The sequence below is a fragment of the Ahrensia kielensis DSM 5890 genome, from assembly GCF_000374465.1.
In the GTDB taxonomy this organism is placed as follows: domain Bacteria; phylum Pseudomonadota; class Alphaproteobacteria; order Rhizobiales; family Rhizobiaceae; genus Ahrensia; species Ahrensia kielensis.
Window position 1 is genome coordinate 232,938 of record NZ_KB894530.1, and the last position, 46,326, is coordinate 279,263.

46 protein-coding genes and 2 pseudogenes (1 of these 48 cut by a window edge) are annotated in these 46,326 nt (G+C 47.1%); 29 read left to right on the forward strand and 19 right to left on the reverse strand.

From position 1 onward, the window contains the following. Together C504_RS0110480 and C504_RS0110485 are read left to right on the forward strand one after the other, a co-directional pair. A protein-coding gene (locus C504_RS0110480) for a nitrate reductase (protein WP_018689293.1) crosses the window boundary here: on the forward strand, nucleotides 1-823 show its 3' end. The gene continues 1,841 nt to the left of window position 1, outside the view; 823 of the gene's 2,664 nt are visible here — the last part of the coding sequence; its start codon lies off the left edge, out of view; the stop codon is at nucleotides 821-823. Beyond that, nucleotides 795-1,853 carry an NAD(P)-dependent oxidoreductase gene (locus C504_RS0110485; RefSeq protein WP_018689294.1) on the forward strand — a complete coding sequence of 353 codons (1,059 nt, stop codon included), beginning with the start codon at nucleotides 795-797 and terminating at the stop codon, nucleotides 1,851-1,853. The genes C504_RS0110480 and C504_RS0110485 overlap by 29 nt, the downstream gene beginning before the upstream one ends. Nucleotides 1,854-1,885: 32 nt before the next feature. Here C504_RS0110485 and C504_RS0110490 read toward each other — a convergent pair whose 3' ends face one another. From C504_RS0110490 to C504_RS0110500, 3 genes are read right to left on the reverse strand one after another with little or no spacing between them, the layout of a single operon-like run. Beyond that, nucleotides 1,886-2,575, reverse strand: a complete 690-nt coding sequence (locus C504_RS0110490; protein ID WP_018689295.1) for a GntR family transcriptional regulator — start codon at nucleotides 2,573-2,575, stop codon at nucleotides 1,886-1,888. A 14-nt stretch (nucleotides 2,576-2,589) separates the two neighbouring features. Further along, entirely contained in the window at nucleotides 2,590-3,618 is a 1,029-nt protein-coding gene (locus C504_RS0110495) for a Gfo/Idh/MocA family protein (protein ID WP_018689296.1), read from the reverse strand. A 12-nt stretch (nucleotides 3,619-3,630) separates the two neighbouring features. After that, the gene (locus C504_RS0110500) at nucleotides 3,631-4,716 is read right to left on the reverse strand and encodes an isocitrate/isopropylmalate dehydrogenase family protein (RefSeq protein WP_018689297.1); all 1,086 of its coding nucleotides are present in this window, start codon (nucleotides 4,714-4,716) and stop codon (nucleotides 3,631-3,633) included. 124 nt (nucleotides 4,717-4,840) lie between these two features. On the opposite strand from C504_RS0110500, the gene C504_RS0110505 reads away from it, so the two are divergent. From C504_RS0110505 to C504_RS17635, 7 genes and pseudogenes are all read left to right on the forward strand, one after another. After that, complete coding sequence (locus C504_RS0110505) at nucleotides 4,841-5,848, forward strand: Bug family tripartite tricarboxylate transporter substrate binding protein (RefSeq protein WP_018689298.1); 1,008 nt, start codon at nucleotides 4,841-4,843, stop codon at nucleotides 5,846-5,848. 84 nt (nucleotides 5,849-5,932) lie between these two features. Beyond that, complete coding sequence (locus C504_RS0110510; RefSeq protein ID WP_018689299.1) at nucleotides 5,933-6,694, forward strand: tripartite tricarboxylate transporter TctB family protein; 762 nt, start codon at nucleotides 5,933-5,935, stop codon at nucleotides 6,692-6,694. After that, complete coding sequence (locus tag C504_RS0110515) at nucleotides 6,691-8,217, forward strand: tripartite tricarboxylate transporter permease (protein ID WP_018689300.1); 1,527 nt, start codon at nucleotides 6,691-6,693, stop codon at nucleotides 8,215-8,217. Before C504_RS0110510 ends, C504_RS0110515 begins: the two co-directional genes overlap by 4 nt. Then, nucleotides 8,218-8,517 (forward strand): putative quinol monooxygenase, encoded by a 300-nt coding sequence (locus C504_RS0110520; RefSeq protein ID WP_018689301.1) that lies wholly within the window; start codon nucleotides 8,218-8,220, stop codon nucleotides 8,515-8,517. Nucleotides 8,518-8,523: 6 nt separating this feature from the next. Beyond that, entirely contained in the window at nucleotides 8,524-9,519 is a 996-nt protein-coding gene (locus C504_RS0110525) for an aldo/keto reductase (protein WP_018689302.1), read from the forward strand. Then, a complete protein-coding gene (locus C504_RS0110530) occupies nucleotides 9,516-10,325 on the forward strand; it encodes an N-acyl homoserine lactonase family protein (RefSeq protein WP_018689303.1) in 810 nt (269 codons plus the stop codon). The genes C504_RS0110525 and C504_RS0110530 overlap by 4 nt, the downstream gene beginning before the upstream one ends. Then, nucleotides 10,325-10,831, forward strand: a pseudogene (locus C504_RS17635) (four-carbon acid sugar kinase family protein); the annotation flags it as partial. The gene C504_RS0110530 and the pseudogene C504_RS17635, both read left to right, overlap by 1 nt. Before the next feature lie 266 nt (nucleotides 10,832-11,097). Here the strand turns inward: C504_RS17635 and C504_RS0110540 are convergent. Further along, nucleotides 11,098-12,213, reverse strand: coding sequence for an IS110 family RNA-guided transposase (locus C504_RS0110540; protein WP_018687233.1), 1,116 nt, complete (start codon nucleotides 12,211-12,213; stop codon nucleotides 11,098-11,100). A 29-nt stretch (nucleotides 12,214-12,242) separates the two neighbouring features. Here C504_RS0110540 and C504_RS17640 point away from each other — a divergent pair, with 29 nt between their 5' ends. Together C504_RS17640 and otnC are read left to right on the forward strand one after the other, a co-directional pair. Beyond that, nucleotides 12,243-13,046: a four-carbon acid sugar kinase family protein gene (locus tag C504_RS17640; protein WP_018689305.1), complete on the forward strand. Its 804-nt coding sequence runs from the start codon at nucleotides 12,243-12,245 to the stop codon at nucleotides 13,044-13,046. Continuing rightward, entirely contained in the window at nucleotides 13,039-13,677 is a 639-nt protein-coding gene (gene otnC / locus C504_RS0110550) for a 3-oxo-tetronate 4-phosphate decarboxylase (RefSeq protein WP_018689306.1), read from the forward strand. Before C504_RS17640 ends, otnC begins: the two co-directional genes overlap by 8 nt. Nucleotides 13,678-13,766: 89 nt before the next feature. Here the strand turns inward: otnC and C504_RS0110555 are convergent, their stop codons facing one another. Next, nucleotides 13,767-14,690: a LysR family transcriptional regulator gene (locus C504_RS0110555; RefSeq protein WP_018689307.1), complete on the reverse strand. Its 924-nt coding sequence runs from the start codon at nucleotides 14,688-14,690 to the stop codon at nucleotides 13,767-13,769. Nucleotides 14,691-14,866: 176 nt separating this feature from the next. Between C504_RS0110555 and C504_RS17645 the strand changes: the two genes are divergently transcribed. The 8 genes from C504_RS17645 to C504_RS0110595 all read left to right on the forward strand — a co-directional run bounded on the left by C504_RS17645 (nucleotide 14,867) and on the right by C504_RS0110595 (nucleotide 22,702). Next, the gene (locus tag C504_RS17645) at nucleotides 14,867-15,550 is read left to right on the forward strand and encodes a 2OG-Fe dioxygenase family protein (RefSeq protein WP_281167586.1); all 684 of its coding nucleotides are present in this window, start codon (nucleotides 14,867-14,869) and stop codon (nucleotides 15,548-15,550) included. 72 nt (nucleotides 15,551-15,622) lie between these two features. Continuing rightward, entirely contained in the window at nucleotides 15,623-16,261 is a 639-nt protein-coding gene (locus tag C504_RS0110565; protein ID WP_018689309.1) for a LysE family translocator, read from the forward strand. A gap of 547 nt (nucleotides 16,262-16,808) precedes the next feature. Next, nucleotides 16,809-17,729 carry a sugar ABC transporter substrate-binding protein gene (locus C504_RS0110570; RefSeq protein ID WP_018689310.1) on the forward strand — a complete coding sequence of 307 codons (921 nt, stop codon included), beginning with the start codon at nucleotides 16,809-16,811 and terminating at the stop codon, nucleotides 17,727-17,729. Between the two features lie 38 nt (nucleotides 17,730-17,767). Then, nucleotides 17,768-19,357 carry an ATP-binding cassette domain-containing protein gene (locus C504_RS0110575; protein ID WP_018689311.1) on the forward strand — a complete coding sequence of 530 codons (1,590 nt, stop codon included), beginning with the start codon at nucleotides 17,768-17,770 and terminating at the stop codon, nucleotides 19,355-19,357. Beyond that, the gene (locus tag C504_RS0110580; protein ID WP_018689312.1) at nucleotides 19,354-20,352 is read left to right on the forward strand and encodes an ABC transporter permease; all 999 of its coding nucleotides are present in this window, start codon (nucleotides 19,354-19,356) and stop codon (nucleotides 20,350-20,352) included. The genes C504_RS0110575 and C504_RS0110580 overlap by 4 nt, the downstream gene beginning before the upstream one ends. Further along, nucleotides 20,349-20,747 carry a D-ribose pyranase gene (gene rbsD, locus C504_RS0110585; RefSeq protein ID WP_018689313.1) on the forward strand — a complete coding sequence of 133 codons (399 nt, stop codon included), beginning with the start codon at nucleotides 20,349-20,351 and terminating at the stop codon, nucleotides 20,745-20,747. The genes C504_RS0110580 and rbsD overlap by 4 nt, the downstream gene beginning before the upstream one ends. After that, a complete protein-coding gene (locus tag C504_RS0110590; RefSeq protein WP_245555166.1) occupies nucleotides 20,744-21,688 on the forward strand; it encodes a ribokinase in 945 nt (314 codons plus the stop codon). The genes rbsD and C504_RS0110590 overlap by 4 nt, the downstream gene beginning before the upstream one ends. A gap of 39 nt (nucleotides 21,689-21,727) precedes the next feature. Beyond that, on the forward strand, nucleotides 21,728-22,702 hold the full coding sequence (locus C504_RS0110595; protein ID WP_018689315.1) for a LacI family DNA-binding transcriptional regulator: 975 nt from the start codon (nucleotides 21,728-21,730) through the stop codon (nucleotides 22,700-22,702). A 100-nt stretch (nucleotides 22,703-22,802) separates the two neighbouring features. Here the strand turns inward: C504_RS0110595 and C504_RS0110600 are convergent, their stop codons facing one another. Genes C504_RS0110600 through C504_RS0110615 form a run of 4 tightly spaced genes read right to left on the reverse strand, consistent with a single transcriptional unit; the run spans nucleotide 22,803 to nucleotide 25,068 of the window. Continuing rightward, nucleotides 22,803-23,648, reverse strand: a complete 846-nt coding sequence (locus C504_RS0110600) for an NAD(P)H-binding protein (RefSeq protein ID WP_018689316.1) — start codon at nucleotides 23,646-23,648, stop codon at nucleotides 22,803-22,805. A 57-nt stretch (nucleotides 23,649-23,705) separates the two neighbouring features. Further along, nucleotides 23,706-24,197 (reverse strand): nuclear transport factor 2 family protein, encoded by a 492-nt coding sequence (locus C504_RS17650; protein ID WP_018689317.1) that lies wholly within the window; start codon nucleotides 24,195-24,197, stop codon nucleotides 23,706-23,708. Between the two features lie 50 nt (nucleotides 24,198-24,247). Continuing rightward, on the reverse strand, nucleotides 24,248-24,727 hold the full coding sequence (locus C504_RS0110610; protein ID WP_018689318.1) for an ester cyclase: 480 nt from the start codon (nucleotides 24,725-24,727) through the stop codon (nucleotides 24,248-24,250). 29 nt (nucleotides 24,728-24,756) lie between these two features. Next, nucleotides 24,757-25,068 carry a DUF2218 domain-containing protein gene (locus C504_RS0110615; protein ID WP_018689319.1) on the reverse strand — a complete coding sequence of 104 codons (312 nt, stop codon included), beginning with the start codon at nucleotides 25,066-25,068 and terminating at the stop codon, nucleotides 24,757-24,759. Between the two features lie 94 nt (nucleotides 25,069-25,162). Between C504_RS0110615 and C504_RS0110620 the strand changes: the two genes are divergently transcribed. Together C504_RS0110620 and C504_RS18335 are read left to right on the forward strand one after the other, a co-directional pair. Then, complete coding sequence (locus C504_RS0110620; protein ID WP_018689320.1) at nucleotides 25,163-26,056, forward strand: LysR family transcriptional regulator; 894 nt, start codon at nucleotides 25,163-25,165, stop codon at nucleotides 26,054-26,056. A 176-nt stretch (nucleotides 26,057-26,232) separates the two neighbouring features. Next, complete coding sequence (locus tag C504_RS18335; protein ID WP_018689321.1) at nucleotides 26,233-27,186, forward strand: GGDEF domain-containing protein; 954 nt, start codon at nucleotides 26,233-26,235, stop codon at nucleotides 27,184-27,186. Nucleotides 27,187-27,216: 30 nt separating this feature from the next. On the opposite strand, the gene C504_RS0110630 is transcribed toward C504_RS18335, so the two are convergent. Beyond that, nucleotides 27,217-28,149: a type VI immunity family protein gene (locus C504_RS0110630; RefSeq protein ID WP_018689322.1), complete on the reverse strand. Its 933-nt coding sequence runs from the start codon at nucleotides 28,147-28,149 to the stop codon at nucleotides 27,217-27,219. 333 nt (nucleotides 28,150-28,482) lie between these two features. Between C504_RS0110630 and C504_RS0110640 the strand changes: the two genes are divergently transcribed. Then, a complete protein-coding gene (locus tag C504_RS0110640; RefSeq protein ID WP_018689324.1) occupies nucleotides 28,483-28,782 on the forward strand; it encodes a hypothetical protein in 300 nt (99 codons plus the stop codon). A gap of 72 nt (nucleotides 28,783-28,854) precedes the next feature. Here the strand turns inward: C504_RS0110640 and C504_RS0110645 are convergent, their stop codons facing one another. From C504_RS0110645 to C504_RS0110665, 5 genes are read right to left on the reverse strand one after another with little or no spacing between them, the layout of a single operon-like run. Next, entirely contained in the window at nucleotides 28,855-29,613 is a 759-nt protein-coding gene (locus tag C504_RS0110645; protein WP_018689325.1) for an iron ABC transporter ATP-binding protein, read from the reverse strand. After that, nucleotides 29,610-30,551 carry an iron chelate uptake ABC transporter family permease subunit gene (locus C504_RS0110650; RefSeq protein WP_018689326.1) on the reverse strand — a complete coding sequence of 314 codons (942 nt, stop codon included), beginning with the start codon at nucleotides 30,549-30,551 and terminating at the stop codon, nucleotides 29,610-29,612. The genes C504_RS0110645 and C504_RS0110650 overlap by 4 nt, the downstream gene beginning before the upstream one ends. Further along, nucleotides 30,544-31,500: an ABC transporter permease gene (locus C504_RS0110655; protein ID WP_018689327.1), complete on the reverse strand. Its 957-nt coding sequence runs from the start codon at nucleotides 31,498-31,500 to the stop codon at nucleotides 30,544-30,546. The genes C504_RS0110650 and C504_RS0110655 overlap by 8 nt, the downstream gene beginning before the upstream one ends. After that, complete coding sequence (locus C504_RS0110660; protein WP_018689328.1) at nucleotides 31,497-32,405, reverse strand: siderophore ABC transporter substrate-binding protein; 909 nt, start codon at nucleotides 32,403-32,405, stop codon at nucleotides 31,497-31,499. Before C504_RS0110660 ends, C504_RS0110655 begins: the two co-directional genes overlap by 4 nt. 50 nt (nucleotides 32,406-32,455) lie before the next feature. After that, nucleotides 32,456-34,423 carry a TonB-dependent receptor domain-containing protein gene (locus C504_RS0110665; protein ID WP_018689329.1) on the reverse strand — a complete coding sequence of 656 codons (1,968 nt, stop codon included), beginning with the start codon at nucleotides 34,421-34,423 and terminating at the stop codon, nucleotides 32,456-32,458. Nucleotides 34,424-34,647: 224 nt separating this feature from the next. Between C504_RS0110665 and C504_RS0110670 the strand changes: the two genes are divergently transcribed. Next, entirely contained in the window at nucleotides 34,648-34,893 is a 246-nt protein-coding gene (locus tag C504_RS0110670) for a type 2 periplasmic-binding domain-containing protein (protein ID WP_169385109.1), read from the forward strand. A 22-nt stretch (nucleotides 34,894-34,915) separates the two neighbouring features. Here C504_RS0110670 and C504_RS18340 read toward each other — a convergent pair whose 3' ends face one another. Further along, on the reverse strand, nucleotides 34,916-35,329 hold the full coding sequence (locus tag C504_RS18340) for a MarR family winged helix-turn-helix transcriptional regulator (RefSeq protein ID WP_083923167.1): 414 nt from the start codon (nucleotides 35,327-35,329) through the stop codon (nucleotides 34,916-34,918). A gap of 87 nt (nucleotides 35,330-35,416) precedes the next feature. Between C504_RS18340 and C504_RS0110680 the strand changes: the two genes are divergently transcribed. Together C504_RS0110680 and C504_RS18545 are read left to right on the forward strand one after the other, a co-directional pair. Next, nucleotides 35,417-35,857: a DUF2798 domain-containing protein gene (locus tag C504_RS0110680; protein ID WP_018689332.1), complete on the forward strand. Its 441-nt coding sequence runs from the start codon at nucleotides 35,417-35,419 to the stop codon at nucleotides 35,855-35,857. Nucleotides 35,858-35,875: 18 nt separating this feature from the next. Then, nucleotides 35,876-36,170: pseudogene (locus C504_RS18545) on the forward strand (integrase core domain-containing protein); the annotation flags it as partial. Nucleotides 36,171-36,299: 129 nt separating this feature from the next. Here the strand turns inward: C504_RS18545 and C504_RS0110685 are convergent. The 3 genes from C504_RS0110685 to C504_RS18845 are packed head-to-tail and all read right to left on the reverse strand — an operon-like array spanning nucleotide 36,300 to nucleotide 40,042. Beyond that, complete coding sequence (locus tag C504_RS0110685) at nucleotides 36,300-36,683, reverse strand: response regulator (protein ID WP_018689333.1); 384 nt, start codon at nucleotides 36,681-36,683, stop codon at nucleotides 36,300-36,302. Continuing rightward, nucleotides 36,680-39,631, reverse strand: a complete 2,952-nt coding sequence (locus C504_RS18345) for a CHASE domain-containing protein (protein ID WP_018689334.1) — start codon at nucleotides 39,629-39,631, stop codon at nucleotides 36,680-36,682. The genes C504_RS0110685 and C504_RS18345 overlap by 4 nt, the downstream gene beginning before the upstream one ends. A gap of 42 nt (nucleotides 39,632-39,673) precedes the next feature. Next, nucleotides 39,674-40,042 carry an Hpt domain-containing protein gene (locus C504_RS18845; RefSeq protein ID WP_169385110.1) on the reverse strand — a complete coding sequence of 123 codons (369 nt, stop codon included), beginning with the start codon at nucleotides 40,040-40,042 and terminating at the stop codon, nucleotides 39,674-39,676. A 160-nt stretch (nucleotides 40,043-40,202) separates the two neighbouring features. On the opposite strand from C504_RS18845, the gene C504_RS0110700 reads away from it, so the two are divergent. The 4 genes from C504_RS0110700 to C504_RS18850 all read left to right on the forward strand — a co-directional run. Further along, nucleotides 40,203-41,942 carry a TackOD1 domain-containing metal-binding protein gene (locus tag C504_RS0110700; RefSeq protein ID WP_018689336.1) on the forward strand — a complete coding sequence of 580 codons (1,740 nt, stop codon included), beginning with the start codon at nucleotides 40,203-40,205 and terminating at the stop codon, nucleotides 41,940-41,942. Beyond that, nucleotides 41,939-43,207 carry a glycosyltransferase family 2 protein gene (locus C504_RS0110705; RefSeq protein WP_018689337.1) on the forward strand — a complete coding sequence of 423 codons (1,269 nt, stop codon included), beginning with the start codon at nucleotides 41,939-41,941 and terminating at the stop codon, nucleotides 43,205-43,207. The genes C504_RS0110700 and C504_RS0110705 overlap by 4 nt, the downstream gene beginning before the upstream one ends. Nucleotides 43,208-43,282: 75 nt before the next feature. After that, nucleotides 43,283-44,239, forward strand: a complete 957-nt coding sequence (locus C504_RS0110710; protein WP_169385111.1) for an HlyD family secretion protein — start codon at nucleotides 43,283-43,285, stop codon at nucleotides 44,237-44,239. A gap of 180 nt (nucleotides 44,240-44,419) precedes the next feature. Continuing rightward, nucleotides 44,420-46,326 (forward strand): sensor domain-containing phosphodiesterase (locus C504_RS18850; RefSeq protein ID WP_018689339.1); only part of this gene is annotated, 1,907 nt, incomplete at its 3' end.

The window sequence follows — 46,326 nt, forward strand, 5'->3', positions numbered from 1 at the left end:
TGTTGAAATAAACGGCGCTGATGCTGCGGCGTTGAATATTCAAAATGCGGATATTGTGAGGGTTTATAACGCGCGCGGATCGATCATTGTACGCGGACTCATCACCGAGCGGGTGAAAGCCGGACAGGTCTTTGTTCCGATGCACTTTACCGATCAAATATCTGCCAATGCGCGCGTGGACCAGCTTGTTGCACCATTGACGGACCCTATTTCCGGTCAGCCAGCTTTGAAGTCCAGCACGGTTATGCTGGAGAAATTTCCTGCTCGCCATTTTGGATTTGTTGTCAGCGCCCAAAAGCCCAATGTCGCAGATCTGCCCTATTGGACAGTGGCGCGCGCGCAAGATGGGTGGCGCACGGAATTATCTACAGACCAGCAGATTGACGACATTGAAGATTTTGCTACCCGATTGCTAGGATTGCCATCTGGCTATCCATTGCTCCTATTTAAGGACCATCATAGCGGCCTTATCCGTGCAGCAGCATTTGACGGTGAAAAGCTTATCGGCGCGCTCTTTATTGGCACCGAGCCTGTTGCCGTCTCGCGCAACTGGGTGGCTGAACGTCTTGGTGACAGCTTTACTGATCTGGCTTCGCGCTGGCGTATCGTCGCCGGACGCCCTAGCGCCAATATGCCCGACAAGGGCGCGATTATTTGCGCCTGCATGAATGTCGGTATCAATGAAATCACAGATGCTTTGCGAGCTGGAAATCACACGGTCGCGAGTATCGCTAAAGTGACATGCGCGGGCACCAATTGCGGTTCGTGCAAAGCAGAAATCAAGGTTATTATCGATGGACACACTATCATTGCGGCAGAATAAACATGGCAAAGTGAATGGATCGCGTGAGCGTATTGGCCCGCTTGCCACTCTGCCAGTATTTTACAAATTGAATGGCAAAAAGGTCATCGTGGCTGGCGGGTCGGATGCTGCGGCATGGAAAGCCGAACTTTTGGCTGCAACAGGAGCGAATATTCACATTTACGCTGAAAAACTAAGCGCGGTTTTTGCGCAACTTGTTTGCGAACCGTCTGTCTGCGGTAGCTATATATGGCATAGACAATCTTGGTCGCCAGCTGCTTTCGCAGACGCAACGATTGCTATTGCAGATGCTGAAACGGATGCAGAAGCACAAGCGTTCTTTGATGCAGCGCGGAGTGCAGGCGTAGCTGTAAATGTCATCGATAAGCCTGATTATTGCGAATTTCAGTTCGGTTCGATTGTCAATCGTTCGCCCGTGGTGATCTCCATTTCAACAGATGGGGCTGCTCCTATTTTGGGGCAGGCTTTGCGTCGCCGCATTGAAGCCGTGGTTGGTCCTTCTATGAATGAATGGGCAAAATTGGCAAAAAATATCCGCAGTCAAATCAATGCAAGCTTGCAAACGGGGTCGCAAAGACGTGCATTTTGGGAGAGTTTTGTGGACCGCGCTTTTGGACCTGCACCTACGCTTGCCACGATTGATGAACTCATCGCCCAAAGCAAACAGATTGCGCAAAGCGCTCATACGTCGAATGGGAAAATCACTTATATTGATGCAGGGGCAGGAGAGGCGGAACTTCTCACCTTAAAAGCAATTCGTGCTTTGCAAGCGGCCGATATTATCTTCTTTGACGCTAATATTTCTAATGAGGTGCTGGAATTGGCACGCCGCGAGGCAAAGCGCGTTATTGTCGGAAAGCTCGGAGGGCGAGGGGGCCGCACTGACGAAGAGCTAGCGATGCTTGATTTGGCAAACAAGGGGCATAATGTTGTGCGCCTTGAAAGTGGTGGTCTCACGGAGTGTGATAGTGTTCGGCAAGTCTTTAATCTTACGCCTTCGCGAGCCACCGCCAGTATTAATGCTTACTGATCGATCAAAGCGACATTTTATGCCAAGTGAAACTAAACCATAATAAGCTTGTGCTTTTCCAATATTGAGATCAGCATTGCACCTGCACGCACGCGGTGCTCTGTGTGGATTGTTTTTGCTGTAAGAGCATCACCTGCCTTTATTGCATCCAATAGGAGGCGATGATCTTCGTTCGATTTCGTCGGTGATGGGCGCAGATAAAGCGTTAATGCGCGCGCACGGCGCACTTGATCGTTGAAAACATTGACGATGCTTTTTATGCGAGAGTTATCGGCCAGTCTGATCAGTTCATTGTGAAACTTTTCATCGGCGATTGCCCATGTCTCGCGATCATCGGTGGCCAATGCCTCATCCATCATCAATATTGCTTTTTCAGCTTCAACAAAGGCTTCTGCATTAAGTGACTTTTGAGCGGCCAATTCTGCGGCGGTGCCTTCCAGTGCGGTTAGCACCTGATAGACTTCGCGCATATCGCTAATAGAGACCGGCAGGATTTTAACGCCATGCCTCGGAACGATTTCTAAAAGCCCTTGAGCTTCCAAAATTAGAGTTGCTTCGCGCACAGGTGTGCGTGACATACCCAATTTTAGCGAGAGTTCACTTTCTAAATGATTTGAGCCAGGTTGCAGCTCATTTTCAACGATTAATCTTTTAATCGTTTCGATAGCAATTTCAGTATTTGATTTCGAGCGAGCCGACATTTTGGCATCTTCAAGGTTCATATATGCTATCCTTTTCAAAGTTCATATTCTTTACTCTTTACTTCTATTCTACGTTGTTCTTCGTGCGACATATAAGCGGCTTTTTCTAACTCTAGAACACGCATATATTCTTGTGCGGTATTTTCTAGTGGTGTCCCTACTTTAATGGCATTCACAACATGGCTCTGCAATAAAAATACGCAATCTCCACCGAATCCGGGCCATTTTTTATTTGGAAATACTATTTTTATACTTGTAGAGCCAAATTTTCGGAGTGAAACGGCGCCGTTTCCATCTAACGTTAGGGAACCTTCTGTCCCCTCAACAAGGCATTCACCGAGTGTTACGCGGTGGTTTTCAGCACAGTGATCTAGATGGCGATTTCCATCAAAGATTGCTCGCCTACCGTCTGCGAAATCCATAATCAAATAGCCCGCATCTTCACCAGCAATAATTGGGTTCATTTTTCGCAAGTCAGCATAAATACCTGACGGATCGCCCATTAGGTAACAGAATGTATCAATGAAATGAACACCTGTTTCATGGATTAGAAGACGCGGCATTTCTTGGAAATAGGGTTGCCTGTCCAAATATGCCTTTGGGCCTTGCCCGTCGCCTGTGCGAAGCCGAAATGTAATTTGATGAAGGTCGCCAATCTGTCCTTCATCAATCGCTTTTTTGATAGCGCGATACCAAGGCTGGAAACGGAAATTTTCATGAACGATAATTTCCGCACCGTTTTGTTTGGCGAGGGCTACGGCCTTAGACGCTTCTTCAATATTATTGCAGAACGGTTTTTGGCAAATGATTGTCTTTATCCCGTGCGCCAGCGCCACCTTAATAAATTCAAGATGGGTTGGCGGCGGTGTAATGATATCGAGCAAATCAGGATTGGTCGCCGAAAGCATCTCGCCAAGATCATCAAAGGGCGTGCAGCCTGTTTCAGCTGCAGATTCTTTTGACCGCGACATTGCGCCAACGACTGTAACATCTTCAATACGTGACCAAGCATCATAGTGAAACTGGCTGAAATACCCTGAACCTGTACAAGCGACCTTAAGCATTGCTCTACCTTCCTATGACAACCTGTTGCTAACTTCATCTGAGAACTCAGCTGTTGTTGCTGTGCCTCCAAGATCGCGTGTCAGGATTTTGCCTTCAATCACGACGTCATAAACCGCTTTTCGCAAGATATCTGCATGGGCCAGCATCTCTGAATTATCGCGCTCATGGCCTAACCATTCTAGCATCATTGCAGCCGACAGGATCATCGCGGCAGGGTTTGCTACGCCTTGGCCAGCAATATCGGGTGCAGAACCATGGCATGGCTGAAACACTGCGTTATTGTCACCAATGTCAGCAGAAGGAGCAAGACCAAGTCCGCCCATAATGCCTGCGCCAAGATCTGACAATATGTCACCGAACATATTTTCAGTTACAAGAACATCAAAGCTCCATGGTTTTTGAACCATCCATAGTGCCGTTGCATCCACGTAAGCGTGGGATGTTTCAATGTCGCTATGGCCTTTGGCAATTTTGTCGAAAATATCACGGAAAAATGCGAAAGCGCGGAACACGTTGGCTTTATCAACACAAGTAACTTGGCCGCGCGTATTATGTGATTTTTTTCGGCGACGCGCGAGTTCGAACGAAAAGTTAAAGAGCTTTTCGCTGGTCTCGCGGGTAATAACTAAAGTCTCGCGGGCTTCATTCTCCGTTACTTCGCCTTTGCCTTGTGAATAAAAAAGCCCTTCTGTGCTTTCTCGGATCAACACGAAGTCAATTGTTTGTCCCTCTGGAATCTTTATCGGCGAATCTTGACCCGGCAATACAGTGACGGGACGAACGCCTGCATAAAGGTTCATTTCTTTGCGCAGTTCAATTTGCGGAGATATTTCTGTGCCATCTGGATAGCGCACTGATGGCAAGCCCATTGCTGACAGCAAAATTGCGTCTGCGGCGCGTGCACCCTTTAAAGACTCTTGCGGTAATGATTCACCAGTTTTGGCATAATAAGCAGCGCCTGCTTGCAAAACGTTGAATGAAAGCGAATAGGACTTGGCTTTATTGGCCAATTTTTCCAAAAGGGCGGTGGTTGGCGCCATAATCTCCGGCCCAATTCCATCACCTTCGAAAACCGCGATATTATAATTGTCTGACATATTGGTACCTTAAAATTTAGAAACTCGCACAACGATGCATACATTAATAACGCAATTAAATAATTTGACAATGCATTTATTAATGCATACGTTAATTTTGCAATTCATCTTTAGGAGGAAACCGATGAGACGCAATTTATTGAAATTAGCCGCAGCGACCGCTGTGGTTTTATCGTTTGGCTCAATGGCCAGTGCGCAAGAATACCCGTTTCGTGACATAACGAATGCTGTCGTTTGGGGTGCTGGCGGCGGTACTGACAGCATCAATCGTATGATTATGGCTGAGATGGAAAAGCACTTGCCTGTAAGCATTAGCGTTACCAACCAGACGGGCGGCGTTGCTGGCTCGAACGGCATGGTCTATGTCATGAACCAGCCGGATGACGGTTACACATTGGCTGGCATTTCTGAATCAAACGTGACGGCTGCCGTTCAAGGCGGCTGGGATAAGAAGTTTGATTTCTGGTATCCGTTTATTGTTGGCGGCTCACCTGACCTCATTTCAGTGCCTGCGGATTCACCTTACAATTCACTTCAAGAACTTATTGATGCAGCAAAAGAAGCGCCAGGTACAATTCCTGCGGCGGCTTCGGGCTCTGGCTCAATTCACCACCTCAATCTATTGGCGATTGAAAATGGTGCAGATGCCAAATTCAAGTTTGTTCCTTACAAAGGCTCTGGTCCAGGACAAGAAGCTGCAATGGCAGGCGAAGTTGCCTTGGTTATTACATCGCTCGCAGAACAAGCGCCTTTGATCTCTGGCGGTCAGCTCAAGCCACTTGCAATGCTCACACCAGATGCTGTGACTTTTGAAGATAAAGAAATTCCTTCTGCATTTTCAATTTATGATGGCTTGGATAAGTACCTGCCGTTGAAACAGGCTATTGGCTTTGCTGTTCATGCTTCTGCATCTGACGATGTTAAGGCTACATTGACTGCAGCTTTTGATAAAGCGGTTGCGTCAGATGTTGTTGCTGAATGGGCTGCGGCAAACAATTATGATGTTTCTGGCAAGTCTGGTGATGAGGCAAGTGCTGTATTTGCAAACTTGGAAAGCACATTTGCTTGGACATTATGGGAGCTGGGTGCAGCTGAGGTGGACCCGTCTACTCTTGGTATCGCGAAGCCATAACATTCCTAATCCTCCCAAAGGCATATATTACTTTTTCAGGCCGGTGTGTTTCCGGCCTGAATGGTCTTTTAAGAGAGAAAGTTCATGGACGAAAAAACAATTCTGCGGGCACGTGACTTTTGGACGGCGATAGTCCTGTTCTTCGTCAGTCTCTTCTTCTTATATCGAACGTCTAAAATTCCCTTTTTCAACAGTGCTTCGGCTGGCGTTGATAGCGCGCAATGGTATGATTCTGCTGCGCTTGTTCCTTTCGGTGTCTTTGGAATTTTGCTTGCCCTTTCGATCGTTTTGTTTGTGATCTCTATTAAAGATGGCGGCGCAAAAGTAGCGCTCTCGGCTGTCGGACTTGATATCGACATCAGCGAAATCAAACGTCTATTCAGCATTTCAATTATTCTCTCAGCCTATATTTTCGGCCTCGTGCCACGCGTTGATTTTATCATCTGTTCCGCGCTCATGATCACCGCTTTAATTTGGGGTTTCCATCGGGGGGTGCGTCCCGCCACATATATCGCTAGTGCAGCTGTTATCGTGCCAGCACTTTATGCGCTCATCGCAAATTTTCCGCAGTCAGAATGGGGCAAACCCCATGATGATGACTGGATCACCTTGATCTCATTTCTCGCACTCACAGCGACAATGTTCGCTACTGAAATCCGCGCAAAAAATGTGGACCGCGTGGTCAAAGCAACACCAATAGTTGCGGTGTTATGTCCGCTCATTCTCGTCTTGGCGATGGCTTTTGGCTTTAGGCAAAATGTCCCGAACCGCACCGGCCTGCTCTTTAGCCAGATAGAATATAATTATTATGTAAACCTCAGACCGCTTTGGCAGGGTAAAAAATGATTGAGTTTGTTCTCGCACAATTAGTTGGCTTTTCGAGCGCCCTATATATTCTTGTCATTGATCCGATAACTTATGTCTATCTGATCCCTGCCGTTTTTCTTGGTATTGTTTTTGGCGCTCTGCCGGGCCTGACTGCAACACTTGCTGTTACGATTCTAACCGGATTTTTCGGCAATAAGTTTCCACTGGACCAAGCTCTAATTGCGCTGATTGGTTCTTATGTGGGGGCCATTTATGGTGGCTCTTACCCTTCAATTCTTCTCAATATTCCAGGCACTGCTGCTTCTGCTGCAACGGCCATGGATGGCTATCCCATGACACAAAAAGGGCTTGGTGGTCAGGCGTTAGGATTGACGACAACGGCCTCTTTTATTGGCACTTTGTTTGGTACATTTTGCCTGCTAATTTTTGTTTGGCTTTTGCTCATTGTGTCTAAAAACATTGCGTCGCCTGAAAAAGCATTGCTTGCCCTTTTCGGTATTCTTTTATCTGGGACTTTGATGTCAGAAGACCTTGTCATTAAGGGATGGATAGCAGGCTTGCTTGGGCTGGCTATGGCAATGGTTGGTCTTGATCCGCTTTTGTCAGAACCACGCTATGTGTTTGAATGGTCTTATCTTCTTTCAGGTTTTCAAGTTGTTCCGGTTTTGATGGGTGCGTTTGCAATACCTCAAATTATGGATGGTATGCGCGAAGCAATTAAATTGATGAAAGTGCCCAATGTGGGACGCATACGCCCTGAAATGGGCGAGGTGATGAAGCACATGCCCACAATATTGCGCTCAGGTGCGATCGGTACGGGCGTGGGAGCTTTGCCGGGCGTGGGCGAGGATGTTGCTGGATGGGTTTCCTACGGCGTTGGAAAATCAGTTTCTAAGGAAGGTGATCAGTTCGGCAAAGGCTCAAAAGATGGGCTTATCTCTGCAGAAGCTGCAAACAATGCTGCCATTGGCGGCGCGCTCATTCCATTGCTTGTGCTTGGTATTCCAGGCTCTCCGCCAGCTGCGGCGCTTCTTGGTGCGCTCAAAATTAACAATGTTATTCCGGGCCCAACAATTGATCCGGCTCTGATTTTGCACATTGTCGCAATTCTTGTGCTGGCATCGTTAACGATGCTAATCATGGGCTTGTTGACGGCAAAAATCTTCATCAAAATCTTGCGTATTCCGCAAACCATGTTTCTGCCAGTCGTGATGGTTCTAACAACCATTGGGTCATTTTCTGTTGGCGGCGGCATCAACGATTTGTTTTTGATGATCGGTGTTGGTCTTGTCGCCTATGCTATGAACAAGATGCAATATCCAATCGCACCGCTTGTGATCGGCGTCATTCTTGGCGGTTTGTTTGATGAAACGTTCCGTCGATCTCTGCTGATTTCTGATGGCGATATGACCGTGTTTTTCTCACGTCCTGGCGCGGCCATTCTTTTGACGCTCAACATTCTTCTGGTCATGAGCCAAATACCGTTGATCAAAAGAATGTTTTCCAAGCTAACAGGCAAATTCAAAAAAGTAGGTGCTTAAATGAGCTTTGCAGTGATCGTTACATTTAAAATACACAGCGCAGATATGGCTGCATTTATGCCTCTTATGGTGAAGCAAGCTAAAACGTCTCTTGAGTTAGAACCTGCGTGCCATGTCTTTGAGATTTGGCAACACACTGACGACGAGAACACGGTAAAGCTGTATGAAGTTTACGATGATGCAGACGCCTTTAAGACGCATCTTGAGAGTGCGCACTTTAAAGAGTTCGATCAAATCGTTGCGCCGATGATTGCGCATAAAGACGTCACTTTACTTAACCGCAAAATAGAACTGGACTAATCCCACATGGCAACGACTATTGATAATTTATGCCTTGGCACAATGATGTTTGGCGGCCCAACAGATAAAGACGAAGCTCAGAAAATTTTTGATATGTTCACCGATGCTGGCGGACGTTTCATTGATACGGCTGACTCATATACGGATACGCAAAGCGAACGTTTTGTTGGCGAACTGATTAAAGCGGAGCGCAGCAAGTTTAAGGTCGCAACAAAGGTTGGCAACCACTTTAACAGTGTGGAAAAATCAGGCGGCCTAACCAAGGGCTGGATCAATGAAGCCATTGACGGCTCATTGAGCCGGCTGAATACCGATTATATCGACCTTTATTATTTGCACCTCGAAAAGAACGAAACACCGCTGGCTGAAACAGTGGAAGCTATAGGTGAATTGCTGGCTAGTGGCAAAATTCGTGATTGGGGTTTTTCAAATTACAGAGCATGGAAAATAGCGGAGCTTGTGCGGTTGAGCGATGAGATGGGCATCAAGCGTCCAGCTTATGCGCAGCCTTATTATCATATGCTCAACCGAACTGCCGAAGCTGATTTTCTGCCTGCTTGCCGACATTTCGGTATTAAAGTCGTCAGTTACTCACCGCTTGCGCGCGGTGTTTTAACGGGCAAATATAAGGGCGGCGCTGCACCTGAAGGATCACGCGGTGCACGCGGCGATCAACGCATTACCGAGACTGAAATGCATCCTGAAACATTGGCTAAAGCTGATCTTGCGCTAGCCTTTGCTGAAAAGGGATCAAAGAAACTTGCCGATATGGCTGTTCAGTGGGTTCTGGCCAATAATGCGATCAGCGCAGTGCTTGCTGGACCGCGTACATCTGGCCAGATGCAAAGCTACATAAATTCTTTAAGCGCAGATTACACAATGGCTGATGAAGACTATTACTCTAGCCTATGTAACCCCGGCCAAATGGCAGCGGCTGGTCATTTTGACCCGCGTTACCTGCTGGATGGCAGACACATTAAAGCCGAAGTAAATCAATCATGAGTGAAACGATCTGGAAAGTTCACGCGCTTAAATATGCTGAACGCAATGCGCGCACCCGTGCGGATAGTTTTCTGTTTGACGATGACCATGCAAGTCAACACGATATGGACTATTTCATCTGGGTGCTGAGCAATGGTAAGCGCAATATTGTTGTTGATACGGGCTATGATAGCGATGAAGCCAGCAGGCGCGATCGCCCGATATTGCGTAATCCAGCCAAAGCGCTGGAAGCCATTGGCGTTGATGCTGCTCACGTCGATACGGTGATCATTACGCATCTGCATTATGATCATGCGGGTGGCTTGCAGCAGTTTCCCAATGCCGTTTTTCATCTGCAAGAAAAAGAGATGGCCTATGCAACGGGCCCCTGCATGTGCAGCGGAACGCTTAAAATGCCATTTACGGCTGATCATGTGTGCCAGATGGTGCAGCGTGTTTATTCAGGCCGCGTTGTCTTTCATGACGAAGATGGTGTGGTGGCAGATGGCGTGACAGTCCACCGGATTGGCGGCCACTCTCGCGGCCTTCAAGCGGTTCGGGTGAAAACTGAAAGTGGCTATTTGTGCCTCGCTTCGGATGCGGCTCACTATTATGAGAATTTTGAAAAAGGAAAGCCGTTTCCCATCGTCGTTGACATGGAAGACATGTTCACTGGTTTTTCTAAAATCCAAAAACTCGCAAGTCACAAATCATTGGTTATTCCGGGGCATGATCCGCTCGTGACAAAACGATTTGGCAGCGAAGGGCAATCAGGATTTGTCTGGCGTCTTGATAAGGGACCGAACCAAGCAATAGAGGATGTGTGATGTTACTGGGTGTAATCGGCGACGACTTTACTGGGTCAAGCGACATTGCCAACACTTTATCAAAGCAGGGCATGAGCGTTACGCAATATAGCGGCATACCTGAACAAAACGCAGATGCTGCAGTAGAGGCTGGCGTTGTATCGCTTAAAACACGTACCATTCCCGTTGAAGAGGCCGTTGCACAATCTGTTGAGGCAGCCAATTGGTTGCTACAGCAAGGATGCCAGCAGATATTTTTCAAATATTGCTCTACGTTTGATTCAACCAAAGAAGGCAATATTGGCCCCGTAACGGAGGCTTTGGCTGACCTATTGGGCGAAGATAAGATCGTTATGTGTCCGGCATTTCCAACAGCAGGGCGCACGATTTTTCAAGGGCATTTGTTTGTTGGTGATCAATTGTTGAGTGATAGCGGTATGCGCAATCACCCGCTAACACCCATGACGGATGCAGATTTGCGGCGCTGGCTTAGCTACCAAACAAAATGGAATGTTGGGCATATCGCTCTGATGTCTTTTGTCAATGATTTATGCGCGTCAAAGCACCCGCTGGCGGGTTTCAACGTTACTGTGGCGCACATTGGTGGGAACGAGATCTGAAGACGTCGGTTAACAAACTCTGATACGCGGATTGGATACCGCATGACCGCATGTGCGTCTCGGGGCTATTCCTGTCTTACATCGGGCGTCAACTTATGTTGGCCACAAAGCGATGTCGGATATTCCCCTGCCGTGATCTCGTTCCCGCCAATAGGCGTGAAAGGTTGGACCGGCTAAGGCACTGGCATTGTCCTTCGGGCAATATCCCACATGAATGCTGACATTTCTCGGGCGATTGCCGTTGTTATCACTGTCTTCTTCTTACCGCGCTGGCTAAGCCGCCGATATCGCGCTGTCAGCCTTGATTGTGCCTTCCAAGCGATGTCCTGTATCTCAGGCGGTAGTTTTTGCAGGACGTAGAGCTTCCTTTCGCCGACTCGCGCTGGAAACCGATATGTCCAAGCTCCCTCCACCAGCGTGCGCCGGACCCTAGAATTGCCAGCTTTGGTGATCCCGCCACGTTTGGTCGTCTGACCCGTGGAATACTCACTGGGTACCAAGCCCAAATAGGCCATCAACTTGCGCGGATTTTCAAATCGGCGAACATCGCCAATCTCAGCCATAAATGTAACAGCACTGATCAGCGCAACACCGCGCAGTGCTTGTAATGCATCAACAACCGGTCCCAATTGCCAATTTGGAATTAACTGTTCGATACCGTCGGTTAGTCGGGCAACACGTTCGACAGCGTGACGCTCGGCCATAATCATTTCCTGTAAAGCGATCTGTTGCGCAGGGTGATCAAAGGACTGTTGTTGTAGCCACCGGCGATAACGCATTGTCCATGTCTTGGGTCGGTGATAAATTCGACCATGGCGCAGGAGAAAGGCCGAAATCAACTGGCGTTTGTGGCGCTGATCTTCAGCGGCACTTTCGCGTGCCCGCACCAAATCTCGCATGGCCTCGTGGGTCTCATCGGGTACCCAAACTGGTGTTAATTCCCCCGCCCTTAGAAGGCGCGCCAGACGCATCGCATCACGCCTGTCAGTTTTTATCCGTTCACCTGAACGCATCGGGATCAGGGACGGGGCAACCACGCAACAGGAAAACCCAAACGCCGTAATCTGCCGATACAGTCCATAACCTGTTGGCCCTGCCTCATAGCACATCTCAACTCGGTGGTATTGCGCGGCTAGCTTTTTGAGCAGCTTATCAACAGCATGGGGTGCAGTTGAAACAGTCCCCCAATCGCGTACTTCACCGTTCCGGCCTTCATCTGCAACTGAAACCGCCAGCGTATCCTTTGACGCATCAAGCCCAACGAAAACTACTTTTGATTTGTCTTCCATACCATGCCTCCAAGTTGAAGGGCAGCAGGATGCCAATCCCTCTCAAAGCCAGCATAAATCAATACAGCATCACGCCGCCGAAAAAAGACATGCAGTCTTATGCAGATATTGAAAGCGGCCCTGATCATATCGAACAATTAATGGCTGCAGCGCCTAAAAGCATGATTGTCACAGATGCGATTAATGATCAGCATCTTCGCGATATTGGTACGGCGTGTAAAACCCGTAAATTGCTCACCGGTGGTTCTGGTCTTGCGATCGGTTTACCTGATAATTTCCGCCACGAAGGTTTGATCAAAACGTCGAGTAATCCATGGCACGGCGAAAGTGGCAAAGCGGTTATCCTATCTGGCTCATGCTCTATCGCGACACGCGAACAGGTTGCGCAATATAAAACATGCGGTCCTGCGCGCGAAGTAACAGCCGCAGAAATCATTGAGGGTACAACCAGCGCCGCCGAGATTGCAGCTTGGGCGCTTGAGCAAACACAAGTACCGTTAATTTTTACGTCAGCAGACCCTCAAATTGTTCATGCTGCTCAGGATAAATATGGCCGTGAAAAATCAGCTTCCGCTATTGAAAGTTTCTTCGGGCAGCTCGCTAACCAACTTGCAAATGACGGCGTTTCCCGCATCATCACAGCAGGCGGCGAAACATCGGGCGCAGTTGTATTGGCATTGAATATCGATGCGTTGGAAATTGGCCCTGAAATAGCCGCTGGCGTACCTGCTATGCGGGTTACAGGCCGCGATTTGGTTATCGCATTAAAGTCCGGCAATTTTGGCCAAAAAGACTTTTTCAAACATGCTTTGGAGGTGCTTGAACATGCGTGAGGTTCAGCTACGTGAACAAATTTGTCTCATGGCAAAGAGCTTATATGACCGTGGTTTGGCACATGGTTCGACGGGCAACATTTCTGCACGTTTAGATGATGGCGGCCTTTTGGTGACGCCAACCAATTCTAGTTTTGGCTTTCTCGACCCCGCAAAGCTTTCGCATTTTGATGCGAAGGGTCAGCTTATAGGCGGCGATAAACCGACGAAGGAAATGTCACTGCATCAAGCGTTTTACGAGACGCGCGGTGCAAAAGCAGGCGCCGTCGTGCACTTGCATTCTCACCACAGCGTTGCTCTCTCTTTGTTTGAAGACACTGACAAGGATGATTTTCTACCACCGCTCACGCCTTATCCAATTATGAAGTTGGGAAAGGTCAAGCTGTTGCCATTTTTTGCGCCGGGCGATGCGGCTATGGGCGAGGCTATACGCGATCTTGCTGGCGCGCATTCGGCCGTTATGCTTGCCAATCACGGACCCGTTGTTGCGGGCAGTGACATTGCCTCAACAATTTACGCGATGGAAGAACTTGAAGCAGCAGCGCGACTTGCCATTGAAACAAGAGGGCAAAGCGTTCGTGGGCTGACAACGGATCAAATCACACGGCTGACAGCATCATTCAGCGCATGATGACGGACGCCTTCGCGCCGTAATAGGCGGCCGTGACCATCAAAGCTGTTGCTCTCAGCAAATCCGAACTTCAATAACGCTCGCTTTAACTAAATTTCAGAAGAAAATAAGCCGCCGCAAATATTTGTATTTTCAGATAGTTTCGCTTTAAACCAATTTATAAATCGAATTTTTCGATCATCAAGTTCTATAGGTGAAGCAGAAAGGCAGACATATTTCGATCCGTCTTTGATAAATCCAACTGGAGCAACCAACCGCCCTTGCTCCAATGATTGTGCGACCATGTGCAAGGACATCAAAGCGGCTCCTTGTCCAGATTCTGCGGCTTCTAAAGCCAGAAAATGATGCTCGTAATACAGATCCTTCTTGAAGCTATTATGGTTGGCTTGTTCTTGCCAATTTAGCCACGCATCAGGACGCGTATTAGCGTGTATTCGTACAAAACTTTCCGGTTTAGACCCTTTGCAAAAATCAAGACTGGGAGAAATCACTGGGCCAACTTGTTCAGATCCTAGAGTTTGGATGTGAAGTCTATCATCAATAGGAAAGTCGTTCCTACGTATAGCAATATCAACATGGTCTCTTCGAAAGTCGATCGCTCCACCTCCAGATAGGACACGAACTTCGACCATTGCCTCGGAAAGAATTTGAGGGAGAGAAGGTATAAGCAGTTTGAGGCAAACAGTAGGCTCGCATGATACAATCAGAGGAGCATCGACAGAACCACCTGCGATGCGATCAATTAGAGTTTCCAGGTCGGCAAATAGGTCAATTAGATGTGCTGCTAAAATCTGACCTGCTGGTGAAAGCCTGTTAGACTTTGCGTCTCTAATAAAGAGAGAAAATCCAATACCATCCTCAAGTTTTCGAATCTGTTTACTGACTGCGCTCTGTGTTATAAAAAGCTCATCGGCTGCAGATGTAAAACTGCCATGCCTCGCGCAACTTTCAAATACTTTCAGTGCCTTGAGACTTAAATGGCGCTTTTTGCTTGGGTCCTGACTTTGACGCATGATTTTTTCTCACAGTGCAGCCTGAGGTTAATTCATTTTTCAAAATCACGGTCTCTGGGTAGATGTTTGAGTGAGGATGATCCTCCTATCGATCCATTTTTCAGGAGCGCATGATGCACACGACATAGATAACTCCTTACGCCGCCGAAGTAAACTCGATACCATCACTTCATAGCGTGAAGCTTGCAAAGTCGGGCTTCGTACGGATTCCTAGTGATACATTAATTCCTAATTTGGATGTCCCCGAAGAGGAGTTGGCCTCATTCATAAACAGCTGGAATGATCTCTCATCAGATACATATATGGCGGATGGCGGTGACTATCGTCTACGGCGTCATGCGACGTTCTCTGCGGCTCGCTCGGGAGGACCCGTACAGTTAGAACAACACCAACCACATTATCAAACAACTAACTACAATTCCTTAAATGGTGGTGTGAAGCGTCATTTTGCACCCGTTAAGCATGAAACAGTTGAGAATCTTGCGCTTAAGGCAATTTTGACATTTTGTTCCCGAACCTTTGGGAGTTTGTCGCCGCTCAACGATTGGCATATCGAGTTGCATCAGTTTCGTATTTTAGCAAAAGAAAACGCCGGAAAACCAACGCCGGAGGGCGTTCACCAAGATGGTGTTGATTTCGTTATGATGAGTCTGATCTCCCGTGAAAGCGTTATCGACGGGGAGACTCGCGTGCATGATCTGAACGGGAATGAGGTCGCTCGATTTACGCTAACAAAGCCGATGGAAACAGTTTTAGTTAATGATCGCAGGGTTGCTCATGGCGTCACGCCGATCCTTCCGGCAAAGGTTGGTGTAAGTGGGTATCGAGACATGCTCGTGGTTACTTTCAAGCGCAAATGATGTTTTGATCTCAAGCCGGCGTGGCAAAGCTGCGCCGATCCCCCTCTCATAATTATAAAAAATGGGTCGACTATGAGTTTTGAACATATCATCGTTATCATATCTATTACTTGGCTTGCTGTGATTAGCCCTGGTGCAGATTTTGCCGTAGTTTCTAGGAACAGTTCCGTTCATGGCCGCAGTGCAGGGCTGGCATCCTCTGCGGGTATTGCTTCTGGATGTTGGATCCATGTTGCTTATGCAATTTTTGGCCTCGCACTTATTATCGAGTTTTTTCCTGACTTGTTTACATATATTCAAACTGCAGGAGCGGCCTACCTCATTTACATTGGCATATCGACAGCACTGGCAAAGCCAATTTCTGATGTGCCCAACTCTCACATTTTAGTTGTAACAAACTGGAGACACTATGGGACTGGGGTGTTAACCAATAGTCTCAATCCTAAGACATCTATTTTTGTAATCAGTCTTTACAGCCAGGTCATCGGGGCGCAAACTCCCATTCCTGTGCAACTCCTATGGGGCGCATTCATTTCAGCTTCGCACTTTATATGGTTTGCAGCTATATCTTACTTCATGTCAGCTCCTCAAATACGCTCATGGGTGCTGCGGCATCAAAAAGCTTTTAACCTTGTGATAGGAATAATACTTGCTCTGTTAGGTGTGTTGTTGTTTCTAGCCGACGATCTTGGAGGAGCGCCTCTTGTCTGAGCGATCCTCTTTGGCATCAATCAGGTAAAGTTGTAGAGGTTTGCGCTTCATATTTCGGACTGTTTCATGCCAGTTATCGGCATTTGATATTAAGTGATTGCTTTGTATGCAGTCTATTTCTTGCTCGCTTTTTACGCGGTTAAGTTTAGCAATCGCGTTATCATAAGCGCTGAGCATCGCCGCACCTATGCTTGTGCCTTTCATCCCTCAACGTTGTAGATTTATCTTTGTTCTGTTGGCTCTTTGCGTAAGACAACCAGACCGAAGTTGGCAGCTTCGGAGGTGGTCAAGCACATTTAAAAAATCTCCGATCCGTTTCGTAAACACGGCTCGTTTTTCGTCTCGCCGTCTGCTCGCTACTTCCTAAGTGTATACAAAAGTAAATCTTAAATATATAATTTAATCAATGTGTTAGGTTTTTATTTGGAGTTTCTCTTAGAAAATGAAACGTTTCATATTGACAGTTTTAAAATGCCGTGATTACTTTTACCATGCTTTCAATGTGGGATGCTCCCGCAAGAAAGCTTGATGAATCTGGGAGGTTCCAATGAGAATTTTTAAAACCGTAGCCACGGCTGCGACCGCTATTGCTTTGCTTGTAACGCCTGCGTTTGCGCAGGATAAGCCAGTCGTTGGACTGGTCATGAAGTCACTGGCAAATGAGTTTTTCCAAAACATGTTGGAAGGGGCCGAGGCCCATGCCGTAGAACGCGGTGACTATGAGTTGCGTGCTGTGGGTATGCAGAATGAAACTGACTTTGAAAGTCAGATCAATGCTGTTGAAAACTTCATCACGCAAGGTGTCGATGCAATTGTCATTGCACCAGCAGATTCCAAGGCAATGGTTCGCCCAATCAAAAAAGCGATTGCCGCTGGTATCACGGTTGTGAACTTTGATGTTGCATTGGATGAAGACGCGAAGAAAGAGCAGGGACTTGAGCTCGCTTTTGTTGGCCCGGACAATCGCGGCGGAGCAAAGATGGCTGGTGATGCGCTTGGTAAAAAACTTGGCGAAGGTGCCAAGGTCGTTATCGTTGAAGGTAATCCGGGTGCAGATAATGCAACACAGCGCCGACTTGGGTTTGAAGATTCAGTGGCTGAATACAAACTAGACTTGCTGGATAGCCGTACTGCGCATTGGGAAACTGAAGAAGCCAATCAGGTATTCTCAACGATGCTGACTGCTCATCCTGATGTGCAAGGTGTTCTTGCTGCCAATGATTCAATGGCAATCGGTGTGGTTAAAGCGCTGGAAAATGCAGGCCGTAGTGACATTCTCGTTGTCGGTTTTGATAATGTTCCTGCTGTTGGCCCAATGATCGAAGACGGCCGTATGCTTGCTACTGTTGATCAGTTTGGTCAGAAAATGGCTGCGGACGCGATTGACTTGGCGCTTGAAGTTGTTGCTGGTGGGCCTGCTCTAGAGGGCTGGGTCAAGACCAACATTAAACTTGTAACAGCAGAATAAAAATAACTTAATTGGGGCCGCTCATTGCGGCCCCTTCTATGTTTGCACCCAAAATCAACGAAGCGATGCGTGATATGAATTTAGCGCCACAGGAAACTTTGCCAAACACCATTTTGGCCGTTAGCAACCTCAAAAAACATTTTGGCGGCGTGCGCGCACTTGATGGGGTCAGCTTTTCACTAGCGCGCGGCGAAACGCATGCGCTGGTTGGTGAAAACGGAGCGGGCAAATCTACACTTATTAAGACTCTATCTGGAGCATTTCCTTTTGATTCCGGTGATATAGTTTTGGATGGTGTATCCTACCGTCCAAGCACTCCGCACGAGGCAAAAGCCCGCGGCGTACAGGTCGTGCATCAGGAATTTAACCTGCTTAACCACCTTAGTGTGGCCGAAAATATTTCCATCGAGGCTATGCCGCGCAATAGGTTTGGTATTCTTGATCGCGCCGAAATGAACCGCCGTGCTCAGGCCTCACTTAACGCGATTGGATTGGGAGAAATTGACGTTCGCACGAGCGTTCAGTCCTTAGGAATAGCACATAGGCAATTGATTGAAATTGCTCGTTCACTTCAATCCGATAGCTCGATTTTGATTCTTGATGAGCCTACCGCAACATTGACAGAGCGCGAAACAAAACGCCTATTTGAGATCATTGCTGACATTAAAGAAAAGGGTGTCACGGTGGTCTTTGTAACGCACCATCTGGATGAAGTTTTTGCTATATGTGACCGCGTCACAATTTTTCGCAATGGGGAGACCATTGCAACCGAATTAATCGCAGATACCACACCTGAAAATGTTGTGCGGCATATGGTGGGTCGCGAGCTGGAAGCAGAGCGTAGCAATAGCCGTAGTATCGGCACAGCCGGTGACGTGGCGCTCTCTACTCGTAAATTAAAGGTTGCATTTAATCCGCATCAAGACGGTTTAGATATGGATGTACACTATGGTGAAATCGTAGGCATTGCAGGTCTTGTTGGGGCTGGAAGAACGGAGTTTTTACGCGGAATAAGTGCGGTTGATCCGATTGTTTCCGGTCACGTTGAACGGGATGGTTCGCCGGTGCGTTTTCGCAGTCCGCGTGATGCTATTTCGGCAGGCATAGCCTTTGTTACAGAGGACCGCAAAGAAGAGGGCTTGATCCTCGACATGCCAATTGCGGCCAATGTCTCCCTTGCCAATATGGAGGCCGTATCGGGCGCAGGTTTGATGCGCTTTGGTACTGAGCGACGCAGGGCAAAATCCTATGAGGAAAAGCTGCATATTAAATGCGGAAGCGTCAAAGATGCGGCGAATAGTTTGTCCGGTGGCAATCAGCAAAAAGTTGTTTTGGCCAAGTGGCTGGCCTGCTCTCCACAAGTGCTAATTCTTGATGAGCCCACCCGCGGCGTTGATGTGGGTGCTAAGGCCGAGATTTATGGGATTTTGCGGAATTTGGCTCGCGAGGGCACTGCGCTGCTGGTCGTATCATCAGAATTACCGGAGCTCATGACTTTGTGTGATCGCATTCTCGTCATGGCTAACCACAAGATTGTTGGTAGCGTTGCGCGGGCCGATTTCACAGAAGAACGAATATTAAAGATGGCTTACGGCCAAAATGGAATTGAAGAAGGAACAAACGCATGACGTCGGATAACCGCCCGCTAGAACCCACGCCGCGCCGCGCGCTCTCGTTTCGCGCGATCATCAATAATGCTGGGATCGGATTGGCGCTGCTGGCGTTGATCTTATTCTTTTCGCTGACGTCAGAGTTTTTCCTGACATCCAATAACATTACGAACATCCTTACTCAGATTACGATCAATTTGATTTTGGCCGTTGGCATGACTTTTGTCATTCTTATTGGCGGCATTGATCTATCTGTTGGATCAGTCATGGCTTTTGCTGCTGTTGTTGCGGGTAAAGCCATTACGCTCCCTGATATGGGTATTACAGAACTGGTTTTACTGGCTTGCCTAGCGGGGGTGATGACCGGATTAATCTGCGGGTTACTCAATGGCGTAATAAGCGCTTTTTGGGGATTGCCATCTTTTATTATCACATTGGGCATGCTGAACATTGCACGCGGTGCAGCGTTGCACGTGTCAGATGCAAAGACGATTTATTCTTTCCCTTCCGCATTTGAGAATTTTGGTTCTGCGCTAATTTACGGGGTGCCGGTCGTGTTTTTGGTCGCTTTGTTGATCACGCTCATCGCTTGGTTTGTGTTAAATTGGACGGTTTTTGGCCGCCTTCTATATGGCATTGGAAACAACGAAGAAGCTGTGCGACTTGCGGGCCATCAAGTGTTTTGGCTTAAAGTTGCAGCCTTCACCATTTGTGGGGCAACGGCGGGTATTGCAGCTGTGATTTATATGGCTAGGCTGAGTATTTCGAGCCCAATCGCCGGTATTGGATTTGAGCTAAACGCTATTGCTGCAGTCATCATTGGTGGTACCAGCCTCGCAGGCGGCCGAGGATCAGTCATCGGCACACTGCTCGGTGCTTTCATCATCGGGGTGCTCGCCAATGGGCTCATCTTGATCGGGCTGAATGATTTTATGCGCCAGATGATCACAGGCGTGGTCATTATCGTGGCCGTCATTCTTGATTATTACCGTGCCAAATATTCAGCATCATGAAGCGCACGCCCTTATTAAACCGTCACCTCAGCGCTTTGATTGCAACGCTTGGCCATCTTGATGAGATTGTGATCGCCGATGCAGGATTGCCGGTCCCGGCAGGAGTGCCCGTCATTGATCTGGCTCTTGTCGCGGGAACCCCAAGTTTTTTGGAGGTGCTTAGTGCGCTGCGTCATGAGTTATGTATTCAAGAAGCGGTGCTTGCCGAAGAGGCTTCTCCTGAACTGACCGCTGTTGTGGTCAAAGAGCTGGATGATTGGGAGGGTAAAGTTATTCTCAGTAGGCAGTCACACGGCAGAATAAAAGCTCGCTGCGCGCATGCTCGCGCTATCATTCGCAGTGGGGAAACAACGCCATTTGCTAATATAATTTTGGTCAGTGGGGTCGTGTTTTGACCGTCGTTGTCGTGGGAAGTATCAATTTTGATCTGACGATGTATTTGGACCGTTGGCCGAAGGTTGGCGAGACAGTAACAGCACGCGAGAGTGCATCATCTCTGGGCGGAAAAGGAGCCAACCAGTGCATTGCCGCCACACGATTGAGCGCTAAGTCTGTCATGATAGGCGCCATCGGTAATGATGGATATGGCCTACAAGCGATAGAGACACTAGAGCGCGAAAATGTCATCCTAGGTTTAAAGACAGTCGAAGGCACTGCAACCGGAATTGCTTGCATCGACGTTGGGCCTGAAGGCGACAATATTATTCGGCTCGCACATGGGGCAAATGCTGCGCTGTGTGTTGAGGACATTGCAGCGCATGCTTCTACCATAAGCGAGGCCAGTGTATTATTGTTGCAAAACGAGATTCCATTGGAGGCTTCGTTGGAGGCAGCACGCCTTGGGCGAAGCGCTGGCGCTCTTGTGATTATGGATCCAGCGCCTATGCCTGAACAGGTTTGGGATAGGGGAATCTTTTCAGCTTTCGACCTTTTAACGCCGAACATCACCGAAGCTGAACGCATTTTGCAGCGCAAAATAGAAGGTTTGGATGAGGCTATGTTAGCTGTAAGCGATCTCTCGGCTTTTGCTCGCCGCGGCGCGATTATTACTATGGGCGGTGAAGGCGTGGTCTGGCATATAGATGGATTGTCTGGATATCTTCCTGCGGTCCCAGTTGATGCGATTGATACTGTTGCTGCTGGAGATTGTTTTAATGGGGCTCTAGCTGCAGAGCTGACGCAAAATGTGGAATTTCCTTTAGCCATAGAATTTGCTGTTAAGGCTGCATCTATAACTGCTAGCCGAAAAGGCGCGCAGATATCTATTCCAACACGGGCCCAAGTTGACGCTTTTAAGCCCGTAGCTATTGAAAGCTTAAACAATGCAAGGGTATGACATTCGGTAGATAATTAAAAATGAAAATAAAGGCCGAATATGGCGACGATCAAAGATGTGGCAAAACTTGCGAAAGTATCGGTAGGTACTGTATCGAAGGTCATATCGCAGGACCCAACTGTAAAAACCGTGTTACGCGAAAGGGTCGCCGCAGCGATTGAAGAGTTGAAATATCGGCCTAATCACATGGCTCGTGCATTGCGTATGAACCGATTGGACGTGATAGGTCTTGTCGTTCCAGATATTACGAACCCTTTTTTTGCTCAGCTTGCCAAATGTATCGAGATTGAGGCTGCTGAACGACATCACACGGTGACTTTGGCCAACTCACACGATGATGAGGAAACTGAACGGCGGCAACTGTCTACACTTATTGATCGCGCTCCGCGTGGTGTGATTATTGTTGCGTCATCAGACAACGGCAAATTGGAATATTCGACGGATGTTCCCATTGTATCAGTGGACCGGCGGTTTCAGAATTACCCATTGATTTCGACTAACCATGCCGAAGGTTCAGCGCAGTTAGCAAAACACCTGATTGATTTAGGGCATAAGAACATTGCCTATATTTCAGGACCTTTAAATACCCGCGTTGGACGCGCTCGTAAAATAGGGTTTGAAGAGTATTTTGCTCGGGAATTAGAAGGTGTTTCAGATGTGTCGTTGAGCTTTTATGAAGGGCATTTTGATTATCAGTCTGGCGAAGATATTGCGCGGCGTATTTTATCTGAATATCCAGATAAGCGGCCAACTGCGATTGCTGCTGCCAGCGACCAAATCGCCATCGGAGTGATGCGTGCGGCGCGGGATTTAGAGATCGCGATACCTGACCAACTTTCAGTGACAGGCTTTGACGATATTAATCTTGCTTCATTAGTTGTGCCACGGCTAACGACGCTACGGCAGCCTATAGCTGAGATCGCGTCAGCAGCTGTGGCGGCTATCATGGCGGAAAGCCTCGTCTTTGAGGATGTTGAATTGCGCGGCGATATTGTCAAACGTGGATCGACTTAAACAAAGCAAAGGACTTTGTGTAATTTGTATGCCGCAATAAATTCCATCATGACAACAGCTTTTGTGCCTGATGGAATTCTATTGTTGTGCGGTCAAAGCTCTATCGTGCGAGTGATGCAAAATAGTCTTTCCAGCTTTGATGTGGCATGCCAGCAACAGCTTCAAAATCGCTGGGCTCTTCATAAATGCCAAGTCTTATGCCTTCATAAATGCCACCGATAATGGGACCAATAAATGCGCCCAGTTCAGCCGTGCGGTCTGCGATAAATTCTGCAGATGTCATCTCATGGTAAGTCAATGACGTTCCAAATGCGTCGTTCAGATAGGATACAAGTTCGGCTTGTGTGATTGGTGTGCCGTACAGGGTTACAGTTTTGCCGTTGTGGTCATCATTGGTCAAAAGATGGGCATATGCGTGGGCCAGTTCAGACCTTGTTGTATATCCGCATTTGCCTGCGCCAGCGCTATTGGCGATCTCGCCCTTTGATTTGTAGCTGTCGATATACTCAATATCGGGCTCTATATAAATTCCGTTTCTGCCAATCGCATAATCAAGACCGCTGGCACGTATATCGGCCTCTGTTTGGCGGTTGCTTTGCACAACTGGAGAAAACGCTGTGCCTTCTTCCATGCCTTGAATGCTGGTGTAAACAATCTTGCGAACGCCAGCTGATTTTGCAGCATCTATCACATTGCGATGTTGCCCAATGCGTGCATCAGGAGCGTCCATGCCGGACACCAGCAACAAGGTATCAACACCGACTAAAGACGCTCTTAATTGATCCGGTTGCCCGTAATCGCCAGCGCGAATTTCAATACCAAGGTCTTTTGCGTTTGCAGGGGTGCGGGCAAGTCCGATGATGGTCTCACCATCTGCGGTTTTGATCAAATTGCGGGCAATTGCTCCGCCAAGTTGGCCTGATACGGCTGTAATTGCGATTGTCATTTTGGGGCTCCTTCATTGCGGCAGACGGGCGCAGGATGCGCCCGTCTGATTGAATTCTTAACCGTGGTAGGCTTGGCTAATCGCAAAGCTGTCTTCAAACCAGTTCCAAAGTACGACCTGACCGCCGCGAACTTTGGCGCGTAGTGCAAATGTGAATTCGCCGATTTCTTTGCCGCTATGCGTTGTGACGCCATTCATACGGCCAAACACGGCAACAGTATCGACAGAGGCGAAGGCGTCGGTGTTTTCCCATTTTGTAGTTTGTAAATTTTCTGAGAATACAGCGAGGAATTTGAAAATTGCTTCTTTACCAACAGTTTCGCCTATCCAAGGCAAAGTTGTGTCGCCCTCGCTGTGCCAGACCATATCGTCAGCCATCAATGCTGACATTTTTTCCATATCGCCGCTACCCATTGCGCCCATGAAAGCCATAACGGTATCAAAGCTTGCTTGTGCTGTCGCGTCCATGTTTTGTGCTCCTGCTTTTGTTCCAACGATAATCGCCAGCGTGGTGCCCAGCGATGTTTTAAGTAAAGTTCTTCGATTCATTTTGCGCTCCCTTTGGCTCTGGTTTTTGCGAGCCGCAGTTCAGGTGTGAGTTATTTGCCAGCAAGCTGTTGTAGAGCCGTGGACCAATCTTCGACGTGGTATGTCCGTGCGATTTTGCCGTCTTCCAGCTCATGAATGTCGATGGTCATGATGTCGAAGCTACGGCCTTGACCGTCAACGCCAAAGAATGGGGCAACTGGAGTGCCTGTGGCACGGCTGCGCACAACGAAAGTATTTCCATCCTGATGGATGTCTTGGATGGCCCAGTTAAGATCGGGAATGAGTTGAGCAAAGCCGCCCATTTGACCAAGAAAGGCTTCGCGGGATTTATTAGCACCCGTATAATCACCCATGCTGACCCAGTCTTCAGTCGTTGCAGCTTGGAAAGCAGTAATTTGCTCTTGCGTACCTGGGTTGCTGAGCAAGTCGTAGAATGTTGTCACTGTGGACTTGTCGTCGGCCAATGCGCCGGTTGCGAAAGTTGTGACAGTTGCCAGTGTGACAGAAGCGATAAGGTTTTTAAGTGACATGGTATTTTCCTGTTTGTTTTTAGGTTGGGTTAGGGATTGGTTACGGATGATGGTGCGGCGAGCTCACGCCACACGATTTTTGGGTTTTCGCGAAACGCAAAGCGTTCAAGATGGCTGGCGATAACACGGCGTACTTTGGTAAGTTCGGCTTGGGTTTCAGCGCTGACCGTCATGTCCAAAATATTCTGATCTGCGTTTAGCGCGCATGTGCCGAAAGGGAGTTTGATCAAACCTGATTTAGGGTCGAACTGCACCTCGACTTTGTGTCCAAAGTGTTTGCAAAGTTGCTGTAAGTAGCCATCGGCGCGTTCGGTAGTGATTTGGGCGGTACTTGTGAACATTGCTGTCTCCTTTCTGTTGAACTTGTAATTAGACAAATATCATCGTTTCGATTATCCCAATTGTTGAGAAATCACTTTTACAGAAAGTAGAAAGATGATCGAAGATTACCGCAGCCTTGCTGTCTTTGCTGCCATTGCGGATACGGGCAGTCTGAGTGCCGCTGGGCGCAGATTAAAGCTATCGACATCGGTCATAAGCCATCACCTTTCTCGGCTGGAAGAACGCCAAGGCGTGACATTATTTTTTCGTTCAACGCGGTCTATGTCTCTCACGCCTGAAGGACAAATAGCTCTTGAACCGGCTCGCCGGATGGTCAATGCAGGCGAGGAAGCGCTGGATGCGATCACGGCAGGTAACGAGGAACCTGTGGGCGCATTGCATATCGCGATGCCGGCCTTTGGTGAGCAAAGCAAACTTCACAAAACCCTTTGGGAATTTGCAAAGCAGCACCCGATGGTTGCGATATCGCTTCACTGCAGCGATACGCCGACGGATTTGGTCAAAGATGGTTTTGATTTGGCAATCCGATTGGGGGTATTGAGCAATAGCAATCTGAAAAGTCGCCGTATTGCAGACTTCAAACGTCTGCTGGTCGCGTCACCTGATTATCTGGCAGCGCACGACCCAATAAAAAGTCCGCAGGACCTTGAGGCAAATGACTTCATCTCCGTCGTTCAAATTCCATCGATGATGACGTTGGAATACGCCGAACAGATGGTTCGTTTCGAGCCTAAAAATATACGCGTGGAGGTCAATACAGTGAACGCTGCGAAAGCGGCAGTGCTTGCAGGTCTGGGTATTTGGCATTTGCCGCTTGGCGAAATTGAGAAAGAATTAGCACAAGGTCAATTGGTGCATGTTTTGCCAAAATGGAGCCTGCCAATATTGGGCGTTTACGCAGTATGGCCTGACATAGGTCCGCAAAAAGCGCTGACCCGCCGACTGATTGACCATTTGGTTGAATGCCGATCTGAATTAATGATTTGACTGGCATCTGTACAAAAGGAGCAGCTAAAGGTGTGACAAGTTCTATATTGCCTGTGTATATTTATCCTTTGCAGGTGCTCTAAGGTAAGTCAAACGCCTGTTAACAGCACGTTTTGCAAATTTTAATAAATTTGCGCGAGTATTGAAGCTGGTTCTTTGTTTAACTGGCGATATCAATGCTCATACATGAATTAATATGCCAAAAGATATCGACTGAGATCGACTATGTTGCTCCAGAGGCGACGTTTCTTGAATTGGCTTCGTTGCTTGCCAAGAAGAGAGTCGAGTCCTTGGTCGTGACGGATGAGCAAGGAGCGATGATTGGGTTAATCACTGAAAGAGATGTGGTTACAGCTGTTGGTAGCGTTTATCAAGAAATCCCTGATCTGATTGCTCGCGATATAATGAGCACAAAAATTGTTTCATGCAAATCAACCGATAGTATTTCAAGTGTGCTCAATGAGATGCAATCTCTCAATATTAGGCACATGCCCGTTGTGGATAATGGCAAGATTATAACGGTCATCGGTATCGCAGACCTACAGATGATTTGCCAAAAGCTCGATAAGCTTGCGATCACGGATTCACTGACTGGACTGTTCAATAGACGCGCTTATGAAAATGCGATGCTGGCTGAATATAGTCGTTTTAAACGTCACAAGTTCAATTTTTCAATCGCAATATTAGACATAGATTTTTTTAAGAAGATTAACGACACGCACGGTCATAGCGCAGGCGATATGGTTCTTGTCGAGTTCGCCAAAGCACTGCGGGCGAATGTTAGGGCTTACGATTTTCTGGCTCGCATTGGCGGAGAGGAGTTCGCACTCATTCTTCCCAATACAGAACTGAGTGATGCAATTCGTGTCTGTGAAAAATTATCAAATGCGATCCGTGCAATCGAGCTTTTCAACGACAGCGGCATGATCAAAGTTACAGCCAGTTTTGGCGTAACAGCCGTTAGTTCGGCATTCTCAGATGTCGATGAAATGATAAAATTTTCTGATGATCTGCTATATGAGGCAAAAGAGCAGGGCCGAGATCGTATAGTGGCGAAATCTGTTGCGAGCGATGATACTAAGATTAGTTCACTGGCCGTTGACGATGTTGAAGATTATCTGTTCTCGTAAGGGAGCAATGTCTAAGCGCTTTGACATGAATTAATCTAATCTATGATAATGCGCTTCAATCAGTTCCGCTTGATCTGCCGCCGCCGTATCACCGCCGAAATTTTGATTTAGAGCAATCGCATATGGATATCGCACAGGTGCGAGTGCAGCGGCTACGGCGCGGTAATTTTCGATATTTTCAGCCTGTTGACTATCTCCCCAAATCGGCGCTTTGCCTGCCGTTAAAATTAGCATTTTATTGCATGCTTCAACACTTACATCGCTGGGTAGATCAAAGGCTTTTGGTAGGCGATCAAGATATTCCGGCCCGATGAAAGTACGCCAGCCGATGTCTGCAATTCCAGGCTGCATATCACCCACATAGGGCATCGCTGAATGAGTGCGACGCAATCCGCAGGATGGCATATCAAGGGTGTGCAACAGTACTGCCTTGTAGCGCCCCGCTAGGCGCGGCAGCAGCCAATTGAGGCTGTCATAGGCCGTGGGCAAAAAGAACCCAAAACCCTGCGCCGCACAGATCATCGGGGCTGTGGCCAAAGCGGATGCGATCTCATCGGCAAAGCTGAGTAGATCAGGCGCATCAGGGGAGACAGAGATTTCCACCATCGTTTGATCATCATAGCGCTGCTCAAGTCGGAACCACGGCATTGCGGGGGGCAGTTCATCGGTATTGATCGCGCCAAGGCGCACCCCTGCGCCAGATGCCAACCGATCCGGTGCTGAGATCCAGCTGCGCAAGTTTTTCAGTGCTTTTGGCGTGACCTTAGACGGTTTGCCCGAACGTCCCACGAGACGCATCGACAATAGCCCCAGATCGCCGCCAAACCGCGCAACAAATGCGTCGAACATCGCTCCGACAGTCAAAGCGATCCGTGGATCATCCGGCGCGCCGTCCAAATAGGCAAGCGTACGAAACGCGGGTAGAGCAGCTATTTCATCGTCATACAGCAACGGGTCAGGCATTCGGTTACTATCTCAACTCTTACAAATGGCCCGCACATCATTGCAGATTTTGGGCGTTTTTGCGATTACATTTACAGGGCGCGGTATCAAGCTAAGTTCGTCTTCAAGTAAAGGCATAGATTTATACGATGACCAGTGTTTCGCTTTGCGCCAAGTGAGGCAAAAGTTGGTGACACGCCAACCCTTTTCGAACGATTGAAAGCATGGGGCCCTCAAATCGAGCGCCGCCTCGCATTAGCGTCTTTGGATTTGTGGCAGTGTCATGTAGATAATTCTCATGACGCAGAATAGCTGATACTCTCCGCGTATCGCATTGTATAAGGTTGATCTGTAATGAGAGAGATAGTTATTCCACTCGGTTCTATCGGGATATTTTTGATCTCGGTTTCCATAGGTTACGCGATGCGCAAGTATCAATGGCGGCTACCTGTGAGCATTATTGTATGCATAGCCTTTCTCCTCGCATATTTGTTTTATGCCGCCGAAGGTGCAGGATGGGCGGGCATTGGATGGGTGATCGTCGGCATGTTTGCGATCTTACCTATCTGCGCTGGATTAATCTGCGGTTTAGGGTTTGGTTGGTTTAAAAACACTCGGGCGCCCGACGATGTATCGTCTCATGCTGACCGCTAGACTTGAACAACAGGATTTAGATGCTCCTTGTCGTAAGAACGACTATGGGCGCTTTTCTCTCACCTTAATTCCTCACAAGAAATGCAAGCTAATGGGTTTTCCAGCAATCGTTTCGACATTGATCTGAAAACCGAAAACCGATTGTAATACATCCGGATGCATGACCTTTTCAGGTCTGTCATCGGCAATTATTTTCCCATCACGCATCGCGATAATCCGGTCCGCATGAACGGCTGCGTGATTGAGATCATGAAGAACAATAATGATGCTGCGCTGCTTTGTATCAGCCACATGGCGTAAAGTGCGCATCAGTTCACGTGCGTAGAAAATATCTAAATTGTTGAGCGGCTCATCCAGAAGAATGTAATCTGTGCCTTGTGCAAAACACATTGCTGCGCGCGCTCTTTGCCTTTGGCCGCCAGATAATGTGTCAACGAATTTATCTTTGATTTCGAACAGATCAAATATGCTAAGCGCTTCGTCTACTGCCTCGAAGTCCGCTTGCGTTGGTCTGCCTTGATGATGGGGAAAGCGTCCGAACTGAACGAGTTCGCCGACGCGCAAGCGTCCCGCAACGGCGTTATCTTGCGGCATTACTGATAGGCGCTGCGCGAGCGTTCGGGAGGCTGTATTCGCAACGTTCATGCCATCCACAATGATCTCACCTGATGTGACCGGCACAAGCCGCGCCATGGCGGAAATCAAGGTCGATTTTCCCGCTCCATTAGGACCGATGAGAGCCGTAATACCGCCGCTTGGTAGTTCCAAACTTATATCGCTGAGAATGGGCGTGCCCGAGAGCGATACAGCCACATTAGTAAGCTTGATCATGATTGCCCTCTATAAAAAAGAATGAACAGAAAAGTAATGCCGCCAATGAACTCGATCAGTACGCCAAGGGGCAAAGCGTTGCTAAACGCATGACTAAGAACAGTTTGTCCTCCCACCAGAAGAATAATGGCGACAAGAATACTAGTGATAATGGTTTGGCTATGTTTGCTGGTTCCAGCCAGTCTTTGGCCAAGAGCAACAACCAACAATCCTAAGAATGTTATGGGGCCTGCCAGCGCTGTAGAAATCGCCACAAGCATGCCAACAAGAAGCAAGAGGACAACTGAATAACCACGCCAGTTAACGCCAAGTCCTATAGCGGTTGGTTTGCCCAGAAGAATAACATCGAGAACGTGACGCGCCCGCCAGCATATTGCCGCAGCGATAATTGTGAGCACAAAGCAAGGCAGCAACAGATCGGCATTGACTGTGTTGAAATCAGCGTAGCTTACGCTTTGCACAATTGCGAAATCATTTGGGTCTATTAATCGGGAAAGTAGGGAAGATAGGCTTCGAAATAAAACACCGATGACAATACCGCCAAGAAGCATCAGCACGAGTGCATTGCTGTAACGCAGCAAAGGCAAAAAGAGCAGGCAGGCAAGACCGGCCATCATAACAACTTCTATAGTGAATTTGCCCACCGGATTTAAAGCTGCATATCCAAATCCGCCCAATACAAAAACAAGCGCTGTTTGTAGCAAGACATAGAGCGCATCCATTCCCATGATCGATGGCGTTAAAATGCGGTTGGCCGTAATTGTTTGAAACACCAAAGTTGACAGCGCTACTGAGACAGATACTTGCAATAAGCTGAGCAGGCGCTCCAAGCGCAACTCCATGGCGAATTGCCAATTGCCGCGCACATTGATTGTCATGAATAGAATGATTGTCGCAATCGCAGTGAGAGCTAGAAGAGTAAGGCGTCGATCAAGCATGGCGAAATGACCGACTAAAAATAAGCATCAAAAACGCGGCCGCACCGACAACGCCCATGATTGTTCCTGCTGGAATTTCATAAGGGAAGCGGATGAGGCGTCCTATTAAATCTGACACAAGCACCAGAAGTGCGCCGCCTAAAGCAACCATTGGAATAGCGCGGCGTACATCATCGCCGATCAGGCGTGATACGGCTGCTGGAACAATCAAACCTATGAAAGGTAATGCGCCGACGGTTGCAACGGTCAAGCCGGAGATAACCGAAACGATGACCAATCCAATTTGTAGGGTGGATTTATAATCAAGGCCAAGGCCGATTGATGTGTCGCGGCCGAGCGCGAGAATAGTCAAGCGGTCTGCGACCCACCAAGCAGCAAGCATGACGACGCCGATAAACCACAAAGTCTCATAGCGTCCACGCATGACGCCAGAAAACTCACCACTCATCCAAACATCTAAAAATTGTAAAAGGTCATAATGCCATGCGATTGCCACTGCCAATGCACCGACGATGCCGCCATAAATAATCGCAAATAGTGCAATCATATAAGGATCTTTGGACGACACTTTTCGTGCCAAGGTCAAAAATAGTGCTGTGCCTAAAAAAGCGGTGAAGCTGGCAACCAGAACCTTCACCATGATCGTTGATTGAGGCGCGAGTATTGTAATCAGCAAAATGCCGAGTGCAGCGCTTTGTCCGGTGCCTGCAATCATCGGGTCGACAAATCTGTTGCGTGCAAGGCTTTGCATAACAAGCCCAGCGATTGCTAAGCTTGCCCCAGTTAACAATACGGCAAGCGTGCGCGGCAAACGGCTGCTTAACATAAGCTCGATATTGGCAGCACTATTATCGCTGAAAATATCGCCTACGCCAACGGCAAGGCTACACAAGCTCAATAGGAGCAGGGCAGCAATGCCAAGCGTTATTTGCGCGCGCACCGAGCTCATTCGTCTTTGGCAAAACCTGCGGCAAGCGCATCAAAAACATCCATTGTCGCATGCGCGCCACCGGCAGCAATGTAAACATTGGCTGATGGTGCATAGATGACGTTTCCGTTTTTCCAAGCCTTGGTTTGGCGAATAAGTTCATTATCAAGCGTAGCTTTAGCGTTCTGTTCGTTCGAACCAATAGCCGCAGCGCGGTCCACCACAATCAACCAATCAGGGTCAATATCAGCAATAAACTCAAATGATACTGCATCACCGTGATCGCCAGCATCAATGTTCTCATCAGCTGCCGGAATAGCTAGCGTGGTGTGAACCCAGCCAAAGCGTGATTTTGGCCCGTAGACGGAAATTTTTGGCCCGTTGGTCATGACTATCAGCGCATTGCCTTTGCCGTTGGCTGCATCTTTTGCAGTTTTTATTTTAGCATCAAATTCTGCAACAAGCGCTTGCGCCTTATCATTCACGCCAAAGATTGTGCCGTAATCCACGATGCGTTGACGCGCTTGATTGATGAGATCATCGCCCCAGATCGTCATGTCAATTGATGGCGCGATACGACCTGTTTGATCGATCTGTGTCGAAGACCGACCGCCAACGATAATCAATTCAGGGGCAAGTGCATTGAGCGCTTCAAGATCAGGTTCAAAAAGAGTGCCAACTTGCTGCGCTGATGTGAATTTTCCCTTCAAACTGTCGAGGTAAAGATTGTTCGGCACACCGTCAATTTTGATACCAAGTGCGTCCAATGTATCAATCGCTGCGATATCAAATACCGCAACTTTACTTGGTGTTGTCTCGATTGATTGTGGACCGGCTGCAGTTTGAATTTCTGCACTCAAGGCAGGCAAGCATGTCGCTGTTAGTGATAAACCAACGAGGGCGAATAGGTTGAGTATTTTTTTCATATAGCTATCTCCGGCTCTGCTCGCAGATGCCGTCCTTTCAATGGCTTGGTTTAGAACTTGGCTTTAAGTGATAATTTAAATGAACGGCCTGGCTCATTGAGCGGTGTAACTTCGCCTAGGAATTCCTGGCCATAAGTGGCGCGAGAAGCATAGGTTTCATCAAAGATATTGTTGACTGCAGCGCGAAGTGTCAGGTTTTCATAATTGAGCGGCGTGTATTCAACAAAGGCGTTGAATACCTCGTAGCCAGCCAAGGTCGTTTCCGTTGTGCTACCGCCAAAGTTGTCGGTTTCTTCCAGCACAATTTGTCCACTGCCACCAATCGTAACACCGTAATCAGCAAATGTGTGGGCTGTCTCAAGTGTGAAGATTTGGCCGATAGGTGTTGTTAGGTAGTTGCCAGTGTAAGAGTCAGATGGATCGCCATCAATTTTAGTATCAATATTGGCGTAGCCAACACGCGCAAAACCATTGCCCCAATCATAACCCAGTCCTACTTCGAAGCCGGTCGACGTCATATCTTTTGTCAATGCGGGGCCACCATAATAATTCGGTGTTCGCGCGTCATTGATTGCAGTATGGAAAACCTTTCCGCTGACATTAAAGTTGCCAAAACGGGCATTCAATCCAGCAAAAACATTGTTGGATGTGACGGCTTTAAAGCCGCTTGAATAATCCCATGTCGGGTTCAATATGAAATTCTCTGCAAGTGGAATGCCGCCGAACACATGTGAAGCGCCAGCGCTTGCTGTCAAATAATCTGTGACATCGAACTCACCCGATAAATTGGCAGATAGGCCTGAAGTGTTATCGGTAAATCCAGTTACGCCTTCGATACGTTGAAAATCTGCACGTGCGCCGAATGAGGTGCGAAAGCGATCTGTAATATCAAGCCGAGCTTGCGCATATATACCGATGTTGGAAGCTTTTTCTTTGCCGTCTACATTGAGTGCGCTGTTGGAGAAGTTTTCATAGGTCAGATTTGCACTATCAGCAAAGAAGTCCACGCCGGCAGTTATCGAGCCATTATCTAGTCCAAATCTATTTTCCACTTTGCCGTTAAAACTATCTGTCTGACCGAAACCTGCTGTATTGTCATCTATAGCTGCCAGATTAGTAATGCTGTAAGCTAACTGGATTGTTGGATCCCACAAGCCGACCGGATTTTCATTGGTATATGTTAGAGCCACATTCTGACGTGTGAGATCATAGTTGCGTGTTAGTGGCGGCGCTGGGCGAGGTGGCGGTGGTGGCGCTACAAAACCAATATTGGCGCGATAAGGACGCGCTTCATCATCGCCCACGCGCTCATAAGACAATTCAATTCGGTGGCCGATTTCTGATTGATAAGCGATTTTACCAAGGCCGCTTAGCAACTTCGTTCCAGAACCTAAAATCTCATTGCCGTCGCCGTCTTGCTGCCAATCGCCTTTGGCGTATTTGATGAAACCGAGCGCTTCAAAACCGTCTTTACGTGCGTAAAGTGCGTTGCTGGTTGTGAACACATCGCCATTGGTGCTGTACTCACCAATGGTAAAGCCGCCGAACATTTTACCATCCGGCAAAAGATCATCCACATCTTTTGTTTCATATTGAATAGAGCCTGCAAGTGCGCCAGGGCCAGCGTCGGCAGGCGCAACACCTGGATCAATGCTCACTGCTTTTAGCAGCGATGGGTCAATCAGTGTTGTTGCATTGTGGTGGAAAATTTTATTGTTCTGACGGCTTCCGTCAATTGAAACGGATAGATTGGTTTCCTCAACGCCGTTGACGTATAATTTCTGTGAGACGGGTAGGGAGCTGCCTACTGCAATTGTTGGTTCGGCAGCAAATAAATCCTGAAGGTCTGTAGGGTTGATGCGCACGATGTCTTCATCGGTGACCTCAACGCTATTGTCGTCATTCGCTTCTGTGCCAATGACGATCCGGTTTAGTTCAACAGCGTCTTGTGCCTGCGCGTAGGAAACAAGTGAAAAAATACTGACAGTACTGGCCAGAAACAGAATTGATTTAGACATGTAGCCCCCAAATTTTGATTAAACTGGTGGCTTGACCGGTGTGGGTCTGGCTTCCTTGAGGCCGCAAGTCGCATACATGATAAAAAAACTCAAGTTTAAGTTTAGTTATCCAGTGCGTTTAATAACTTTGGATAAGGCTCGAATGTGAGAGCAGCTGAGCGCATCTCATAACTGCGTCTAACATCCGCTGTTGGTGAGCCGTGCTAAACACAAAGAGAAGCGTGTTGATCCCGAGTTTTTTGCGCACTCTTCGGTCTATGAAAGGCCAATCACGGGTTCTGCTTTTGTACTTGCCGCTTGGCGAGATTAAGAAAGAATTAGCACAAGGTCAATTGGTGCATGTTTTGCCAAAATGGAGCCTGCCAATATTGGGCGTTTACGCAGTATGGCCTGACATAGGTCCGCAAAAAGCGCTGACCCGCCGACTGATCGAGCATTTTGTTGAACACCGATCCGAGCTTCTGTTGTAATTCAGTAAGTAACCGCTGCGGCTCAAATCTTACGCATTAGCGTGGCAAGTTGTGTCTGTTCACCTGTCGACAATGGGGCAAGAATATCGCCAATCACATCTGCCATGGCGGCGGTAAGCGATGTCGTCAATTTTTGTCCATCTTCGGTTAAGCTTAACAAGCGCACCCGCGCATCATTTGCATCAAGGCTCCGAACGATTAAGCCGTGACGTTCAAGTTCGGATACCATCCGCGTCACTTGAGATTTGTCGCGGGCTAGTTCGCTAACCAAAGCGTTTATTGGTAGTGGCTGCGCATCGGAGATAATTTTAAGGACCATGGCTCCCTGCGGCCCAAAACCTTCAGGGGCAATCTCTTTAACTCGCTGTTGCATACCAATTTTCATGCGACGCACAAAATGATTCATCAATTGCGAGAGTTCTGAAGTCGTGTCCATTCTTTTGACCTATTATTTAGTTGACTTTGTCTACCTTATATTTTAGTTGACTAAATCAACCTAAATGAGTGTAGGCGAATAAACAAGATGAACAAAACGATCACCAAAATAGCCTTATTAGCTGCGATAATCATTGCGATGTCAGGTCTTATGACTGCCGTTATGACTTATGCTGGACTGCCTGATGGACAACGTTTTATGGATGCTTGGTTGCCTGTTTGGATGCAAGCAGCGTTAGTGGTCGCACCTTGCGGCTTTGCACTGATGTATCTCATCAGCAAAATAATCAACTTGCTGTTACCGAATATAACGGCAGGAACACAGAAAATTCTACTAGGGGCAATTATGGCTTTGGTTATGGAAAGCGTGATGGCTAGCGTTACAACTTTCCAATTACATGGTTGGGCAGACGGGTTTGGCGCGTATTGGGCAAGCGTTCTTTTAGCCGCATTGCCTGTGGCTGTCCTGATGAGCACCGCGATGACGATTTTCATCAAACCTCGCTTAGATAAAATACTTAGCGCCTAAAGTAATCATCTTCTTTTGCTTTGGGTGTATCACAACGACGTAACCCTCGACTTCTCAAGACCTGTTGCCCAGCAGGCAAGCGAAGCGCCGCTGAGAGGGAGGAAAACCGACTGATAACGCGTATATCGAGTCATTCAACGGCAGCTTCAGGGAGGAGTGCCTGAATACGCACTGGCTTATGAGCCTTGACGACGCCCGCGAAAAACTGGAGACTTGGCGTGTAGACTACAATAATGTTCGGCCACACAGCGCAATCGGCAATAAGCCGCCGATATCGCTTATAAATCGCTCAAACGAACCAATTCACGCTTGAGCACTAACCCTGGAAAGTACTCCATCCGGGTGGTCCAAAGTTGGGGAGCAACTCAAGAACATGGTGGCTTTGGCATGAAAGAATTCGTCAATGTGATGGCAATATTCTTATCTTGATGGATTTGCTGATTTAGCTTTTTTCCCACATGTCTCTTATCCGATCGCAAAGGGTGATGGGGTCAAAAGGTTTCACAATCACTCCGATGGCGCCGAGATCCATATATTGTTTTTGTTCCTGCACTTGGGCGCGAGCTGTCATAAAAATTATGGGTATGTCCGCAACGCTAGGCATAGCTTTCATTCGCAGCATCGTTTCTGGCCCATCCATGTCAGGCATCATAACATCCATCAACACAAGCTGAGGGGAAAAGTTTTCTACTTCTTTCAAAGCGGTAATACCTGAAAAGCAATGGAGAACTTCAAAGTCACCAATATCTTCCAACGACATCTTCACGATTTCGGCTATGCTTTCATCGTCTTCTACATATAGGATTTTTTGCAATGTATTACTCATGCGATGTCCTTTATTCGATCGACCCTAATTGTTGGTATGTGAAAGCTAAATGTACTGCCTTTTCCAACAGTGCTAACGAAGCTAACCTCACCAGCAAAAGCCTCGATGATGGTTTTGGTGATGTTGAGACCAAGGCCAGTCCCCCCCTTTGTGCGGGTCGATGACCCGTCTTCTTGGGAAAACTTGTCAAATATTTTGCTGTGGAATGTTTTGCTTATCCCTGGCCCATTATCTGTCACAGAAATATGCAACATATCCTCTGCAGTTATCTCAATCCTTATTTCAACGTCTTCTCCTGTGGGAGAGAATTTTGCCGCATTAGATAGAAGGTTTGTTAGAGCTTGATTGAAGCGGTGTGCATCTACGTTACAATAGGCTGCTGAGACCAAATTTTTGGTCACAAATTTTACGCTGTGACGCTCTGCATAACTGCTGTTTTGTTCGACAATATCAACGACAAGAGAAACCATTTCTGTTTCCTTGAGATCGTAATTCATCTTTCCGGCTGCGATTTTTTCTGTATCGAGAATATCGTTGACAAGATAGGAGAGCCGCTCACTGTTTTCATAAGCAAGGCCAAGCAATTTTTCACTTTTGGGGTCCAATTGTTTATGATTTTTGGCACGCAACAAACCTAGAGCGCCCATGATGGACGTGATAGGGGTGCGCAGCTCGTGATTAACGGTAGAGATAAATTCGTCTTTCATAGAATCCATCTTTTTTCGTTCAGTAATATTTTCGGTAAACATGATTAGTCCACCGGGGGAACCGTCACCCTGACTCCATGGATGAAGTTCATACCGAATCCAATCTATGGCACCATCTTCTCGTAAAAATGGCTCTTCTTCAGATATGATGACTTCACCCAGAATAGCTCGCTTATGAAGAACGAGCCAATGGGATTGGTGGATAGGAATTTCTGGAAAAACCTCATAGTGACTTTTTCCAATTACATTTTTGTCCTGCAGACCGTAGTCTTTCTGCCATCGACTGCTCATAGCCAAATAGCGCACATCGGTATCAAACATGGCAACCGCAGCAGGGGTGTGGCGAACGAAGGTTGCTAGTAAATTTTCTTTTTCTTGAACGAGTGCGGTTTTTTGCTGAGCCGTCTGCGTTGTGAAAATAAGCTGTGCAATTAGCAACGATAAAACAAATCCAATAATAAGCGTCGTTTCAGGCAAGATAAATTGCGTTTGGCTTAAGTAGCTTGCGCTAGGTGTTACAGATAAAGACCACTGTTTGTCATGTAACTCTATGATCTCTGAAAAAAACAATTTTGTTTCAGTGGAGCCAGTTTTATTGGAATGATAAAAGGGGGCTCCATCGTATGAGAGAGTGATTGCGAATTGTGAAGTGTTACTTCCTTGCAGCACATCACGCATTAACTCCTCGATGCTCAATATACCTGCAATGAAACCATCAAATTCACCATTTTTTCTCACGGGGAAATATGAGATGAAAGCTTTGTAACCTTGGACTAAATCTAGCGGTGGCGTCAGCGTCACTTTATCGTGCGCTGCGGCTCCTTCCAATGCTTTCTGGCGCTCTTCATTGAATAGAATATTTAATCCAACTACGCGCTCGTTGCCTAATAAAGGCTCCACCCATTGAACTTGATAATTAGGATCTACCCATTCGACCACTTTGAGACCAGGGTGATCTGTAATTAAGTTTTGAGCATCGCGTTGCCAGTATTGCCTCTTAGAGCCCTCAGCAGTTGTCCATCGATCCGCCATACGGGATAGCGCTTCAATTCGATTGTTAACGTTTGAGCTGATTACTTGTCTGAATACCTCTGCTTCTCGCTTTACGTCTTTAGATATCAATTCATTTTCTGTTTGGAGAATGATGTTGTAAACAAAAAGAGTCGCAACCGATATAAAGCAAAAGCCAATCGCAGGTAAAAAACGGTTGCGATGTAGGACTACCTCACCCTGATTTCGAATAGAACTCGTTACGACAAAAATACCGCAAAGTAGCGTAAAGAAAGAGCCAGTGACTGCGATGAGTAATGGTTCATTATTGCTTGTTTGTGATTCAAAAGACGCTGTGCTTGACCATTTGATCAACCAAGTTCGCTGCATAATTTGCAGCTCTTTTGTGATGGTAAAGAGCGGGGTGGAAGCTGCACTATCGGTGCTGTTTTTATAAATTAAGCTATCTTCAGAGTCATCAGCGCCATCATGTACTTCCAAATTGAGTGTGGTGCCCTGACTTTCAGTAAGATCATTCATAAAGTTTTTGCCAATAAAGGGGGCATAAACCCAACTTAAAAAAGCCTTTTGGCGTTGCTCAGCTGTATTTATGGGCATGGAAGGGTTGTATATGGGTGCCAGTAGTAAAAAACCGGGCGTCTGTTGAGCGTCCTGTACCAATAAAATACGTTTGGTGATGGCAGCTTTGCCGCTGTCTCTTGCTCTGTCAGCTGCTTCCGTGCGATTTTTTTCAAATGCGATGTTAAGTCCGATCGCAGGTAGGTTTATACTTTCCGGCTCAATGTATCGGATGATGTAGTAATTGTTGTGAGAAACGTCAGGGTGAATGTTTAAGCGTCTGTTATTATTTAATAATTCTTTTTGTATGTATTCTTTTATGCTGTCTTTTTGAACATCTTCAATTATGCCGATACCGTTGATACCCGGAAAGTTAGTCGCCACATCCAGCGCATTTACGTAAGCTTTCCACTCATCATGGCTCACGCTGCCAGCACTTTCGACTAAGCCGCGCCCCCCCAACAGTGCCTGATGGTAGGAATCCATTCTATGGCGCAGTGCTCTTTCGCTTTCCAACGCCATTGTTTCAAATTTTGCTTGAGATGCTTGAGCTAGGTTTTCGGTTGCCACATGCCAAGCATAGTATGTCAGTGATGCCGGTATTATCATAATGGCAAGCATGCGCAGCAAAAGTCTGGGCAGGGCACGTTCAGAGATGATCTTTTTTGGCATGAATTGCCCTTGTTAATTTAGATGCACTGTTGAGTGTTTAATTTATCGATAGCGATCGAGCAGGGCTGATTGATTTGGGTGAGTGCAGGCGACGCTTTTTTGCAGTTCATGGTTGAGTGACTGAAGCCGTGCATATTCTTGCGCTAAAGGTAATTTTTTAGCGTCAATATAACCCTTTAATTGATCTTCTAGCTGCTCAGCAATATGGCTTACTTGCATAAAGCCCATCGTGCCGCTGCTCCCTTTTAACTTATGCGTTAAAAAGAATATTTTTTGAAAACTATCAGAATTCTGGCCATTTTCCGCTGAGTGCATAAGCGAATTTATTGCCTGTGCTTCCGATCTAATTGTCGCACAATGTTTCTCTACTAATAAAAACAGTTTTGCTTTGAGGTCATCTTTTTGCTGCATGCGAGCAGTGTGTATGAAAAAGTTTAAGAAAAAGATTATTTTAGAGAGTGTAAGAAATCGCATAATCGTTAAGGGAAATTTTAACTTATTGTCGGACGCTGTGTGAAGCTTTCGGAACATCCATGTGCCGTTAGAAACCAAAGCGTAGCAGGTCTGTGTAATGAGTAACTTTGCGATTGATTTTAGTCCGGAACTAATAGCGGCCAAGCGCGTCCTGCTGGTCGAAGACAGTTCGGTCACGCAAGATCTCATCCAATTGGTGCTAAGCCAAGGCGGACATAGTGTTGATATTTTTTCTGAGGGCAAAGCGGCTCTTGAAGCGTTAAAAACCAATAAATATGACGTTGCGCTCGTGGATTATCACCTGCCTGATATGACGGGTATCGAGCTCGTTACACAATATACTCAAAAAGTGTCTGACGGTGCACGGCCGTACTTTGTCGCGATAACGGGCGACATGAAGTCCTTATTGAGAGACCGATCCGTTACCACTGTTTTTGACCGGTTGATGCCAAAGCCGTTAGATATTGATGCCGTTTGTACGCTCGTTGAAACTGCTGAAGTAGATGAAGCTAAAAAAAGTAATGCGGATGACACGTCCCGAGTCGAGCTGACACAAATTCCAGATTTTCTAATTGCCACATTGGAAAGCCTGAATATGCGCTTTTTGCGTTGGCCGGAAGATTTACGTTCATCCGCCTCAGTCAAAGTGGATGATTACGATGCATTACTTGTGACAGATGCCTCAAGTTTTTCGCAAGTTTGGACTGTGCCAGGTGCTCATCTTCTGCCGGTTATTGATGCCACTGGTTCATTAGGTTCCTGCGCAGACATTGATGGCACAGCATTACGCATGAGCGACGTTAAGCGAGTATCAGACATCGTACAGAGCTTTTTTGAGCGCCGAATGCAAATGTACAGTGATGTTGCTCAGTCGTCAGATTTTGCCGATAAATTGCTTGGGCGAATGTGGGTCACTGGCAAAACACTTACGCCGGTTTACTCAGGAGCCGATAAAAGTCTGGTTGATTTTCCGGTGCCAATTGAAACCCGAGAATTGATGGGGCTTATAAAGCAAATATCAGCAAACGCTCATTTGTCACCTACCTTTTTTGATAGGTTTCATGAATGCGCTCAATGTTTATCATCTCGTTTCAATGTTCGCGAAGAGTGCCCGAGTTGCCAATCAACACAGCTGAATGATGAGTCATACATCCACCACTTTCAGTGCGCTTATCAGGGGCCTGAAAGTGATTTCACTCAAGGGCAGGATTTGGTTTGCCCAAAGTGCCGACACACTTTGAAGCATTTCGGACGGGATTATGATCGGCCAGGCCAAATGGTGGTTTGTGGCGGCTGTAAATCCGCTACATCTGAGCCATTTGTAGGATTTGTATGTTGCGATTGTAGTCATCGAACTGATGGTGACACTATTGAAACAGTAGATGTTTTTTCAGCGACGCTGACTGAAGCAGGCGAACGTTATCTTCGAGCGGGTACTACCCAAATCGGCATCAGCGAAAAGGCCTTACGTTTTGCAGACCTGCCGCTTGAACTCGTGATCTATTTGAACAAGTTGGCACGCGCCTATAATGAACATAAAGTTCCATTTAGCCTTTGTTATATAACTTATAAAAATGAGGCATCGGTTATTACCGAGCATGGCACACGCCATGTTTCACAAGCGCGCCGCGTTTTCTTCGAGGCGTTAGGTCAAGCCATATCGATTGACAAGAAAACGTTCCGTGGTTCGACGTATGATTTTGTTCTGGTCGGCAATTTGGAACCTGATAAAGCAAAATTACTACTGGAAGAGGCATCAAGATTTGCAGAAGGCGCGATCAAAATTGATTTGGCGCCGGAGTATCAGTTGTTTGGACCTGCGGACTTTTCTGCATGACCAGCTATTTTGGTGAAGCGCTGGATTATTTAACGGCTCAAAGTTTTGCCAGTTTGCTGGCATTATATTGGTTTGTATTCATCTTTGAGGTGCCGCGCTATTTTTTGGCGTTTTTAGTCGTTATTTTGGTACCACGCGAAAAGTCTCAAGATGAGCGCGACGGCAAACCGTTCCCCGGTAAGGTCAGCATAATTATTGCGGGTCACAGTGAGGAAACTGCGATTGAGCGTTGCGTCATGGGATTGTATGAGCAAAGCCGCATTCCAGATGAAATCATTGTGGTAAGCGATGGCTCTACCGATAAGATGGCGTCTAAATTGGGCGATTTATTACGCCGTGGGCTTATCACGCAGGCGCACAGCACGGATCTACGATCTGGCAAGTCAGCTGGCTCGAACATGGCTGCTCGATGGGCAAGCGGCGATATCGTCATCAATATTGATTGTGATTGCTCTTTTGATCGCGATGCAATTCTGAATGTTATTAAACCGTTTGCTGACCCTGAAGTGGTAGCTGTCTCCGGTAATATTTTGGTACGCAACGAACGTGCGTCGCTCGTCAGCACATTTCAAGCAATAGAATATCTCGTTACGATATCACTTGGCAAACAAGCTGCTGATCGTTTGAATCAAGTATCATGCGTTTCCGGCGCTTTTGGTGCTTTTCGTAACGACGCTTATCAAGCCGTTGGCGGGCTTGATGCAGGGGGTGGGGAAGACTTGGATCTCACCCTTCGGCTTCGCCGTAATGGCGGGCGTATTCGCTTTGTCGAAGACGCGATCTGCTACACGGATGTTCCCGAGACCTTAAATAGTTTTGTAAAACAGCGTTTTCGCTGGGAGCGTGATGCGGTGCGTTTGCGCTATCGCAAGCACCGCTATTTTCTCAATCCGTTTAGCCCATATTTCTCTATTAAAGAGCTGGTCCATGAATTGGAATTTTTATTCTTTAATGTGATATCGGCCGCTATGTTGCCTTTTTACATTCTTTGGATGTTCTCACTTTATGGCAGCTTTGCGTTTGTGATTTTGCTCTCAGCTCAGCTTGGACTGCTGGTCCTTGATGTAGCTACATTCTTAATGGCGGCTTACGCAACACCGAAAAATCGCAGTTACGAGCTTATTCCATTTCTGGTCGGATATACGGTTTTCAATGGCGTATATATGCGGTTTGTTCGACTGTTAGCATATCTACAGGAATGGATTTTCAGGGCGTCATATCGGGACACTTATGTGCCCGATAAAGTACACGATGTACGGGGATAAATAGACATGCGCAAATTAAGACAACGCCCGAGATCGGACACCTCGGTAAATCAACCCCGCCGCGCTGCAGGTACGATGGGACGGCGAGTTTATTTAGTGCTCTTGGCACTTCTTGCCGTGGCACTTGGTAATTACATCTGGGGGGACATGTTGTTTCTGCGCGCTGACGGACTCGTCCTAAGGGAGAGGGCGCTCGTAGAGGCGACATCCACCATCAGAGTGGAAGAAGTTGCTGTGCGTCGCGGACAAGGTGTTAGCGCTGGACAAACGCTTTTGAAGGTCGGGTCTATTGAAATTCTTGAGCGTATTGCGGATTATGCCTCGCGCAATGCTGAACTGGTTGAGCGGGAAGCTGCATTGCGCTCCCGCGCTAATATTGTGGGCGAGATTCTGCCATTGGCTGACAAGCGAATGAATGAAACGTCGCGCATGGTTCAAGAGCTTCAAGATCTTAAAGCAAAAAGTATTGTCTCTTCACAACGCTTGGAAGAGGTGACAGCGGTTGCCTATACAGCTCAAACTGAATTTGTTCGCCTAAGCTCAGAGAAGGAAAGCTTAGTGGCAGAAATTGAAGCTATAGCACAGGCGCGCGCACATTCATTGGAGGCATTGAGCAACCTTGAAGAGTATTATGCTAACGGCATTGTTAGTGCGTCAAAATCTGGGCAGGTTGGCGAAATTGTGCCCTCCGTTGGTGAAGTCTTTCGCGCGGGCGATTCAATGCTATCGGTCATATCTGGTGACGCATATGTGCTGGTATATTTACCAACGAATTACTGGTTTCAACTTGATGCGGGGATGAAGGTGGAAATTGCAAACGGTCGTCAAAGTGCCGTTGGCTACATATCTGAAATATTGCCTGTTTCGCAGTCTGTCCCGCCAGAATTTCAGCAGGCATTTAGGCCAGATCAAACGCGCCAATTAGCACGCGTGGAGTTTGAAGAACCTTCCCTTTTTCCAACTGCGGCTAATGTTCGAGTGACACGCCCTAATATTGTTCATCAAGCATATGCTTGGTTAAAAGAACTATAGGATAAACTTCAAATTGTGCTGCTAAACATGAACACCTTACCTAGCGGTGTTCGATGTCAACACCGGCAAAATTACAATTTAAACAAATATCAAGGTTCCTGCTTTTAGGATAAATCTAAATCGAAAAACGGTGGTCGGCTTTTTGCTTTATCGTTAAACCTAGATAGCTAAGGTCCATAAATGGCTTATCCATACCCGACGAATGAGTTAAAGCGACTTGAAGCGCTGAAAGCGACCGGTATCATGAATACGGGTTCGACTCCCGAGTTTGATGCAATTACTGAACTCGCATCCTCTATCTTTAATGCTCCTATGTCAGTGGTTGCCTTTATTGGGGATGATTTTCAATGGTTTAAAGCGCGTCTTGGATTAGATATAGATCAAATGCGTCGTGAATCCTCTTTTAGTAAGTATACAATTCTTCAAAATGAGGTTTTGGTTGTTAATGACACAACTAAGGATGAGCGATTCAATGAGAATCCTCTTGTTACTGGTGAACCCCATATTCGATTTTACGCAGGTGTGCCCATTTCATTGGACGGTAAAACCAATATTGCGGCGATAGGCGTTACTGATACAAAACCGCGCACTGCCAGCGACGCACAGATTACTCAGCTTAAAAAACTAGCCAATATCGCTGCTGCGCTAGTGCGCGCCCATCAAGCCGCGAATGAAGCAAAAAAGCTCGAAATGGATGCTCGTCAACGCGGTAAGCTTCTTTCTCAAACGGAACGTATATCTAAAATTGGTGCTTGGGCATTTGATACCAGAACACAGGAAATAAAGTGGTCGCCACAAACCTATGAAATACATCAATTGTCACCAACAGAATCCATCAGCTTGGAGAGGGTATTGTCATTTAATCCCTCGTATGAACACGAACGCATACACAAAAAATTCAATGACTGCCTTAATGATGGCATACCTTACGAATTAGAATGTGATTTCATCACGGCACTTGGGAATAAACGCCGCGTATTAATGATGGCGGAGCTTGAACATAGTGAAGCCGGTGATCGGTGTCTGATAGGCACAATAAAGGATATCACTGACGAGCATGAAAATGCCAAGAGGCTATGGGATGCTGCGCATATTGATACTTTGACCGGTATCGCCAATCGTTTCGCGTTCCAGCATAAACTTGATAGTTTGGCTGAAAGATCAAGCGATGACGTCGACTGCAATTTCAAAATGCTTTTGATCGATCTCGATGGGTTCAAAGATATCAATGATAGCTTTGGTCATTTGGCGGGTGACAAGATCCTCTGTTCAATCGCCAAGCGTATTGAAGATACCATTCCTGAGAATGCATTCTGCGCACGCCTTGGCGGGGATGAATTTGCAGTCCTTATGGGTGTGCAAAATGAAATGCTGAAACCTGAAGATTTGGCTTCTGAATTGATTGAAGTGATCAATTTACCCGTGCCCTATGAGGGGCATGAGATTAGTGTTGGTGCGTCGATCGGCATTTCTCTAACATACCAAGAAACGCAATCCTGCGAAGAATTTCAGCAGCAGGCCGATCTGGCATTATATCATGCAAAACAGACTGGCCGCGGTGTTTGCGAAACCTATAATCCAAGCTTAACCGAAGCTTTTGAAGAAAAACGACAAGCATTTGAATTGGTGAAAGAGGCAATTCATGAGGGAAGATTGCTTCCGCATTATCAGCCAATATTCGATTTAAGCTCGCAGCGAATAAAAGGCGTAGAGGCGCTTGCCCGCATTCAAAATAAGGATGGTTCAATCGTTGGCCCAGCAAAATTTTGGCATGCTCTGTTTGAGCCCAAAAGCGCTTTAGCTGTCGATGAAACTATTTTGGATATTGCGCTCCGTGATTTTGCAGAATGGAAAAGTAAAGGGCTCGATATTGATTTTATAAGCATCAATGCCTCCTCTTTATGTATTCAATCGATGGATTATGTTGAGCGTGTTTTAGAAGCATTGGCGCACAACAATTTGCAGCCACATCATTTGAAAATAGAAGTCGTAGAGAACATATTTTTAGACGATGCGGATTCTAAGATAACGCACGTGTTGGAGCGCCTTTCAGAGGCTGGTGTCATCATTGCGCTTGATGATTTTGG

Coding starts and splice junctions, on each gene's coding strand:
- C504_RS0110485 (WP_018689294.1), top strand. CDS start 795: ATGGACACACTATCATTGCGGCAGAATAAACATGGCAAAGTGAATGGA.
- C504_RS0110490 (WP_018689295.1), bottom strand. CDS start 2,575: ATGAACCTTGAAGATGCCAAAATGTCGGCTCGCTCGAAATCAAATACT.
- C504_RS0110495 (WP_018689296.1), bottom strand. CDS start 3,618: ATGCTTAAGGTCGCTTGTACAGGTTCAGGGTATTTCAGCCAGTTTCAC.
- C504_RS0110500 (WP_018689297.1), bottom strand. CDS start 4,716: ATGTCAGACAATTATAATATCGCGGTTTTCGAAGGTGATGGAATTGGG.
- C504_RS0110505 (WP_018689298.1), top strand. CDS start 4,841: ATGAGACGCAATTTATTGAAATTAGCCGCAGCGACCGCTGTGGTTTTA.
- C504_RS0110510 (WP_018689299.1), top strand. CDS start 5,933: ATGGACGAAAAAACAATTCTGCGGGCACGTGACTTTTGGACGGCGATA.
- C504_RS0110515 (WP_018689300.1), top strand. CDS start 6,691: ATGATTGAGTTTGTTCTCGCACAATTAGTTGGCTTTTCGAGCGCCCTA.
- C504_RS0110520 (WP_018689301.1), top strand. CDS start 8,218: ATGAGCTTTGCAGTGATCGTTACATTTAAAATACACAGCGCAGATATG.
- C504_RS0110525 (WP_018689302.1), top strand. CDS start 8,524: ATGGCAACGACTATTGATAATTTATGCCTTGGCACAATGATGTTTGGC.
- C504_RS0110530 (WP_018689303.1), top strand. CDS start 9,516: ATGAGTGAAACGATCTGGAAAGTTCACGCGCTTAAATATGCTGAACGC.
- C504_RS0110540 (WP_018687233.1), bottom strand. CDS start 12,213: ATGGAAGACAAATCAAAAGTAGTTTTCGTTGGGCTTGATGCGTCAAAG.
- C504_RS17640 (WP_018689305.1), top strand. CDS start 12,243: ATGCCAATCCCTCTCAAAGCCAGCATAAATCAATACAGCATCACGCCG.
- otnC (WP_018689306.1), top strand. CDS start 13,039: ATGCGTGAGGTTCAGCTACGTGAACAAATTTGTCTCATGGCAAAGAGC.
- C504_RS0110555 (WP_018689307.1), bottom strand. CDS start 14,690: ATGCGTCAAAGTCAGGACCCAAGCAAAAAGCGCCATTTAAGTCTCAAG.
- C504_RS0110565 (WP_018689309.1), top strand. CDS start 15,623: ATGAGTTTTGAACATATCATCGTTATCATATCTATTACTTGGCTTGCT.
- C504_RS0110570 (WP_018689310.1), top strand. CDS start 16,809: ATGAGAATTTTTAAAACCGTAGCCACGGCTGCGACCGCTATTGCTTTG.
- C504_RS0110575 (WP_018689311.1), top strand. CDS start 17,768: ATGTTTGCACCCAAAATCAACGAAGCGATGCGTGATATGAATTTAGCG.
- C504_RS0110580 (WP_018689312.1), top strand. CDS start 19,354: ATGACGTCGGATAACCGCCCGCTAGAACCCACGCCGCGCCGCGCGCTC.
- rbsD (WP_018689313.1), top strand. CDS start 20,349: ATGAAGCGCACGCCCTTATTAAACCGTCACCTCAGCGCTTTGATTGCA.
- C504_RS0110595 (WP_018689315.1), top strand. CDS start 21,728: ATGGCGACGATCAAAGATGTGGCAAAACTTGCGAAAGTATCGGTAGGT.
- C504_RS0110600 (WP_018689316.1), bottom strand. CDS start 23,648: ATGACAATCGCAATTACAGCCGTATCAGGCCAACTTGGCGGAGCAATT.
- C504_RS17650 (WP_018689317.1), bottom strand. CDS start 24,197: ATGAATCGAAGAACTTTACTTAAAACATCGCTGGGCACCACGCTGGCG.
- C504_RS0110610 (WP_018689318.1), bottom strand. CDS start 24,727: ATGTCACTTAAAAACCTTATCGCTTCTGTCACACTGGCAACTGTCACA.
- C504_RS0110615 (WP_018689319.1), bottom strand. CDS start 25,068: ATGTTCACAAGTACCGCCCAAATCACTACCGAACGCGCCGATGGCTAC.
- C504_RS0110620 (WP_018689320.1), top strand. CDS start 25,163: ATGATCGAAGATTACCGCAGCCTTGCTGTCTTTGCTGCCATTGCGGAT.
- C504_RS18335 (WP_018689321.1), top strand. CDS start 26,233: ATGCTCATACATGAATTAATATGCCAAAAGATATCGACTGAGATCGAC.
- C504_RS0110630 (WP_018689322.1), bottom strand. CDS start 28,149: ATGCCTGACCCGTTGCTGTATGACGATGAAATAGCTGCTCTACCCGCG.
- C504_RS0110640 (WP_018689324.1), top strand. CDS start 28,483: ATGAGAGAGATAGTTATTCCACTCGGTTCTATCGGGATATTTTTGATC.
- C504_RS0110645 (WP_018689325.1), bottom strand. CDS start 29,613: ATGATCAAGCTTACTAATGTGGCTGTATCGCTCTCGGGCACGCCCATT.
- C504_RS0110650 (WP_018689326.1), bottom strand. CDS start 30,551: ATGCTTGATCGACGCCTTACTCTTCTAGCTCTCACTGCGATTGCGACA.
- C504_RS0110655 (WP_018689327.1), bottom strand. CDS start 31,500: ATGAGCTCGGTGCGCGCGCAAATAACGCTTGGCATTGCTGCCCTGCTC.
- C504_RS0110660 (WP_018689328.1), bottom strand. CDS start 32,405: ATGAAAAAAATACTCAACCTATTCGCCCTCGTTGGTTTATCACTAACA.
- C504_RS0110665 (WP_018689329.1), bottom strand. CDS start 34,423: ATGTCTAAATCAATTCTGTTTCTGGCCAGTACTGTCAGTATTTTTTCA.
- C504_RS18340 (WP_083923167.1), bottom strand. CDS start 35,329: ATGGACACGACTTCAGAACTCTCGCAATTGATGAATCATTTTGTGCGT.
- C504_RS0110680 (WP_018689332.1), top strand. CDS start 35,417: ATGAACAAAACGATCACCAAAATAGCCTTATTAGCTGCGATAATCATT.
- C504_RS0110685 (WP_018689333.1), bottom strand. CDS start 36,683: ATGAGTAATACATTGCAAAAAATCCTATATGTAGAAGACGATGAAAGC.
- C504_RS18345 (WP_018689334.1), bottom strand. CDS start 39,631: ATGCCAAAAAAGATCATCTCTGAACGTGCCCTGCCCAGACTTTTGCTG.
- C504_RS18845 (WP_169385110.1), bottom strand. CDS start 40,042: ATGCAGCAAAAAGATGACCTCAAAGCAAAACTGTTTTTATTAGTAGAG.
- C504_RS0110700 (WP_018689336.1), top strand. CDS start 40,203: ATGAGTAACTTTGCGATTGATTTTAGTCCGGAACTAATAGCGGCCAAG.
- C504_RS0110705 (WP_018689337.1), top strand. CDS start 41,939: ATGACCAGCTATTTTGGTGAAGCGCTGGATTATTTAACGGCTCAAAGT.
- C504_RS0110710 (WP_169385111.1), top strand. CDS start 43,283: ATGGGACGGCGAGTTTATTTAGTGCTCTTGGCACTTCTTGCCGTGGCA.